At 42.6% G+C, this 57671-nt stretch carries 41 protein-coding genes and 1 tRNA gene (1 of these 42 running past the window's edge); 20 read left to right on the forward strand and 22 right to left on the reverse strand.

Translation table 11 applies throughout. The annotated features are described in order from the left end of the window. Positions 1 to 317, reverse strand: the 5' portion of a protein-coding gene (gene glpK, locus AB6735_RS08110) for a glycerol kinase GlpK (protein WP_370995428.1). 1189 nt of this gene lie to the left of the window's left edge; only the first 317 of its 1506 coding nucleotides appear in the window; its start codon is at positions 315 to 317; its stop codon lies beyond the left edge, outside the window. A gap of 98 nt (positions 318 to 415) precedes the next feature. Then, complete coding sequence (locus tag AB6735_RS08115; protein WP_370995429.1) at positions 416 to 2032, reverse strand: glycerol-3-phosphate dehydrogenase/oxidase; 1617 nt, start codon at positions 2030 to 2032, stop codon at positions 416 to 418. 351 nt (positions 2033 to 2383) lie between these two features. Here AB6735_RS08115 and AB6735_RS08120 point away from each other — a divergent pair, with 351 nt between their 5' ends. Further along, positions 2384 to 2743: a DUF1304 domain-containing protein gene (locus tag AB6735_RS08120; RefSeq protein WP_370995430.1), complete on the forward strand. Its 360-nt coding sequence runs from the start codon at positions 2384 to 2386 to the stop codon at positions 2741 to 2743. A gap of 228 nt (positions 2744 to 2971) precedes the next feature. On the opposite strand, the gene AB6735_RS08125 is transcribed toward AB6735_RS08120, so the two are convergent. Genes AB6735_RS08125 through AB6735_RS08135 form a run of 3 tightly spaced genes read right to left on the reverse strand, consistent with a single transcriptional unit; the run spans position 2972 to position 7715 of the window. After that, positions 2972 to 5167 carry an alpha-galactosidase gene (locus tag AB6735_RS08125; RefSeq protein WP_370995431.1) on the reverse strand — a complete coding sequence of 732 codons (2196 nt, stop codon included), beginning with the start codon at positions 5165 to 5167 and terminating at the stop codon, positions 2972 to 2974. Between the two features lie 7 nt (positions 5168 to 5174). Then, positions 5175 to 7529 carry a family 20 glycosylhydrolase gene (locus AB6735_RS08130; protein ID WP_370995432.1) on the reverse strand — a complete coding sequence of 785 codons (2355 nt, stop codon included), beginning with the start codon at positions 7527 to 7529 and terminating at the stop codon, positions 5175 to 5177. A 48-nt stretch (positions 7530 to 7577) separates the two neighbouring features. Beyond that, positions 7578 to 7715 carry a hypothetical protein gene (locus AB6735_RS08135; protein ID WP_370995433.1) on the reverse strand — a complete coding sequence of 46 codons (138 nt, stop codon included), beginning with the start codon at positions 7713 to 7715 and terminating at the stop codon, positions 7578 to 7580. Positions 7716 to 8087: 372 nt separating this feature from the next. On the opposite strand from AB6735_RS08135, the gene abc-f reads away from it, so the two are divergent. The 4 genes from abc-f to AB6735_RS08155 all read left to right on the forward strand — a co-directional run bounded on the left by abc-f (position 8088) and on the right by AB6735_RS08155 (position 12484). After that, the gene (gene abc-f / locus AB6735_RS08140; RefSeq protein WP_370995434.1) at positions 8088 to 9677 is read left to right on the forward strand and encodes a ribosomal protection-like ABC-F family protein; all 1590 of its coding nucleotides are present in this window, start codon (positions 8088 to 8090) and stop codon (positions 9675 to 9677) included. Between the two features lie 115 nt (positions 9678 to 9792). Beyond that, the gene (locus AB6735_RS08145) at positions 9793 to 10416 is read left to right on the forward strand and encodes a hypothetical protein (RefSeq protein ID WP_370995435.1); all 624 of its coding nucleotides are present in this window, start codon (positions 9793 to 9795) and stop codon (positions 10414 to 10416) included. 104 nt (positions 10417 to 10520) lie between these two features. After that, positions 10521 to 12140, forward strand: a complete 1620-nt coding sequence (locus tag AB6735_RS08150) for a serine hydrolase domain-containing protein (RefSeq protein WP_370995436.1) — start codon at positions 10521 to 10523, stop codon at positions 12138 to 12140. Between the two features lie 68 nt (positions 12141 to 12208). Beyond that, positions 12209 to 12484, forward strand: a complete 276-nt coding sequence (locus AB6735_RS08155) for a DUF4342 domain-containing protein (RefSeq protein ID WP_370995437.1) — start codon at positions 12209 to 12211, stop codon at positions 12482 to 12484. A gap of 26 nt (positions 12485 to 12510) precedes the next feature. Here AB6735_RS08155 and AB6735_RS08160 read toward each other — a convergent pair whose 3' ends face one another. Both AB6735_RS08160 and AB6735_RS08165 read right to left on the reverse strand, forming a co-directional pair. Beyond that, positions 12511 to 12984 carry a hypothetical protein gene (locus tag AB6735_RS08160; protein WP_370995438.1) on the reverse strand — a complete coding sequence of 158 codons (474 nt, stop codon included), beginning with the start codon at positions 12982 to 12984 and terminating at the stop codon, positions 12511 to 12513. A 109-nt stretch (positions 12985 to 13093) separates the two neighbouring features. Continuing rightward, positions 13094 to 15544: a TonB-dependent receptor domain-containing protein gene (locus AB6735_RS08165; protein WP_370995439.1), complete on the reverse strand. Its 2451-nt coding sequence runs from the start codon at positions 15542 to 15544 to the stop codon at positions 13094 to 13096. A gap of 150 nt (positions 15545 to 15694) precedes the next feature. On the opposite strand from AB6735_RS08165, the gene AB6735_RS08170 reads away from it, so the two are divergent. Together AB6735_RS08170 and AB6735_RS08175 are read left to right on the forward strand one after the other, a co-directional pair. Further along, positions 15695 to 16867 carry a metallophosphoesterase gene (locus AB6735_RS08170; RefSeq protein WP_370995440.1) on the forward strand — a complete coding sequence of 391 codons (1173 nt, stop codon included), beginning with the start codon at positions 15695 to 15697 and terminating at the stop codon, positions 16865 to 16867. A 241-nt stretch (positions 16868 to 17108) separates the two neighbouring features. Continuing rightward, positions 17109 to 18482, forward strand: coding sequence for a right-handed parallel beta-helix repeat-containing protein (locus tag AB6735_RS08175; protein WP_370995441.1), 1374 nt, complete (start codon positions 17109 to 17111; stop codon positions 18480 to 18482). 103 nt (positions 18483 to 18585) lie between these two features. Here the strand turns inward: AB6735_RS08175 and AB6735_RS08180 are convergent, their stop codons facing one another. The 3 genes from AB6735_RS08180 to AB6735_RS08190 form a co-directional block, all read right to left on the reverse strand. After that, positions 18586 to 19035: a VOC family protein gene (locus tag AB6735_RS08180; RefSeq protein ID WP_370995442.1), complete on the reverse strand. Its 450-nt coding sequence runs from the start codon at positions 19033 to 19035 to the stop codon at positions 18586 to 18588. Positions 19036 to 19157: 122 nt separating this feature from the next. Next, positions 19158 to 19751 carry a dihydrofolate reductase family protein gene (locus AB6735_RS08185; protein WP_370995443.1) on the reverse strand — a complete coding sequence of 198 codons (594 nt, stop codon included), beginning with the start codon at positions 19749 to 19751 and terminating at the stop codon, positions 19158 to 19160. Positions 19752 to 19847: 96 nt separating this feature from the next. Then, a complete protein-coding gene (locus AB6735_RS08190; RefSeq protein ID WP_370995444.1) occupies positions 19848 to 20723 on the reverse strand; it encodes an alpha/beta fold hydrolase in 876 nt (291 codons plus the stop codon). 333 nt (positions 20724 to 21056) lie between these two features. Here AB6735_RS08190 and AB6735_RS08195 point away from each other — a divergent pair, with 333 nt between their 5' ends. Continuing rightward, positions 21057 to 22037, forward strand: a complete 981-nt coding sequence (locus AB6735_RS08195; protein WP_370995445.1) for a GlxA family transcriptional regulator — start codon at positions 21057 to 21059, stop codon at positions 22035 to 22037. Positions 22038 to 22169: 132 nt separating this feature from the next. Continuing rightward, entirely contained in the window at positions 22170 to 22661 is a 492-nt protein-coding gene (locus AB6735_RS08200) for a hypothetical protein (RefSeq protein WP_370995446.1), read from the forward strand. Positions 22662 to 22907: 246 nt separating this feature from the next. Here AB6735_RS08200 and AB6735_RS08205 read toward each other — a convergent pair whose 3' ends face one another. The 5 genes from AB6735_RS08205 to AB6735_RS08225 form a co-directional block, all read right to left on the reverse strand. After that, positions 22908 to 24311, reverse strand: coding sequence for an alpha-L-fucosidase (locus tag AB6735_RS08205; protein WP_370995447.1), 1404 nt, complete (start codon positions 24309 to 24311; stop codon positions 22908 to 22910). Between the two features lie 104 nt (positions 24312 to 24415). Beyond that, positions 24416 to 26038 (reverse strand): RagB/SusD family nutrient uptake outer membrane protein, encoded by a 1623-nt coding sequence (locus AB6735_RS08210; protein ID WP_370995448.1) that lies wholly within the window; start codon positions 26036 to 26038, stop codon positions 24416 to 24418. A gap of 40 nt (positions 26039 to 26078) precedes the next feature. Continuing rightward, entirely contained in the window at positions 26079 to 29432 is a 3354-nt protein-coding gene (locus AB6735_RS08215) for a TonB-dependent receptor (RefSeq protein ID WP_370995449.1), read from the reverse strand. Between the two features lie 236 nt (positions 29433 to 29668). Further along, positions 29669 to 30853 (reverse strand): FecR family protein, encoded by a 1185-nt coding sequence (locus AB6735_RS08220; protein ID WP_370995450.1) that lies wholly within the window; start codon positions 30851 to 30853, stop codon positions 29669 to 29671. A 121-nt stretch (positions 30854 to 30974) separates the two neighbouring features. Next, positions 30975 to 31577, reverse strand: coding sequence for an RNA polymerase sigma-70 factor (locus AB6735_RS08225; protein WP_370995451.1), 603 nt, complete (start codon positions 31575 to 31577; stop codon positions 30975 to 30977). Positions 31578 to 32315: 738 nt separating this feature from the next. Here AB6735_RS08225 and AB6735_RS08230 point away from each other — a divergent pair. Beyond that, positions 32316 to 33536: a hypothetical protein gene (locus AB6735_RS08230; RefSeq protein ID WP_370995452.1), complete on the forward strand. Its 1221-nt coding sequence runs from the start codon at positions 32316 to 32318 to the stop codon at positions 33534 to 33536. A gap of 145 nt (positions 33537 to 33681) precedes the next feature. Here AB6735_RS08230 and AB6735_RS08235 read toward each other — a convergent pair whose 3' ends face one another. Then, positions 33682 to 35994: a GH92 family glycosyl hydrolase gene (locus tag AB6735_RS08235; protein WP_370995453.1), complete on the reverse strand. Its 2313-nt coding sequence runs from the start codon at positions 35992 to 35994 to the stop codon at positions 33682 to 33684. A 445-nt stretch (positions 35995 to 36439) separates the two neighbouring features. Here AB6735_RS08235 and AB6735_RS08240 point away from each other — a divergent pair, with 445 nt between their 5' ends. Beyond that, complete coding sequence (locus tag AB6735_RS08240; RefSeq protein WP_370995454.1) at positions 36440 to 37921, forward strand: FAD-binding oxidoreductase; 1482 nt, start codon at positions 36440 to 36442, stop codon at positions 37919 to 37921. Positions 37922 to 38269: 348 nt separating this feature from the next. Here AB6735_RS08240 and AB6735_RS08245 read toward each other — a convergent pair whose 3' ends face one another. The 4 genes from AB6735_RS08245 to AB6735_RS08260 form a co-directional block, all read right to left on the reverse strand. Then, positions 38270 to 41395, reverse strand: coding sequence for a PVC-type heme-binding CxxCH protein (locus tag AB6735_RS08245; RefSeq protein ID WP_370995455.1), 3126 nt, complete (start codon positions 41393 to 41395; stop codon positions 38270 to 38272). A 321-nt stretch (positions 41396 to 41716) separates the two neighbouring features. Continuing rightward, positions 41717 to 41884 carry an outer membrane beta-barrel protein gene (locus tag AB6735_RS08250; RefSeq protein WP_370995456.1) on the reverse strand — a complete coding sequence of 56 codons (168 nt, stop codon included), beginning with the start codon at positions 41882 to 41884 and terminating at the stop codon, positions 41717 to 41719. 248 nt (positions 41885 to 42132) lie between these two features. Continuing rightward, positions 42133 to 45732, reverse strand: coding sequence for an ABC transporter permease (locus AB6735_RS08255; protein WP_370995457.1), 3600 nt, complete (start codon positions 45730 to 45732; stop codon positions 42133 to 42135). Positions 45733 to 46135: 403 nt separating this feature from the next. Beyond that, positions 46136 to 46858 (reverse strand): hypothetical protein, encoded by a 723-nt coding sequence (locus tag AB6735_RS08260; RefSeq protein ID WP_370995458.1) that lies wholly within the window; start codon positions 46856 to 46858, stop codon positions 46136 to 46138. Positions 46859 to 47157: 299 nt separating this feature from the next. On the opposite strand from AB6735_RS08260, the gene AB6735_RS08265 reads away from it, so the two are divergent. Both AB6735_RS08265 and AB6735_RS08270 read left to right on the forward strand, forming a co-directional pair. Continuing rightward, positions 47158 to 47412, forward strand: a complete 255-nt coding sequence (locus AB6735_RS08265) for a hypothetical protein (protein ID WP_370995459.1) — start codon at positions 47158 to 47160, stop codon at positions 47410 to 47412. 4 nt (positions 47413 to 47416) lie between these two features. Next, a complete protein-coding gene (locus AB6735_RS08270; RefSeq protein ID WP_370995460.1) occupies positions 47417 to 48136 on the forward strand; it encodes a hypothetical protein in 720 nt (239 codons plus the stop codon). A gap of 262 nt (positions 48137 to 48398) precedes the next feature. Here the strand turns inward: AB6735_RS08270 and AB6735_RS08275 are convergent. Both AB6735_RS08275 and AB6735_RS08280 read right to left on the reverse strand, forming a co-directional pair. Further along, positions 48399 to 48485 (reverse strand) — tRNA-Ser (locus AB6735_RS08275). Positions 48486 to 48567: 82 nt separating this feature from the next. Continuing rightward, the gene (locus tag AB6735_RS08280; RefSeq protein WP_370995461.1) at positions 48568 to 50634 is read right to left on the reverse strand and encodes an HD family phosphohydrolase; all 2067 of its coding nucleotides are present in this window, start codon (positions 50632 to 50634) and stop codon (positions 48568 to 48570) included. A gap of 246 nt (positions 50635 to 50880) precedes the next feature. On the opposite strand from AB6735_RS08280, the gene AB6735_RS08285 reads away from it, so the two are divergent. The 7 genes from AB6735_RS08285 to AB6735_RS08315 all read left to right on the forward strand — a co-directional run bounded on the left by AB6735_RS08285 (position 50881) and on the right by AB6735_RS08315 (position 57567). Continuing rightward, the gene (locus AB6735_RS08285) at positions 50881 to 51741 is read left to right on the forward strand and encodes an SPFH domain-containing protein (RefSeq protein WP_370995462.1); all 861 of its coding nucleotides are present in this window, start codon (positions 50881 to 50883) and stop codon (positions 51739 to 51741) included. A gap of 2 nt (positions 51742 to 51743) precedes the next feature. Beyond that, positions 51744 to 52283 (forward strand): hypothetical protein, encoded by a 540-nt coding sequence (locus tag AB6735_RS08290; protein ID WP_370995463.1) that lies wholly within the window; start codon positions 51744 to 51746, stop codon positions 52281 to 52283. 1 nt (position 52284) lies between these two features. After that, the gene (locus AB6735_RS08295) at positions 52285 to 52449 is read left to right on the forward strand and encodes an Arc family DNA binding domain-containing protein (protein WP_370995464.1); all 165 of its coding nucleotides are present in this window, start codon (positions 52285 to 52287) and stop codon (positions 52447 to 52449) included. Positions 52450 to 52934: 485 nt separating this feature from the next. After that, positions 52935 to 54113, forward strand: a complete 1179-nt coding sequence (locus AB6735_RS08300) for an acetyl-CoA C-acyltransferase (protein ID WP_370995465.1) — start codon at positions 52935 to 52937, stop codon at positions 54111 to 54113. A gap of 97 nt (positions 54114 to 54210) precedes the next feature. Further along, the gene (locus AB6735_RS08305; protein ID WP_370995466.1) at positions 54211 to 55128 is read left to right on the forward strand and encodes a hypothetical protein; all 918 of its coding nucleotides are present in this window, start codon (positions 54211 to 54213) and stop codon (positions 55126 to 55128) included. Positions 55129 to 55233: 105 nt separating this feature from the next. Next, positions 55234 to 56721 (forward strand): MFS transporter, encoded by a 1488-nt coding sequence (locus tag AB6735_RS08310; protein ID WP_370995467.1) that lies wholly within the window; start codon positions 55234 to 55236, stop codon positions 56719 to 56721. Between the two features lie 114 nt (positions 56722 to 56835). After that, complete coding sequence (locus AB6735_RS08315; protein ID WP_370995468.1) at positions 56836 to 57567, forward strand: polyprenol monophosphomannose synthase; 732 nt, start codon at positions 56836 to 56838, stop codon at positions 57565 to 57567. Positions 57568 to 57671: the final 104 nt, after the last annotated feature.

Below are 57671 nucleotides of genomic sequence, written 5' to 3' on the forward strand. Positions count from 1 at the left end.
CGGCGATCCTGCCAAACAATGGCATTATATACCGGTTCGCCTGTATTACGATCCCATACAATAGTAGTTTCACGCTGATTAGTGATGCCTATAGCTTTCAGATTGGTACCGTTTATACCCATCTTAACGGTGGCTTCTGCTGCTACACTGGCCTGTGTCGACCAGATCTCGTTCGGATCATGCTCAACCCAACCCGATTGCGGAAATATCTGTTTAAATTCTTTTTGGGCAACCGATTTAATTTGCCCCTTGTGATCAAATACGATAGCTCTTGAACTGGTAGTTCCCTGGTCTAATGCTAAAATGTAATCTTCCATAATTTACGTTTTTCACTGGTTTTAATTTGGTTATTTATTCAACTTCCCCCTAACCCTCTCCACCCCGGTAATTATCGGGAGAGGGTTCAAAAAGCAATTTACATCCTCTCTTTTGGAGAAGATTTAGGTGAGGCTTGATAAGGTTCAAGCAGGTAGCCGTTGGCTAAAAAGGTAAAAGATGCTACCTGCTCCTTCTCCCAGGCGGCATCTTTGTTTAATTCTTTGGCTATTAGACCGGCCACAAGCGGGGCCATATCAATAGCCGCACGGGCATTCAAAAATAATGACCGTACCCGGCGCGCCAGAATATCTTCTACATTGCGGGCCATCTCGTGTCTTACTCCCCATACCACCTCTGCCTGGATATAAGGCATATCAGGATGCATTTTTTTGCCCCATTCCGCATTTTCATTTACCAATGCCAGCAAAGCATTCTCATCGCTGCCATACACATATAAATGATCATCGCGGTTTACATTGAGCTTACTACCGTGTATCGACAGATCTTTGGTCATACTTGGTTTGGGATCCAGCTTACCTACCTCGATAGCTTTATTAATCGTATCTTCTCCCATCCTGCGGTAAGTTGTCCATTTACCCCCAGTAATCGTGATCAGGCCAGAATCAGATACCAGCAGTTTATGGCTCCGGGAAATTTCCTTTGTTTTGGATGAGTCGCCTTCCGGGGCAGCCAGTGGACGTAATCCGGCAAATACACTGAGTACATCATGGCGTGTTGGCGCTTTGGACAGGTATTTTTCAGCTGTCCGTATAATAAAGTCTATCTCTTCTTCCAATGCCCGTGGTTCCAGGCTATGCTCATTGAGCGGGGTATCTGTTGTACCTACTACCAGTTTATCATGCCACGGAACAGCAAATAGCACCCGGCCATCTTCTGTTTTAGGGATCATGATAGCATCCTCGCCTGGCATAAACGACCGGTCGAGTACCAAATGCACACCCTGGCTTGGCCTAACCATTGGCTTTTTGCCGGGTTTATCCATCTGCAGCAGATCATCAACAAATACACCTGTGGCGTTAATAACCGTTTTACATTTAATGGTATAGGTTTGATCAGTTTCCATGTCAGTAGTAATTACCCCGGCAATTTTCTGCTGATCATCTTTGATCAGGCTAACCACGCGAAAGTAATTCAGTACGGTAGCCCCCTGTTCAAGCGCGGTTTGAGCAAGGTTAACCGCAAGTCGTGAATCATCAAATTGGCCGTCATGATATACTACACCACCCCGTAAACCTTTTTGATTGATGGTAGGCAGCTTACTGATCACTTCTTTTTTGGAGATATGTTTTGCACGCCCAAATCCAAGCTTACCGGCCAACAGATCATACAGGGTTAAGCCGATAGTATAAAAAGCCCCGCCCCACCATTCATAGTTCGGAATCACAAATGATTCGTTTTTTACCAGGTGAGGTGCATTTTTAAGCAGCAGACCGCGTTCATGCAAGGCCTCACGCACCAGGCCAATATCACCCTGGGCAAGATAGCGCACACCACCGTGTACCAGCTTAGTGCTCCGACTGGATGTGCCTTTTGCAAAATCAGCCTGTTCTAATAACAATGTTTTATAGCCCCTGGAGGCAGCATCAACCGCGGCACCTAAACCGGTGGCACCACCACCTACTATAACCACATCCCAAATTTTATTAGGATCGGTTATGGATTTTACAATATCGCTTCTGTTAGTTGCAACCATGATCTTTATATTGTTGTATTTTATCAATCAGTTTCGATTCACATATCAAAATTATAAATAATAACAATTAGAAACAAAACAAAACTAACTAATAATTAATTTTTCACAAAAAGAGAACACAAACTACATTTTATAATAAATTTTTCATCAAAACATTACAAATTGAAATACAATTGAAATAAAATGAAACAAAACGAACAAACGAATCAGAATTTATTTTAATAAAATGAAGCGTATCATAAATCAAATTGACCACCTAACTCAATAGATGCAAGGCGCATTGGTCTAACAGAAATCCAGACTTAATATATTACGCACATTTCACTACATTTATCATAAATCATTAAACCAATGGATCTTATTATCAAAATACTTATTGGCCTGATAGCCCTTATACACTGCTATATATTATGGCTGGAAATGTTCGCCTGGACAACACGCGGACCTAAAGCCTTTAACAAACCACTACAGGAATTGGAAAAGAGCAAAGTTTTAGCCGCAAACCAAGGTTTATACAATGGTTTTTTAGCGGCGGGCTTGATCTGGACATTTTTTATCAGTGATGCCCGCTGGCATACCAATGTTGCCTTATTCTTCCTGATCTGTATAGCCGTGGCTGGAATTTACGGGGCACTTACCGTAACCAAAAAGATATTCTTTATCCAGGCGGTGCCTGCTTTGCTGGCCATCATTCTTATCCTGATCAGGTAAGAAAAACTTTTTAAACCTTAAATTTTAACACTTTCCGGCTCAAAAACAAGGTCAAAACATTTACTTTTTGGCCATTTAACGGAGTTCTATCGTCATTTTAACACTTTTTAACAAATTATGGTGGGTTTTGAAAGGCTTAAAAAGTATTAAATAATTGACCATCAAATATGACATGGTTTTTATATTTCGTCCTGGCTCCTTGTTCCAAAAATCCTTGCTTCTAAAACCTTACCTGATCTGTACCCAGGTGTAACTTTCGGGTTTCAGGGTAAAAGTGCAGTTTATTTTGTAGTCTCGGCTTAGTGAGTATTTCTTTACAGGCCCCTCCTGTTCCTGAACGGTAGCAGTACTGGTTAGCCCTGTATAATACAAGGGAATACTGATGGTACGAGTGATAGCTTGCTTTAACGGATTATACAACATCAGCATACCTTTGGTTTGTAAATTCGGGTTTACGTGCAATATGCCGTCCCAATCGCGGCCATCAGCCCGGCGCAGGTGGATGATCTGCGAGTTGAGGATATCGCGGTATTTTTTGTACCAGTTAATTACTTTGATGACGGTTTGCTTAGTGACCTCCGTATCATATAAACGCGGACCACGATAGCAGGCTTGTACCCCTGCCCCGTAATACTGGATCATCAATTGTTCGTAATCTTTCAGGTGATCTTTCAAAGGTTCTAACACAGCCTCCGGGCCGCCGCCCTGGTATTTGGTGAGCGGTACAAACCCCCAGCTCATGGACGCCGTTTTTTCCCAGGTACCATCAAAAATATTCTGCCGGTTCAGGATCATCTGCTCTTCCCGCGAGAGCGAGAAATTGACTTCGCGATAGCCGATCGCTATTTTATTGGTACCATCTAAAAAATACCAATCGGGCGCATTGATATATACCCCTTTTTGGTGCAGAGAATGGTATAGCTCCTTTTGGATCTCCATTTGCCGCCATTGCGAATCATCCAGCCCTTTATGACCTGGGTGCGTTGTTGATGCGCATACGTCGCCGGGATAAGGGCCGTCATTTTCCCAGATATCAAAATCTGTTTGCGCATAAAAGGTTTTTATCTTATCGCGGTAAGCCAGTCCCCATTTACTGCCAAAACAGGGTGCATTGCCAAAGAAAGCACCGCCAGGTTTTCCCGTTTTGGGGTCGATCACATCATCCGCATCACTTATCCTGCGCGAGCTGAACAGGGAATATCCGCCTATAAAAATCCCTTTACTATGCGCGTATGCAGCCAGTTGTTTCCATCTTTTGATATTTGCGGCAGAGGTATCCTCCATATTACAATGACTGCCAAAACTCAGTATCACGGCCTCGTACCCGATTGCCGCGCATTGGTCTATCGCGGTACGTACCTCCTCATCATTGCGGCTCACCAGGTGCATAAATATGGGGTTAGCGGTTGTCCAGGGAGCTACGGTATTGTACATGGTACGAATGGCCAGCCCACGGCGTTCCCTGTCATAACTATCCATCAGCAGTTCATTGGTACGTACCGAGTTAAAAACCTCCCCTTTTTGCAGATCGATACCAGGCGCTTTATCTGGGTAAATCTCCAACAGGCATGGGGTCTGATAATCATAATTTACCTGCGAGGTATAGGTTGAATCGGCTTCCCAGTGCGTGGTTTGGTCGCTCAGATCGTACCGCATGGCATTGTTAAAGGCGTAATTTGTTTCGAGATAGATACCTTGCGGCTTGGCCATATTGGCGGGCGTACCCACCACGGCGCTCTGTTCTTCAACCATACCCAGCACCTCGCTAACCACCCGGTTGATCTTAAATGACTGATCGCCACTATTTTTTATACTAAGCGATTTAACAATCAGTGGTAATCCATCATACAGTTCGTAACTTACGATAACTTCCAGGCCCGCTAACTCAGGCGCGCCGGACTGATAGTAAAAATCTATCTGCCGGCCACCAGGTTGTTGATGATTGCTTGCCCAGAACTTACTTTTCCAGTTAAGCCTGGACACGAGGACTTTAATCTCGAAACGCTTAAACTGAAAATCATTTTTACCGGCGCTGAAATGATCAATCCACTCGGGCAAAAGATAAGCGTTCTCTTTCTGCCCTATCAGCCCACCTACATTATAAGTTTTGCCATTAATGGTTAAACGGGCCTCGGGCTTAACCGACCGTAACAATTGCTGCCCGTTAATGAGGTTGGTATAATCGGTACAAACCAAATTAGGGCTCAGCCTGAAGATTCTTTTAACCAAACCATTATTAAGTGAGATCTCCCTGCCAGAGGTTGTAGCTTTGATCACCGCCTTATAAGCGGTTGGGTTGAGCAGCCAATCGGTCTGCGGTTTTGTTTGAGCGTTAACGGGAACGCGCGACCATGTCAGCACCAGGAACATCATGATCACGACGTATGCGTATTTCAAATGGTTATTGGAGTATATCTTCATCATTAAGGATTTATTTATCGTTCGCGATTTCCTGATCGGACAGCGCCCTGCTCCAGATCTGCAGGTCATCTATTTTTCCATGGAAACCACCTATTTCTTGCAAGGGAAAAAACAGGGTTTCTACCTTGCGCACCTTTGTTTTTTCTTTATCAGCAAACTGGATCCAGTCGTCATACAGTTTCTTTTGCAGCTGACCATTGATATACAGACTGGTGCCTTTATTAGTACCGGAAATCACTACGTGGGTCCAAACGTTTTCGGGAACGGCATACCCAAAATCGAAATTGTAACCGTCCCGCGAGAAGCCTAATTTACCGGTGCCGCCCTGTTTTAATTTCACTACAGAGTTGGGGCCTTTGAATAGTAACACATCCTCCGAAATATTCTCGGCAGGATTGATCCAGAAGGAAACAGTATAATTATAACCGATCTCGGAATAAGGCAATACGGCCAGACTATTTTCGCCCGAAAATTCCAGGGCTTGCCCTTTCACGCCTTTAACATAGGTAGCCCCGTTAAGCTTTACCAAGTGGTCGGCCTTATCAAAAGTAAAACGGGTAACCGCGTTTGTGTCTGCGCAGATTCTGCCCCTGATATTTATTGACGGACCCTCGTTAATTTGCTTGCTGGCTATGGTAAAATCGGGATAGGCATACGCTGTATGGTTTCCATCCCACATTTTTTGCGATAAAACCTGCATAGCCGGGAATACACGGTCGTGCACATCTTTTTCGCTGATACCATTGCCCACAATATCGTTCCAGGCTGCAAAGGAGCCGCCGATAATGGTTGGGTCGCCAGCCGGGAAACGCACATCGCCGATCATGGATGGTGTCCAGTTTTCATAAATGTTTTTATAATCCAGGTAATCATAATAATAACCTGCGGCAGGTACAATATATAACCAGCCATCGGGTGTGCTGATCTGCTTATAACCCAGCTTTTTCATGTCGACGGGGTTGGCGTAACCATTATACCAGGTATTCATGGTAACGTTTTTAATAGTCACCGGCGTAGTACCGGCTGCGTGGGTCAGCGCTCCCCAAACCCGTACATCTTTACCGAAACCTTGTACATATTTAATAAAATGATCGGTAAAAGCACGGAAAGCTTCCGCGTCTTTCCTGGCGTATTCATCGGTACCAATGTGAACCTCTTTACCTGTAAATACCGGGTGATCACCGCCTATGTACTCTTTCAGTATATTTTCGATGACCGTATAGGTAAGCGGGTTATGCAGATCGAGGTGATCCATGCCGTATTGTTTACTCCCGATTTCGGGAACTACTTTGGTAAAAGCCAGGGCATGCGCGGGTACATCTATTTCGGGAATGATGCGGACGGCATAATCGTTAGCTAATTGCTGCAATTCAATAAACTCCTTTTTGGTATAGGAACCATCTTTGGCGGTAAGACCAGGATAAGTTGCATTCTCCAACCGGAAAGCCGAATAGGTGCTATCCCAGCTATTATTAAAATATTTTTTAAAACCATTATCATTCAAATGGATCTGAAAATCGTTCATCTTATAGTAGGACATCAGTTTTACATAATCGCGCAGAAACCGGAGAGAAAAAAACTTACGGCCATCATCCAGTACAAAACCCCGCACCTTAAATTCAGGGTAATCGCGGGCAACGCCTTTGGGGATGCTGGTTTGGTGTTCCAGCAATTGCAGCAGGGTACGTGTACCCCAAAACAAGCCCTGGTATTTTAATGCGCTGATGGTGATATATTGATCAACCTTAAAATAATAACCTTCTTCGCCGATACTTTTATCCCGCTCGTGAAGAGTTAAAAAAACATCTCCCTTTTCAGGCTTACCGGTTACTATGGCTAAGCTCAATCCCGTTTGTTCTTTGATCTCTCTTTTTAAAATGGCAGCTACTTTTTGCAGGGCGGTTCTGTTGGCTGTATTAATCACTATCCGGTCGGATGCTGTTAAGACATAATTTCCTTTACTACCATGCCATTCGCGGAGGGCGGGGATTACGAAGGGTTGTGGATTGATGCCCTTGTCAGCAAATTTCCCGGGAACGGTTACCTGTTTGGAAACATCATACTTAAGGGTATCTATTTGATTGCTGATCAGTTGAAAATACAGGTTCACTTTACTCTCCACCAAAGGAGTAATAATTGTACCCATGCTATCAATGATGGGTGAACGATCGCTGCCTTTAAACTGCAGGTGATACCCTTCCGGACTTTGTGGTGAAACGATCTTTTTATCGCCTGGTTGTATAGCGCGAACCTCCGGTACCGGAGGAGCTGTTTTATTATTGGTTTGGGCAAAGCCAGGCACTGACTTGAGCAGGATTGCGGGTAATAAGGCTTTGGAAAGATGTGATAGTTTTAGTGCGGACATGCTGTTGTTTTATGTTTCTGTTGATGATGATCAGGGAAAAAATGATGCTTAAATTTTGTTATGCAGCGGATAGCCCGGCTTGGATACGCTTTTGCTCCATCCCGGCAGCTGTATAGTGGCTAAGCCTGCGGTCAGGGGGCTTGTTTGTTTAATAAGATCTCTTCGTCTGATGAATTTCTTTTGCATGTTTTAGCAGGTTATTATGATTTAAACCATTACGATTTAAACAAGATATTGGCGTTTTCTAATATCCATATTATCAGCTGGATAAATTGAATTTACACAAACGTTTGCGTGACCTTATGGAATTGCTGCAAATATTATCGAGCACTTTTGCTATATACATACCTGTGCCTGCGTAATTTCTTTATCCGCACCAAATTCAAATATTACGGGTTCGAAGTTGCAATTTCACAAACAAGCTTTTTTATTTTTTCATATCTTTGTTGCAGCAAAAACCCATATCCCCTCTATGTAATCAATAATTTCTTCCAGGAAAAATAAACACAAGCGACACAACTGCCGGCTTCAATTATTCACCCGTTTAGGAAAGGAATTATGCTTACCCTACAAGATATTACTTATATACATCCCAACAAGGATCTGTTATTTGCAGATCTTGATCTTATCGTTAATAAACATCATAAAATTGCCCTGATAGGCAATAATGGCACCGGAAAATCAACTCTTCTAAAAATTCTGGCCGGCGAGCTGCAGCCTTCGGCCGGCTTGGTTAAGGCCGACCCGAAACCCTATTATGTGCCTCAACTTTTTGGTCAGTTCAATGATCACAGCATTACCCAAGCGCTCCGGATAGAAGGCAAGTTGAATGCCTTAAAGGAAATTCTCGAAGGCAGGATAACCGAAGAAAACATGGAATTGCTTGATGACGACTGGGCCATAGAAGAGCGATGCCAGGAAGCCTTTGCCCATTGGGGATTAGGCGGTATCGATCTGCTCCAAAAGATGGCAGCCCTTAGCGGTGGACAAAAAACAAAGGTTTTCCTGGCAGGCATCAGCATACACCAGCCGGAAATTGTTCTGCTTGATGAACCAAGTAACCACCTGGATACAGAAGGCAGGAAACTCCTGTATGATTATATAACCTCGACATCCAACACCCTGGTAGTGGTAAGTCATGACCGGACATTGTTGAATCTGCTTGATACCGTATATGAATTGAGTAAACGGGGAATAACCATTTACGGGGGTAACTATGACTTTTACGCCGAACAAAAATTATTGGAAAGCAATGCCCTGAACCAGGATGTGAAGAATAAGGAAAGGGCGCTTCGAAAAGCAAAAGAAACGGCAAAAGAATCCATGGAGCGACAGCAAAAACTGGATGCCCGTGGAAAGAAGAAACAGGAAAAAGCCGGTGTGCCCACTATCATGATGAATACGCTTAGGAACGGCGCCGAGAATAGCACCTCGCGCATGAAAGGCATTCATGCCGAAAAGATGGACAATATTTCGCAAGAGTTGAGCCAATTGCGGAAAGAACTGCCGGGGATCGACAAAATGAGAATGGATTTTGACAATTCGGCCCTGCATAGCGGAAAGATATTGATCAATGCCGGGGATATTAATTTCGGCTATGACGGCAGATTACTCTGGAAACAACCTTTAAGTTTTCAAATCAGGAGTGGTGAGCGTTTAGTGATTAAGGGGATCAATGGGTCCGGAAAAACAACGTTGATCAAAATGATGCTGGGGGAGCTACAGCCCGCCTCTGGTACACTCCACAGAGCCGCTATAAAAACCATTTATATCGACCAGGATTATTCTCTGATCGATGATACCCTCAGCGTTTATGAACAGGCCCAGCAATTCAATTCAGGAGCCTTGCAGGAGCATGATATCAAGATCCGCCTGAGCCGCTTTTTGTTCACCAAAGAGTATTGGAACAAACCCTGTAAGGCTTTAAGTGGCGGCGAAAAAATGCGCCTGATGCTTTGTTCGTTAACCATAAGCAACCATGCACCTGACATTATGGTATTGGACGAGCCAACAAATAACCTGGATCTCCAAAACATCGGGATCTTAACCAATGCGATTAATGAATACAAGGGCACACTACTGATTATATCGCACGATGAATATTTTTTAGAACAGGTAAACATTGAACGTGCCATTGAATTAAGCTAATTTATATTCAGTAAATTTTTTATAATATTGTTATATGAACCAGCCTAAACCGGAAAGCCATCAATAGGATAAAATAAAATAAATTAATGTACCCGAAAAAGCAGATTATTCTAAAATGAAAGGCACCATTATCAAATCACTTTTTAATAACCATTTAAAGCAACAACTACATACGGATAACTGGCAACATAAAGATCATTTGATTTATTCAGAAATCGCGTCAGGTTTGTTAAAAGGATTTTGCTTCAATAGTTCGTCTTTTGACAAAGATAAATTTGAGCTGACTGCCTTTGTTATGCCACTTTATACCCCTAAAAATTACCTGGCATTATCTTTTGGCGATATGCTGCCAGACCCTGACAAACGCCAATGGTGGGATTATAACGAAAACCAGGTTGAGCCGCTTAGCCAGCAATTGGCAACGATAATGAATCAGGCCGAAAAGAAATTCCTCTCAAGGATAAATAATGCTACCGATTTTTATAAATATTACAGGAGTGATAAAAAAAATACTTTCCGCTATTTTGAAGCAGTGGCTTATTCGTTAGCTTATTCGGGGTCAAAAAAAGCAGACGAAGAGTTAAAAAATCTACTGGCCTATATCAGAAAAAAAGAAGACCTGAGCATCCCGCTTGTTAGCCAAACCTATAACAATACAGAAAGACTATTTTGGAGCGATGATAGAAAAGCGGTATTAAACGAGTGGGAGTTATATACCAGGACTGCATTAAAGGTTTGAGGTATCAAACCGCCATTATTTCGATAATTAACTGTAACGAAGTAAAATAAATTAGCGTCATTTATACAAAAAATGAATACAAAATGGATCACTCCGCATTTTGCATGAAAAAACTGTTTGTCTTTATCACCTTTTTATTAATTTCCTCTTTTGCACAGGCACAAACTTTGCAGGATACCCTGACGCAGATAGATAAAATATTCAGCGCATGTAAGCCTCAAAATCCGGGCTATGAACTGGCTATCAGCAGGAATGGAGTGATTATTTATTCCAAAGCATGGGGCATGGCCGATCTGGAGCACCAGGTACCTTTAACCCCAGTATCAGTAACCGAAGCAGGTTCAGTATCCAAACAATTCACCGCCGCGGCCATTTTGCTGTTGGCGCAACAAGGTAAGCTTTCACTTAACGATGATATCCGCAAGTACCTCCCCGAAATACCGGATTATAGTACAGTGATCAGGATAAGCAACCTGCTCCATCATACCAGCGGGCTGCGCGATTGGGGTTCTGTAATGGACATTGCAGGTTGGCCCCGATCCACCAAAACGTACAGCAATGACGATGTATTGTATATAGTATCGCACCAAAAAGCGCTGAATAATAAGCCTGGCGACGAGTTTATTTACAGCAATTCTAACTTTAATCTACAGGCGCTTATTGTTAAACGCATCACCGGCATGGAGCTGGCTGAATTTACCCGAAAATATATTTTTGAACCAGCGGGAATGACACATACCCAGTGGCGCGACAATTTTAAACGCATTGTTTTAAACCGGGCCATAGCCTATCATACAACGGATACTGGCTACGAAACCGATATGCCTAATGAAAACGCCTATGGCAATGGTGGCTTGCTGACTACTGCCGAAGATCTTTTAAAATGGAACGAATATTATTGGGGAGGCAAATTTGGTAGCCCTTCCCTGCTATCGCAGCAAATAGCTATTGATCACCTGAACAGTGGTGCGGAAAATGCTTACGGGATGGGATTATTTATACAAAAGCACCGCGGATGGGATTATATTTTCCATGACGGCGCTACGGCGGGTTACCGTTCATTGCTTTTTCATTACCCTCAACTACATCTGTCTGTCGCTTTTTTAAGCAATGTTTCCAATGCGGATCTTAGTTTAGTCCGACGGGTTGAGGACCTTCTGGTTCCGGATAATGAAAAACACTCATCGCCAAAAACAACGCCTGCTAAAACCTATCCTATTTCGCCCGATCAGTTAAAAACATTTACAGGCTGGTATCAAAATTCCAAAAATGGCAGCGGTACGCAATTGATGTTAAAAAATGACACCCTGTGTACTGCACGCTTTAAATTCCGGCCTGTTGGGCACAATTCTTTTAGTGTTAACGGAGAGCAGGCGTTATTTAATGATAAAGGTTTTATTCACATCTCAAAAACAAAGGATACTACCCTTTACAAAAAGGTAAAAGAACCAGGCAGTAGCGAGGATTACCTTAAAGCCTATACCGGTGTATATTACTCTTCCGAAACAGAAAGTAAGTACACAGTTATACTCCAAAACGGGAAACTTACCCTCCATATCGCCCCGGTAAACAATCAATCCATCAGCCCTACTTATTATGATGGCTTCAAAAGCGCCGACGGAGGCGCTGACATATATTTTACAAGGGATGCCAGCGATAAAATCAACGGATTTAAAATATCAGTTAACCGTGCCAGAAATGTAACGTTTGTAAAAATGCAATAAGTTGGTATATAACGTTGTAACAAAACCTGCTGATGACCATCCAATAACCAAATTATAAATTTTCTGCAATGGGTAAAAAAGAATCATTTTCCATAAGTGGCGAGGCCATGCTGGGAAAAGTAAAAGAATTGGTTCATGAAGGTAATATAAGCCGCATCACGATTACTGATAAGACAGGCAAAGAACTGATGAGCTTTCCTTTAAGCGTTGGTCTGCTGGGCGTTATACTGGCCCCTATTTTCGCGGCTATAGGTACGCTGGCTGCCCTGGTAACAGAATGTACCATCACCGTAGAAAGAGAAGACGACGACAATACCGAAAAAGGTATTGAACCTACTGAATAAATGCACTTATTCCTGGGCGAACGCTTTTACTTATGACCCAGCCAGTAACCCAGGATCAATGCGACAAAGATCAAAGCCCACCAAATATATTGACGGGTCTTAAAGCCATTAATCTGTTTTTCCAGCCGGGAAATTTCGGACTGGTTGGCCAGTTTTTCGGTTTGCAGACGCATATTTTGCTGTTGTAGTTTAACCAGCGTACCGCCAACCTCCACGGGTTTTTGCTGTTCCAACTGATAACGACGGCTAAAACCGCCATCTTTAAGGAATTTCTCGCCTTTAGGCTTCAGTATCAATTTCTCCGGCAGTTCATAATCGCCATGATTGCCCGACTCCTTGATCAGCCCTTCCCATGTTAATATTTGTACCATGGCAAAAGCCGTAGCTTCATCACCGTCAAAAAGCTTGAGCAATTGCGTGCGCGTCAGGCTGTCTGGTATACCAAAGGCTTCCAGCATCGCATCCAGCATTTCACACTCGTATTCGTTCAATTCCGTCATCACCACAAATTTCGTAATAATTTGCGATTATTTTGCTTTCACTAATATCTCAGGGGTAACGGTTTTTACACGAAGGATATTGGAAACACAAGCTTAATCATATTACATATCAATGCGCCCGGTCTTGTTCACTACTGGCGCCACCGGTATCGCGTTTATGCGGCATGGTGATCGATTTTCCAAAGCTATAAGTAAAGGAGAGAGTTGCCACTTGTGTATCTACAAAATTATGATAGGTAGCGGTAGCATCTGCAATATTGGTAATGGTGCCGCTTGGACTAAACGTTTTAAGAACATCGCGCACATTGAACTTGATGGAAGCCTTGTTGTTCAATATTTTTTTCTGAATGGCTGCATTAAGCATACCAGTAGGTATTGAAACAAACTGGCCGTAAGTACCACCGCTATTGTACCAGCCGCTTAACTCAGCGCTCCAGGTTTTGGATATCGTGAATTGATTGTTACCGTTGGCGCTAAAGGTATATTGCGATTGATTCAGGTACCCGGTGTAAAATTGCCCCTGGTAAGTATTTTTATATACCTCCGCATATAAGTTAACCGACCACCATTTGGCAGGCTGAAGATTGCCGTTGACCGAAAAATTCCATGTTTTTTGCTGTCCTATGTTACCTGTAGTACTCACAAACACATTACCATCTTTATGAATGGTTTCGTTTTGAACATCGGTTGTATAATTATAAGTAACTGCCACTGTAAATAAACTTTTGAAACTGTAAGCCAGCTTATAATTATCCGTAAACTGTGGTTTCAGAAAAGGGTTGCCGGAGAAATACGTAAACTTATCTACAAAAAAGGTAAAGGGGTTTAAACTTCCATAGCTTGGTCTGCCAATCCTGCGGCCATAAGAAGCAACCAACACGTTATGCCCGGCTGTATCCAGGTTATAGGAAAAATAAGCAGTTGGAAAAAGATTGGTATAATGCTTAACAAATGATGAATCTGCTTTTTGCGCGTTTCCCAACTGGTGTCCGTCACCATTGGTATTCTCTAATCGCAAGCCTGTTTGTACAGAAAACCGGCCGAAGGTTTTATTGAAATTAACATACGCGGCGTTTATGTTCTCCTTATATAAAAACCGGTTGGTATTGTTGTAATCGATGGTACCTACACCATCAATCACATTAAAGTAATTAGCTGCATTATCTGTATTCACATAGCTGCTTTTAACCCCGGCTTCCAGTTTCGCCTTGCCTTTAAGTGGGTGGGCATAATCAACCTTTGCCGAATAAATATTGATGGTTGATGGTAAATTATCGCTTATGGTTTGCGTATTTGTTAAAGTACCATCGGGCAAAAAAGTGTTGTTTACAAACAGCTGATTGCTGCCTGCTATATCATGAATGTAGTCCAGATCGAACGTGAGGGTTCTGCCTGTGCTATCAAACTTATGGGTATAGTTCAGGTTGATACCTTTGCTGTCGAATTTATTTTTGGATGTATTCAGCGTGTTAATGGTTGAGTCCAGTCCGCCGCTTTTATCATATAGTAAGCTGTATACCGGACTGCTGTCATGATCGCGGGATATGTTGCCGGTAAATACAACACCCCAGGTTGTTTTTGGCGATATAAAATAATCTAAGCCCGCTTTAATGTTAGTATTGTTACCGGATGGCCTGAAATAGGAAATATCTTTTAAAGAAGAAGCAATATCCCCGTTAGCATCCAAATAATTGCGGTCTATTTCGAGCCTTCTGAAGGTTTTCTGCTTGTTATAAGCAACATTGGCAAAAAAGTTAACCTTGTCTATACGATAATTAAAGTTAATGCTCTCATCCATCCTGCCGTAAAAACCCTGGGCAAAATTTGCTGATACTACGGCATTAAACCCCCTGGTGGTATTTTTTTTAGTTTTGATATTGATCACACCCGCGTTTCCAGCGGCATCATACTTGGCGGGCGGGTTATCCATCAGCTCTATCTGATCTAATGCCGAAGATGGCAGTGAACGCAGGTATGTAGCCAGGTTAGTAGCCGAAAGATAGGTTGGTTTATCATCGATCATGACCATTACCCCGCTTTTGCCCTTAAAAGTAATATTACCATCGGCATCAACCTGAACGCCAGGAGTCTTTGACAACACTTCCAGGGCATTAGCACCGGTATTAGATATCAGCGCCCCGACATTAACTACTGTGCGGTCAATTTTTTGTTGTACGTATGATTTTTGGGCGGTAACGTTTACTTCGGCCAACTTTTTCCCTATTGACGATAAAATAAAAGGTGATAGAATAACCGCTTTTTGTCCGCTGATCAGCACAGGGCTGCTCCTATAATTTTTATAGCCGATATAAGTTACCTTGATAAGGTAAGTGTTATCTTTTAAATTTTGAAAAGCAAAGCTACCATCGGGGTTAGCCAGTTTGGTACCTAAAATCACGGAATCTTTTGCGGTAAGTAAAATTACTGTAGCCCCGTCAAGCGGTTTTTTGGCGCCATCTAAAACCGCACCCGAAATTTTACCATCTTTTGTTTGACCATTAGCAAAGTTGAACAGGAATAGCGTAAATAAGGTTAAAAAAAACAAGTAAAGTAATTTCATGTCTACAAGACAGCATTGAAGCTAAAAAGGTTACATGATCGCCACAGTATCAACTGTAATTATATTGTTACATATATATGTTTTGTCATCCAATTGCCATCATGCTCATATCCTTAAAATCTTTTGAGGGCATAATCGTCATAGCCATATATGAAAACACGAATCCTCGCCATCATCCTTTTATGGCTTATTTTTGATATTTATTTTTTTTCGGTTGTTACCACGCTTACCGTCAATACATCCGTATACCTGGCCTACTGGTTGTTTGATGCTTTGCTGGCCGGTACCATTATATTAGGTGCATTTACGCGCAATACCAAACTCATATCCTGGCTAATGGCCTCGATGCTGTTATCCTTTATACCCAAGCTGGTGAGTTCTATTGTATTAGTATTGGAAGATTTCACCCGTCTGTTTCGTGGCTTCCCGCCGCGCAGTTACGCGGTGAGTGAGTTAGCATTGGTAATAGCGGTTATGTTTTTCGGGCTTTTACTGTTTGGCGTCACACGTGGACGACACTACTATAAAGTACGCCGGGAAACGCTGTTTTTTGATGATCTTCCGGAGCGGTTCGATGGTTTCACGATCACACAGCTATCCGACGTTCACTCCGGCAGTTTCAGCGATGCTAAGGGTGTAAAAAAAGGACTCGACCTGGTTAATGCTCAGCAAAGTGATATGATATTATTTACCGGCGACCTGGTTAATAACCAGGCTACCGAAATGGATCCCTGGATACCGGCATTTGCCGGGTTGGAAGCGCCTTATGGTAAATACTCGGTATTGGGCAATCATGATTATGGCGATTATATGCGATGGGAAAATGAGGCTGACCAACAGGCCAATCTCAGCCGACTGAAACAAGTGCACCAGGAGATCGGGTTCAAGTTGTTGCTGAACGAGGCTACGCCTATTCAAAAAGACAACCAGGCCATTGCGCTTATCGGCGTTGAAAACTGGGGCAAAGGCGGCTTTCATAAATACGGCGATCTTAAAAAAGCGACAGCCAATGTACCGAACGAGGCCTTCAAGATCCTGATGTCACATGATCCCTCGCACTGGGATGCCGTAACGCTTGGCCACCATCAACCTATCCACCTCACCCTTTCTGGCCATACACACGGCGCGCAATTTGGCTTTGAGCTGTTTGGCTTTAAATGGAGCCCTATTAAGTATGTTTATAAGCAATGGGCGGGCCTTTATCAAAAAAGCGGGCTTTACCTGTATGTGAATCGCGGGTTTGGCTTTCTCGGTTTAAAAGGCCGCATAGGTATCTGGCCCGAGATCGCTGTGCTTACCTTAAAACGCAGAGCCTTGGTTTAAGAGGGTAAACAGCATAAAGGCCCGCAATCAAACGATTGCGGGCTTTTTTAATTTATCTGTAACTCAGGCTCTCTCGCAGAGAACCTGAATGGCGTTGATAGTCAGCATGAAAATTTTCAAAGGGTCAGGCAACAATATACCAAAAGCACCGTATAATAAGCCACTTTGCCAGGCCGGAAGCCTGATATATGATAACGCTTTGAATCCAGTACATTTTTTTCAGCCGCTCCTAAATTAATACATGAAAAATATAAATCACCTGATCCGCATAATGGCTGGCGCGCTGGCTATATCATCCTTCGCCATGTGTACTAAAAGCAACATTGAAAAGCCGGTAAATCTTACAGCAAATACAGAATCCGTAAGTGCGCAAACCCAAGCGGTTTCTACCTTTACCTATACAGTTAAGCCTTCGGAATGGATGGTTGACGGCACCAATATACCAGCAGGAGCTACTATATTTATACCTGCCGGAACAAGGAGTTCTTTGCTGTTTAAAAACCTTAAAGGAACCATAGCAGCTCCTATTACTATTACAAACCAAGGCGGCAAAGCAACTATCTCTGCATCCGTTACGGCTTCATACGCGTTTAAAACACAAAATTGCAGCTATTTTAAAGTAATAGGCAAAGGTACTGCCTCAGTTAAGAATGGGTTGGTTGTAAATGGAGGAAACATTGGTATGACAATGGACGATCTGAGCTCAGACTTTGAGATTTCCGGGGTTGAAGTTTGTAACAGCGGTTTTGCCGGTATTATGGCAAAAACTGATCCTTCCTGCGATGCAGCAACATGGCGTGGTCATTTTACAATGAAAAATGTACTTGTTCACAACAATTATGTTCATAAAACGGGTGGCGAGGGACTTTATATAGGCAATTCTTTTTATGCCGATGGGGTATCACTTTCCTGTGGCACGGTTTTACCTCACGATGTGGTAAACGCTAAAATATACGCCAACTTTGTTGATTCTACCGGTTCCGAGGGAATCCAGGTTGGCAGCGCTGTTTCTGGATGCGAGATCTATAATAATATGGTTATAAACTCAGGGATGAGCCCTTTTTCGGCATACCAGGATAACGGCATACAAATAGGCGAAGGAACCGGAGGCAGGTGTTATAATAACCTGATCAGTAATGCCCCGGGTAATGGCATTATTGTTCTTGGACTGGGAAACAACCAGGTGTTTAATAACTATATTTTAAATTCAAAGGGCTATGGCATTTTTGCCGATTCAAGATATACGCCGGGCCCCTACTTTCAGTTTATAAATAATGCCATTATCGCTTCTAAACTGGGGGGTATAAAATTAAACTCAGAAACTATACCAATGAATACCGTTATCAATAACGTTATTGTTCAATCGGGAGCAGAAAGCCTTGCCATCATCAGAAAGAGCAGCAGTGTTAAACTTACAGCCTTAAATAATTACATTACTAACAATGTTGACAACATAAAATATGTAAATTATTATGGAGGCGATTTCCATTTATCATCATCATCACCTCTTATTAAGGCAGGACAAAACACTGCCGCTTATGGTGTAAGTTTTGATTATTTTAGTACTCCACGCCCGCTTATCGGTGCTTTTGATATAGGTGCTGCTAAATATTGATATTATCCAAGGAAACCCTTATGCTCCTTTTCAGCGTAGACGAAACGCCTAAGGGGCTTTTTTGCCATCCGGAATATACCGGATATCTATCGCCATTGATCTGTTACCTGAGCTGCTCGCTTAATCCGACGATGATGCTTTCCGGACCGCGGAGGTAGGCGAGTTTATACGTGTCTCCGTATTGTACAACTTCACCTACCAGTTCGGCACCATTGGCAAGCAGGCGTGTAACTACTTCATCGATGTTATCGACGGCTAACATAATGCGGCGGATTCCAAGTTCGTTCACCTGGACCTTCTCTGGCCCGGTTCTTATCGCGTCAGGCGTATGAAACTTGTCAAGTTCAAGCCGTCCATGGCCATCTGGCGTGCGCAGGAACACAAGGGTAGCGCGAACATTCTGAAGGCCAATGAGACGATCTACAGCCGGTCCCTCCACTATCGTTTCGCCTTCCAGTTCAAATCCGAGCTGTATAAAGAAGGCTTTCACGGCTTCAAGATCGTCGACAACTATAAGGACGTTGTCCATTCGCAGCAGATTATTTTTTGTCATGGTTATACAGTAGCATTTATTAAATACAATACATTAAAAAGTACTTTGTTCATTTTTCGCTTGACTGGCTGGCATATCTCAGGGGACGGAAGAAGCTTTTTCCCTGAGATTATTGCACGTTCTTAAGCGCCAATAGTACCTGTTTCTACTTTTCCAGCTCGCTTGTAATTGGCAAAAATCACCCCACTTGGTGTAACATGACTCTCTGTTAATTTAAATGCTGCCGGAACTGCTTCGTTGTTAAACAACTTTTTCCCTTTGCCAAGAATTACCGGATAAATTTTAAGCCAGAGTTCGTCCGCCAGATCATGCTTCAATAGTAGCTGAACGAGCTTGCTGCTTCCCCAAACTTTAATGTCGGACCCATCTGAATTTTTGAGTTTTTCGATATCTGCTACATTGGTAAGAAACACCGAGTTTTCCCAATCCGACTCTTTTATGGTGTTGGATATGACGTATTTCGTGACATCATTGATGCCCGGCCAATAGTCAGCATGTTGAGGCCAGTAAGAGGCAAAAATATCAAATGTTTTTCTGCCCAGAAGAACATCCGTGGCTTCCATCTGTTTTTGCATTACCTCGCCAGAAACTTCATCTTCATAAGGCGCCGACCAACCGCCATATTTAAAGCCGTCTGATGTATCTTCTTCAGGTCCGCCTGGTGCCTGCATTACGCCATCTAATGTCATAAATGTTAAAACGATTATCTTTCTCATGTTAGTTTAATTGAAATTATTACCTTTTTGTTCGTTTTTTACTTATAGCTCGAAAACATTTATCGATGCATCTTTTAATACCAATTACGATTATAGCTACTTTAAAAAGCCATTCAGATAACCTAATATGGTGTTAGTCTGCATCATTAGGCCAACATGGCTCTGCGAAGGAACAATGGCCAGATGCGATTTTGGCATCGGTGCCAGATCCGCAGATACACCACCTCCCAGTAATTGATAAGTTTTCGCCAACTCCACTTTATCCAGGCCATCATTGTCGCCCGAGATGATCAATACAGGTGCAGAAATTTTTGCGATATTGGAGTCGCCCAGGTCAAATGGTTCACCGGCAAAAGCGATCATCTGTTCTAAGAACTTTGTCCATTTTGTTTTGTCGGGCGCTACCGCATCGTATGCCGCTTTCATCGGACTATTTGCAAATAATTCAGGTTTCATCCCTTTAAACGCGTTAGCTATTTCGGGCCTCCAACCAGTACTTTTATAAGTAGAAGAGATGATCACTAATTTTCTTAAACGTTTGGGGCTTTGTATAGCAAACTGGTAAGCTACAGAGCCGCCAAAACTATATCCTACTACATCGGCACTGTCAATTTTCAGTTGATCCATTACTCCTGCCACATCACTGGCTAAAGTAGTATGCGATAGTTTCCTGTCTGAAAACGGCGTGTGCCCATGTCCTTGCAATTCAATGGCAATTACTTTTCTTGTTTTTGACAATTCAGGTATTAATTGGCCCCAATTCCCCTCAATGGTCATAAAAGCACCATGCAGTAAAACGATAGGTCTGCCTTCACCATACACTTCATAATAAACTTTGGTGCCATTTACAGGGGCATAGCCACTGTTAGCCGGTTTAAGCTGTTGTCCGTTTGATTGAAACGCGGCAAACATCATGAGTGCCATTAGTAGTATTGATTTAAGAGGGTTAGGTGTTTTGAATAAATTTTTCATGACAATGTTTAAATTTAGTTTTAGTTTGAAACTTATTGACAATACAAAGTTGGAATTTACTTCGGGACTTAGCGCTGTGTAAAAACGACAACTTAGAGGGTGAATTCCGCCAAAACATATTTATCTTTAGGAAAAGAAAATATAACAATGAAACCATCATGAGCTACAGCTCACAAACCTGAATGAACTTAGCGCAGCGATTTCTTGAACGCCGTTGAAAACAAATAATAACGTGAAAAATACAGCTCATGATAGCTTCATTACCATTAAAAAACGAACTGTGCAACATTCATGAGTACTAAAAAAACAACTTATTAACGAATAATTATAACAATGAAAAAAGTGTCTGTTTATGTGCCCGAAAATGCGGCCATTGAGGCTGTAACCCCGCCCTACCGTTTGTTTAAAACAGCCAATGATTTTTTAAAAGCATTTGATAAAAAACCTTTATTTGATGTAGAATATGTAGGCTTAAAAGATTATGTGGCTACCAATGATGGCGAATACTCCGTAAAAATAGACAGGCAAATACAAGACATTCAAAAAACTGATTTGATCATAATACCTGCCATTTATGGCGATATCAACGAGGCAATAAAAGCAAATGAGCATGCGATTCCCTGGATGAAAAAAATGTATGGCCAGGGCAGCGAGGTTGCAAGTTTATGCATAGGAGCCTTTTTGTTGGGAGAAACCGGCTTGATAAATGGCAAGCAGTGCTCTACACATTGGGCTTATTATAATCAGTTTCGTGACATGTTCCCTGAAATAAATATTGTAGAGGGTTCTGTTATTACCGATGAAGGTAAAATTTACTCGAGCGGCGGTGCAAACTCGATATGGAATTTGCTGCTTTATATATTAGAAAAATACACCGACCGAAATACCGCTATTTTAGCCGCCAAATATTTTGCAATAGATATAGATCGCAACAGTCAGGGTGCTTTTACAATTTTCACCGGGCAGAAAGATCATAATGATAAGGAGATCTTACAAACACAAAACTACATCGAAAAAAGCTATCAGGACAAATTAACTATTAATGATCTGGCAGATAAAGTAGACATTAGCCAAAGGACCTTTGAAAGAAGATTTAAACTGGCTACCAATAATACGCCCGTCGAATATGTGCAAAGGGTAAGAATTGAAGCCGCCAAACGCAGCTTTGAAAGCTCAAGAAAAAACGTATCGGAGGTTATGTTTGATGTTGGTTATAGTGATTTAAAGGCATTCAGGGATGTATTCAAAAAGGTTACGGGAATTACGCCAATTGAATACAGAAATAAGTATAGTAAAGTGACAGTAGGGAATTGAAATATGATCTTCACTCAGTGTTCCTTTCAGAAGGTCTTGATTTACATACTGCTCATTCGCACTTTCAGGCTATCCTGAGGGGACGAAATCATCAAAACACAATTGACTTTAATACAAATTGCAGATTACATTATGCCCGAGCAGCTTTACGAAAAGGTAAATGATTTTTATACCACGGTTCTAATGCCTTTAACAGAAGAAGACAAACAAGTTATTAAAAAGGAGATAAAGAATCAGTACAAGGGGAATGTTTTACTGTTACCGCTTTTAGTTCTAAGCTTTTTTTTAGGGTTATGGTATTTTCTCTTCTTCCTGATCCTTATGCTTTTGTATAATATATATGCTATTTACAGCATTAAAGAAAATGAACTATCATTAAATAACCCTAAAACCATATTAACCGGTAAAATCACTCAAAAGGAGCCGCCTGGCGATGGCCTGATCATTTATTTGGGGCCATCGAGATTTGACTTGACCTATGCCAATATTACCTATCCGGTTGAAGTAGGCGATACCGTTTTACTTCATTACTCGCGATTTGATAGTAAACAAAAACTTAATATTAAACAGAAGGGGATTCTTCTTAAAGTTGAAAAGGGGATAATTGAAGAAGAAGTATCTTAGCTGTTTTCATGATTAAATAAAAGATTTATTGTAGGCTCAAGCATGTGGTGTATGTTTCCTCTGATAGCCACGCCACGCCTGCACCAGCTAGATATGAACAAATTTATTCAACGGCAATTAAAGTTAGGGAGTACTCAACTTTACTGTAACAATTAAAAGACCTCTTTACGCCATCGTAAAGAGGTCTTTTAATTGTTCAGTTTTCCGTTCAATTCAACCCTGCAGAAAACTGTTCGATTTTACAACTCATCGGAGTTCGTTATAAACTTCAAACTCAGCGATCGACGGTGGATTATCAAAGGTTTGTATAGCAATGCGCACTTTATCACCATGCACTTTTGGGAAACGGTGTAACTTCACTCTGCTCAGATTTTCGCCTTCAAATAGTGTTTTCCAGGTTTTGTTATCATAGTATTCCAGCCTGTATCTTTTAATATTGGCCTTACTCTCAAAAACCACAATGGTGTTAAAAGTTTGTGAAGTCCGGAAATCTATTTCATACCATGGTTGTTTAACTTTTGGATTGGATTGCCACGAGCTGTGAAAATTATCATCGTTAGCAAAATCCATAATGTTCATGTCATCGCTCCAACTGGAGTTGGCGGGCTGCTTTTTGGCCAGGTTAGTTGAAATAATCGGCGCACCGGTTTCTCTGAAGGTCGCCGGTTCTGCCTGATTATGGTAAAGCCTGCCTATCTCCTTTAGGGCAGCTATAGCGTTCTCATCAAAAAGGCCATCCCGGTTTGGTGCCACATTCAGAATAAAATTACAATTAGCCTTGTTCAGCGGTACCAGAGTTTCATTAACCAGTGTAGCCGGATCTTTGACTGCCGTGCTGGGAAAATCTGTTTTCCAGAACCAGGAACTCTGCAACGGCAAACAGGCCAGCGCGGGCATCGTATTGGTTTCTTTGGAAAGACGCTGCCCCGCCCCCATTTCATAGGTTTTGATATCGGTATAATACAAACCATCCGACGGGTACTTAGCGCCATTCAAATCCATCAGGATACAGTTGGGTTGCAGCGACTTAACCAGTTTATAGATCTGCTCAAAAGGCACATCATCATAAGAAATCCTGGACCAGGGGGCATCCCAGCCATCAATTATTAACGCTTCCACAGGACCATAGTTGGTTAGCAATTCAGTAAGCTGTTTTTTTACCATCTCAATGTGGCTGGGCAAAATCTCGTTTGGACGTAATTTATGATGGGTATCCAGGATAGAATAATAAAGCATCACCTTAAGCCCGTTCCTTCTGAACGCGTTTACAAACTGCCTCACCACGTCTTTTTTATAAGGGCTATGCATCACATTGTAATTGGTTGTTTTGGTATCCCAGATGCAAAAACCGCTATGGTGCTTGGTTGTTATACAGCCATAAGACATATTGGCCGACTTTGCTGCCTTGGCCCACTGATCCGCATCCAGTTTGGCGGGGTTAAAATCCGAGGCTGGTGTTTCCGGATCCGGCCAATCGGCATCCTCATAGGTAGGAATATTGAAGTGAATAAACATACCGAAACGGAGCTCTACAAACATCCGTTGTAATTTTGAAAGCTCAGGCTTTTCACTATCCTTTATCTGGGCCTTTATATCCAAAGAAAGGTAAAGACAGCTGATTAATGTTATAAAAAAGAATTTGGTTTTCATATGCGATAATAAATATTGTCCCCCGGTTAAAATTCCGTCAGGGTTCTCTCTTGAGTGCTTATCATAAGCGGCCAGTATTAAATGTTACTGACCGCTTGCTGATTTTATTTCCATAATGGATTCTGTGTTAAAATCCCCTTGGAAGCGTCGATAGCTGATTGAGGGATTGGCCACACATAAAACTTCGGGTTATTAAAATATCGGGTTTCAATCACCGTTTTAGGATATTTATTGATATGACCGTTTGCTGTACTGATGGCGGCAATTCCGGCAGACGCATCAACCGTATATATCGGCCCCTGCATCACTTGTTCGCCTATTTTCCATCTTATCAGGTCAAAATAACGCAAACCTTCCCCGGCCAGTTCTATCCGCCGCTCATGCCGGATAAATGTTCTCATGGTTGATTGGCTTACTGTTTGCTCATTGATAGCAAATGTCTGCGCTACTGTTGGCATTTTTGCCCTTGTCCGTATCCGATCAACAGCTGCTATTACATCTGCAGAAGGTCCGCCTGTTTCATTTTGCGCTTCCGCATAATTCAACAGCACCTCACCATAACGGAATGCTTTCCAGTTGTTTGTACCGGAACGAACGTAGTCATAATGGTCTACATTTTTTGCCCAGGAAAACCCGGAACGCGATCCCAGGTCCCCCCCAATTCTATCCCCGGCATTATTGAAAGGATCATATTGGTTGATATTCGGAAATTGCGGATAAGGAAAAATATCACCGGGGCATAAGATGCTCGCTCTTAATCGCGGATCGCGGTTATTAAATGGATCGGTGGCTACATAAGCCGGATCTTTGGTATACGGGTAGTAGCCATTTTTACTCTCGTAATCCGTTACCAGCTCGGCTGTCGGGTCCAAAATGTTCCGGCCGTTCATCAGCGCCTGAGAGCCAAGAATATCCCTCAAACTATTTTGACGAACAGACAGCGTGTACCCAAACGACCAGATGTCTTCTGATGAATAGTCCCCATCTTTTTGAAAAAAAGCATAATAATCCGGGTATAATTTGTAAATGTTCATATCCATCACTGCTTTTGCAGCCGCGGCGGCTTCAACAAACTGACCACTATAAAGATACACCCTGGCCTTTAGCGCCAGCGCAGCTCCTTTGGTCGCCCGTCCCTGATCAGCTCCCGTATAGGACACCGGTAGGTTAGCTGCAGCCTCGTCCAGCCATTGGATCACACTTTTAGTAATATCTGCCTTGGAAGTCTTTGGCAGATCAGCGGCGTTAGGGTCGGTGATCAGGCTGTTGACAAAAGGAATGTCGCCGTACAAGGTGACCATGATAAAGTACCGGTAAGCCAGCACAAACTTAACTTCAGCGGTAAGCCTGGCTTTCAGCGTTGCGTCCATACCAGGCACCTTATCCACATTGGCGAAAAAACTGTAGGCCTGCCTCATGGGCTCATAGCTCCACTCCTTGGAACTGATTGTTGGATCCTGTGTACTGTTGCCGAAGCGACGGGTTGTTGGATCATTAGTGATCCCATTATCACTCATGCCTTCATAATACACAAAATTGTCCTGGGGCATGTAGGTATACATTCTTGTAGCGAACATCACGGCGTCATCAGACGACTGCCAATAGGTGGCATCTGTGATCTGGTTAAGCGGGTTCTGATTCAGCAGGTCTTTTTTGCAACCTATCCCTAAAAAACAGGATATCAGCGCGCTCCATACTATCGTTAATTTCTTTATGTTATTGCTCATCATCATATTTTGTTAAGATCAATCATTGAAAATCTCCTGACTAAAAGCCAACGTTTAAACCGAGGCTCAGGTTCCGTACCTGCGGATAATTGGATCCGTCTCCATAGTTGGAGATTTCGGGATCGAGGCTTTTCGGAAAATTCTTGCTTGTGACCAGCAAAAGATTATCCCCTGCGGCGAAAACCCGTACCGATGCAACACCCAATTTCTTGGTCAGCCTGTTGGTAAACGTATAACCAAACTGGGCATTTTTGAACCTCATGTAAGCAGCCTTAAATAACCACCAACTGGAAAACTGTCCGTTGTTGATGGATTGATCAGTCCTCAGTATAGGATACCGTGCATTGGGATTAGATGGCGACCAATAATCGAGTTGCGATTGCAAGATATTTCCATCACCATTGTAGAAGAAAGGCACCTGGGCTCCGCCACTAACACGGGCAAGATTGCTCATGACACCCTGAAGTAATATTGATACATCAAAACCCTTATAGGATCCGCTAAGCGAGATGCCGTAACGATAATGTGGGGTTGCCTGACCTAAAACCACCCGGTCGTCGGGCGTGATCTTGCCATCACCGTTAACATCCTTGAATTTTATATCTCCTGGTTGATCCCTGGGATCCTGCGTGGCATGACTGGCGATCTCATCCTTCGATTGAAACAATCCTTCAGCCTGCAACCCGTACCATACCCAGCGGGATTGACCCACAATAAGCGGGTTATCTCCATAGCTTGGTCCCGTTCCGCCCAGATCCAGGATCTTGTTCCTGTTGTCTGAGAGATTCAGCGATGCGCGATAGTTAAAATCACCGATATGATTTTTGTAGGCTATATTGAGCTCAAAGCCCTGGTTCTGCATTTTGCCTACATTTTGTTGAGGCGCGTCAATACCATAGGTTTTAGGTACACTTGGCGATCTCAGTATTCCCGTTGTTCTGTCCCTGAAAAAATCGACATTGACATCCAGGTGCTGGAAAATCGTAAAATCAATACCCAAGTTGGCGGTTGTTTTTACTTCCCATGTTAAATCCGGATTGGGCGAATTATTGTAATAGGTAGTAGTTACACTGGCTTTGTTTAAGATATACTTGTCCTGTGCAATAGTATTGGCCCAGGGGTATAAACCACTGGCATTCTGGTTACCAACCTGACCATAGGAACCCCTTATCTTCAAGAAGCTGACCACATTTGTCAACGGTTTAAAAAAACTTTCCTCTGAAGCAATCCAGCCGGCAGATATGGATGGGAAGAAACCATATTTTTTATTTTGAAAAACAGAGGTACCATCATAGCGTGCATTGGCCTCCAGCAGATATTTTCCGTCAAAGTCATAATTGAACCGTCCGAACCATGACCGGATAGCGTAAGAGGTAGCGTTCCCGGAAACATTGGTCAATGTCGGGTCAGAAGAACCGGCATCTACCTGATCCAATGAATTATTTAAGAAACCATAACGGGTAATACTGTTGAAGTCATACCTATCCTCTTCCTGTGAGTAACCCAATAATGCCTTCAGATGATGCCTGCCAATTGACTTGGTATAGTTTAATGTCAATAATGTAGTAGGATGTTTCTGAGCATAATTCGCTTTATAGACACTATTGGGATTATTATTATAAACTACGATCTGCTCGTCATCATTATACAGCGGATATTTATTATTGAATGCTGAGGTGAAACTATTAGTATAATTATAACCATAGGTACCGTTCAGAACCAGGTTATCCAGTATCTTAAACTCAGCCAGGAAATTGGCATTGATGATATTGAGATTTTCATTCTGCACACCTGCTTTGGTCATGATATCATTCGGTTGATCCCCGCCCCGATAGCTGCGGTCATGCCCTCCTTTTGTATATGGATATTCGGTCACCGGAACGATATAAGACCATTGAAGTGCGCTTCCTATACCATAGGCCGGTTGTTCTTTGTCTTCTTTGGTCAGTACCGAATTGATGCCCAGTTTTAACCTTTTGGATACCTGTACGTTTACGTTCGCCCGGGTACTGTACCGCTTATAGTCGACATTTTTGATCAGGCCGCCCTGGTTAAGATAACCACCGGAAACAAAATAATCCACATTATTGGTTCCACCGGAGATGCTCAGGTTCTGCTGATTTTGTAGAGCCTGGTTATCCAGTATGTACGGAATCCAGTTAGTACTCGGCAATGCTCCTGATTTATATTTCTGAACCAGATCTGGCGTAAACTTAACCTGCGCTCCCGGATTATCATTCAACTGCGCCTGATTGTACAAATCTACAAACTGCGGGGCGTCAACAAACTTAGGCAACCTGGCAGGTCGCTGTGAACCAACCATCGTGCTATATTGCAGATCGGGTTTGCTATTTTGCTTCCCTTTTTTTGTGGTGATCAGTAATACACCACCGGATGCCCTGGCTCCATAGATGGCTGTTGCGGAGGCATCCTTCAAAATGCTGACTGAAGCGATGTCATTAGGGTTTAAATAGTCAATGCCAGTAACTGCCATTCCGTCAACAATGTAAAGAACAGGATTATTGGAAAGTGTACTATTACCCCGGATATCAACAGAAGTTGATCCATAACCGGGATTGCCGTCGGTTTGTTGAATGTTCAGGCCTGCAGCTTCACCCTGTAATATATTCAACACGGATGGAACAGCCCTGTTCTCAATCTTCTCGCTGGAAACCGTTTCCACGGAGCTGGTCAGGCTTGCTTTCTGCTGGGTTCCATAGCCAATCACTACCACTTCACTCAGATTAGCCGCAGCTGGTATCAGCGTAATTGCGATATTTTTGGTATCCGCGTTAACCGTAACCGGTTTTACATATTTAGCGAAACCTACCATAGAGACCTCGATCGTATACTCGCCCTCAGGTACATGAGTTAGGGAAAATTCGCCGTTACTATCGCTCACTATCCCCCTTTGAAAACTACCGTTCTTTAAGCTAACGGTAGCACCCGGCAAAGGAAGCCCCTTATCATCAACTACCTTGCCTTTCAGGTCAACCGCTGTCAATGCGGATACCAGGCGTTCCAAAAACGTCGGCTCCTTTTTTTGAACAACGATGGATTTCTTGGTGATTGAATAAGTAAAAGGCAGTCCTTTGAAGAGTTGTTCCAGCGCGGTTTCCAAACTAACATTTTTAACATTGACCGATAACCTGACATCGGAAATTTCGTTCTCTTCCCAGAAGAAACGGTAACCGGTTTCCTGCTGGATCTTATTGAAAATCTCTGTTAAAGGCGTATTACGCTCATTGACAGATACAAGCTGCGCGTAACTTTTGGCGGAAACCTGTACACATGCGATGGTCATTATTAAGACAGTCAATTTCATTACCATCAATAATTTCAGTACAGAACCGTGCCGCTTTTTGGCCAGTTCTGTACATAAGTTTAAATTCATACTTTTGTACGTTTGGGTGAATGTGAAACATTAAACAGTTTATTAATCTTTTTAACCCTGCTGGTTTCCAACCAGGTGGTTAAGGATTGACCCAGACAAATCCGGGGAAGGGTTCCAAGCGCTCCCCGGTTTCTTTTTTTTATCAACCTGTTGTTTGTGTTGCTCTGGTAAATTATTTTGTCATCTGCTTTGATTTTAGTTAAACCTTTCTGTTCATGATTGGTAGCGTGTATGCCTTACGGAATGATCACCAGGCGCTTGTGTTTGGAAGGCCCTGGCAAAGACAGTTCAATACGGTAATTGACTTTACCCAATTCCAGCACTTTGAGCACTTCCGATAAAGAGTAAGTTTTATCTATGGTTCCCGAAAATAAGCGGCTTCGTGATTGGCCCTCATATACAACCTCCACATCATACCACCTGGCAAGTTCACGCATTAAGGCATGTAACTCGGTGTGATCAAAATGGAATAACCCATTTTTCCACATGATGGCGTCCTCCGCATTTAAATGAAGGATGTTCAAGTCGATGCCATTATTAACGGCTTGTTCACCGGGTTTGAGCATGATGGCATTTGCTTTTGAAAGGACTTGTACAGAACCTTCCAGCAACGTGGTTTTCTGTGAATCTTCGCCAGGATACGCGTTGATATTGAAATGAGTGCCCAGAACCCGCACGTGCTGGGTGCCGGTAGATACATCAAAAGGTCTTGTTTTATCTTTGGCTACTTCAAAATATCCCTCACCCGTTAACCAGACTGTTCTTTGACCGCCCACGAAATGCACCGGATACGTTAAAGAAGAAGCTGCGTTCAGCCATACATGGGTTCCATCTGGAAGTTGTACTTCGTACTGTCCGCCATTTGGTGTAATAATAGTGTTCGTTGTGCCCTCGCCATGATCTTTCTGATCAGATGCCTGGTCATCAGACAAATAGGTTAATCTGGTACCGGTTGTTTTGGCAATCGTTACCCCTGATTCATTAGAAATCACTCCTGACTTTGAACTGCTCAAATCTATTCTTTTCCCATTTCCTAAAATCAATATCGCTTTGCTGCCACCTGGCTTAACATCATTTTTGGCCATTTGCTCTCCGTTAAACATGCCAAAAGTTCGTACGGTTAGGTAACCAATGGTAAGGAAAACGGCTAATATCGCGATAACAGCTAACCATCTCCCTCGTGTTTGAACAGTCAGCGGTCCGCTTTGCCTTCCCAACCTTTTGTCAATCTGTCGATCAATAGTTGATAGCAGCCGGTGCTCCATATTTTTGATTTCCTGGGGATACAGGGTATCTGTTAGCTTTTTGTTCTGATCAAATGTATCATACCAACTGTCCAGTTCCCGCAATTCGTTTGGAGAAGCTGTTCCATTATTAAACTTTTCAAGCAGGTGAAGTATTCTGGTATTATCGTTATCCATCAAAGGCTATTTAATAGGTATTAACTTGAAGGGGTAAAAGGTGCTACTCTGCGCAATTCCTTTTTTATCAAATAAACATAACTCACAGATAATGAGTTCAATAATTTAATAAAACGTTTTATTAAAAATGCCTAAAAAAAAGGATGAGGATCAGCATATCAAAATGATTTTCATGAAATTCAGATTTCATGACGCGCATTGCTTTAGTGATATGTTTTTTTACCGTGCTAACTGATATGTTTAACCGGGTTGCAATATCCTGTTGGGACAAGTGTTCAAACCGGCTTAGTAAAAATACCTCCCGGCATCTCTCGGGCAGTCTGCCTGCTGCAAGCCGCATGCGTTCCCTTATTTCCTTAACATCCAGCACCTCGTCTGGCATCATGGGACCGATGTGTGTTTCGCGCATGATCATATCCAGGTGATTTAAATGAACCTGCTGAGAACGATAGATATTATATACTTTATATTTGAGGGCGGTTTTTAGCCAGGATGCAAGATTGCCTCTTAACTCAACTTCATGCCGTCTTAAAAAGAAACTTACGAAAACTTCCTGTACAATTTCCTCTGAAGCTTCTTTTGATTTTAACCTTTGATAAGCCAGGTCTATTAGAATCTGCCAATAACGATGATAGATTTCTGCAAAAGCAACTCTGTCATCCCGGGACTTAACCAGGTCGACCAATATTTCATCTGAATAGCTTGGGGCTTTATAAGGACGCATTAAATCAATAGTACAAGATTGCAATAAGTCTAATATATATGTTTTTTCTTAAAACTGTCTCGCCTCACTGGAGATTCTGCAACTATTGACCACCGAGGGGTTTGAAAGGATACTACCGCTCAGGTAATGTTTGCAGTTAATGGCTGTGCAAAAGGCCTATAAATTTTCATCTACCAGTCAGGTGCAGATGCACAATCCAAGAGCCGGGAGCGGATCGGCCGGGTTTTCCAGTTCACGGTCGATAATTTCAAGGAACCTATTAGCCTGGAGAGGGTTGCAGCCATCGCTTGCCTGAGCGTACCTTTGCAACTGTTTCAAAAAATCCATTCAAAAAACCTGTATCGATTTCTTGAATGAGGCGTGGGTCAGCTATGCCTGCCACTTGCTGCTCGAGACGCTTAAACCGATACCTGCGATTGCCTATGTTTTAGGTTAAGGAAATTGTTTGTGACTTTAATTATGTACAAACATATATTTATTGTATAATGGAAATTATTACGATAAAACACCTTTTCGGGCAACTTTATAGGTAAACACGCTACATTTATGTACAAACAAATACTATATTTATTTATAATTGCAAATTCCTATTCAGCCAAATAAAAACCGGTTCTATTCAGAAAACGACTTTACAACATTCCTTTATAAACATTGAAAACAAATACTAAAAAAATCCTTGTAACTACCGTCATAATAATTGGCATTACTATTCAAGGATTGGCTCAACAAAGACACAAATTGGCTGTACAAATTATCGCAGACAAAAAGCTGGATACTGTATACAAAAAAGCTACAGATATTTTAAGCAAAGGCTTTAATGCGGGTGACGGCTATCCACAGGTTTGGATACGCGATTTTAATACTTTCATTGAAACCTCGTGTAAAGTTTACAGGCGTGACAGCATCAGGGCAAATCTTCTTACTTTTCTCAAGCTTCAACAAGCCAACGGTGAAATTGTAGACGGGTATGTATTAAAAGGTCATGTAACCTGGAATGATCCAAATATTTATGTCTCTTCAAATGAAAACTCCCATGTCGGTTTTAAGAATACCGTAGAAACAGACCAGGAAACGTCGTTAATACAGGCTATGGCCAAATATATCCGCATAACCGGTGATAAATCCATTTTGCAGGAAAAGATAGCAGGGAAAACCGCATTACAACATCTGGAGGTATCCATTAGTTATTTATTAAAAAACCGCTATTCAAAAAAATATCATCTTTTAACCGGAGCTACGACACAGGATTGGGGCGACGTACAGGTTGAAGGTGGCGCAGTAGTTGATGTTGATGAAAACACCCATTGGGCTATGGACATATATGATAACGCTATGTTTGTTATAGCGCTTGATGACATGGCCGGCTTTTATAAAACCGGGCCGGAACGGCAAAAGTGGCAACAGCTAAAAGCCATTACTATAACCGCTATCAGAAAATTCCTTTGGGATGCAAAAAATCATAAATTCATTCCGCATTTATACATTGGTAAATCACCTTTCCCGATAAGTTTCGATGAAAACAAAATCTACTTCCACGGTGGAACGGCAATAGCTATTGAGGCTGGGATCTTATCAAAACATGAAATCCGGCTTGTTAATCAGGACATGCTAAGGAATGTCAAACTATCCGGCGCGCCGTCTATTGGTTTAACACTTTACCCTGTGTATCCCGAAGGTATTTATAAAAACTCGACAGCATCAAAACCTTTTGTATATCAAAACGGCGGAGACTGGACCTGGTTCGGCGCCAGAATGATTCAGCAGCTTATAAGTCATGGCTTTATTAAAGAAGCTTATACTGAATTACACCCCATGGTCGCCAGAACAATTAAAGACAATGGTTTTTATGAATGGTATGGCGTTGATGGCAAACCCAACGGTTCCGCAGCTTTTAAAGGCTCGGCCGGGGCATTGGCAAAAGCGATTGACCAATTGAAAGAGTGGGCAAAAAACAATTAATTAATACCTAATATTGTCAGCAACGTGGCAGGTAATTTCCAGACAATATTAACCCGATGCCATCGAATCTTCCATGGATCACCAATAAACCGCTTACCCATGTAGTTTACAGGTGATTCATAGTTTTTTCTCATGTTGTTAAGTATTACAATGGGTTCTTTGCCGGCAGATCGCTTAATTCTAATTTCAGTTCACCGCCATTGATCAACTGGCTATGATAAAACCAAAATGTTTTCATTCGGTCACCATTTAATGTAGCCCGTTTGATATAGCAATCATTTTTATCTTTCCTGGATGACACGATCATAAAAGATCCCCCTTTGTAATAATCTTTGTTCAAATGAATCTTCACCGTATCAAACACGGGAGCTGTTATCTGCCAGGTTGGTTTTAAGGCAGCTCCACCCTGAAAATCGAACAAGCCAATCGCCATCAGTACACTGTAAGCTCCCATCATACCCTGGTCTTCGTCGCCATGATAACCATCCTCGGGAGTGATATTCGTAAATAAAGCAGATTTAATGGTACGTACCCATTTCTGAGTTAAATCAGGACGTCCGGCAAAGTTGAACATATAAGGAATACCCAGCGCAGGTTCATTTTCAAAATCGCCATAAGCCGTTCCGTGCTGGCCATGAGGCACCATAAACCGTTGCCCCTCCCCTTTGATCATTTGGGAATCCAGCCTGGCCACATATTTCTTTTCTCCCCCGAAAAGTTTAATCAGGCCTTGGGGATCCTGAGGAACATAGTGTGAATAATTCAGGCTGTTTGATTCGCAAAATCCAAGGGTATTAAATTCCTTATTTTGCGACACCGGCACGAAATCTTTTATCCACGTTCCGTCAAGATTCCTCGGATGCATATATCCAGTAGCCGGATTCCATATGTTTTTATAGTTTTGACCACGTTTAGCAAATAATTCTGCATCTGTTTTCTTGCCTAATGCTTTCGCAAACTCAGACAGGCACCAGTCCTGATAGGCGTATTCCAGCGTCATCGCGGCACCATCCTTGTGCATTCCCTCTCCCTCGATACCTTCCGGTATATAGCCTCTTTTAATATAATAATCTATCCCGCCGCCCTTTGGATTTTTCATGTCGTGCTCATAGCCCGCGTGCGAGCGAATACCACCCGGAAAAGCATTTTTACGAAGTCCCTGATAGGCCAGTTCTGCATCCCAGTTCCGGATCCCGAACTGGTAAGCCGACCCCATAAAAGGGGAAGCTACATCTCCGATCATCACAAAAGTATAATTCCCTCCGGAAGGTCCACGCGGTATGAGGCCTCCGTTGCGGTAAAGATCAAGCATGGTGTTGCAAAAGCCGTCCACCACTTCTGGATAGGCCAATCCCCACAGCAGGGACAGGTTCCAGTGGGCTCCCCAAAATGCATCGAAATTGTAATGCGGAAAAGGCCTGCCATGGTTATCTTTCAAAGTATATCTTGTCCGGGTTGATGCCCCGGTGTTATCGGGATAAGCACCATCCACATCACTGATGATACGGCGTCCCTGCAACGCATGCCACAAATCTGTGTAAAAACGTTTCTTCAAATCCTGATTTTCATTGCTCACTTCGATCCGACTCAACCAGGCATTCCAGTCATTTTGCGATTCGCGTACCACACGGTCAAAATCCCAGTGAGGTAATTCAGCAACCATGTTAGTACGGGATGCCGGAATACTGGTGTAAGAAAGTGCCACTTTCATCAAAATTGGCCGGGCGGTTTTATCGAACGTCACCCAAGCTCCTATATCTTTGCCGGAAATGGTATCGGCGTTTCCATTTAGAACCTCCCCTTTCCTCCATTTACCTAAAAATTTTATCGGTTGGGAGAATTGGGCTGTAAAATATACTGTAAACGGTTTTGGGCGACGGTACGTAGGCGCCATGGTCACAGAGCCTTCCAGTTCCGCTTCTGAAACTTTTCGCAGATTTGCCGATTGTATTTTATCCATTAGCGTAGCGCACAAATCAAAATATATCCCAGGTACCGAATCTTTGCTAAAAGTATAGCGATGCATTCCCACCCGGGTTGTAGAAGTCAGCTCGGCTTTCACATGATATGTTTTTAAGTCTACGCTATAATACCCTGCCTGAACCGTTTCCTGATCATGAGAGAATACCGACTGATATGCGTCTGTTCCTAAATGGCCTTTGGGCGTTCCGGTAAACGGCATTACTGCCAGTCCGTACAATTGCCAGCAATGAATATGACTAAAGCATTTAATTGTTGTATCTCCATAAAGATATCCGTTATTCCAGTCACCACCTAAACGTGTATCCGGGCTGAGATTTACCATACCAAAAGGTCTGGTCGCGGTATTAAAGAAAAACCAACGGCTGGTTTGTGTACCGGCAAGGGGACAAACATAATCTACCGGTCTGCGCGCTTGCTGAGCCCTGGCGTCGAGTGAAATTAAAATAATCGTAAATACAATTAAATTACGTATCATAAAATGCTTATTTATTATTTATTATTTATTATTTATTATTTATTATTTATTATTTATTATTTAACTCACTTTACACGAGGTCAATCTTATAGCTTTTTCCCGGATTTCCCAAAACTAAACAACAATATCATTTTTGGTCCTGTTTATGTTATAACCCGAGCTGTATTTTAACGCAACTCTAATTTCTCAGGAATTAACTTTTGCTTTGCTTATACTTATTCCCCTGCTAAAAACCCGGCTTTTCCAAAAAACTCCGGTAAATGAAAGTTCGGTTATTCCGATTCAACCTAATTCCAGACTACAAAATGCGGCTGAGGGTAAGTCATCAATGGTCCATTGTATCGTAAATTGTCGCATTTTACCCTTTAAATGTCATGATTCCCACTTGAAACCTATCTGGAACACATATAACTTTACAAAACAATAAAGCATTGCAAAAAGACATATGGAAAAGATAACCTCAAACGACATTCGTTTTGCTGATCTTAATGAAAAACGTTTCAACAAACGCTTTACCGGGAAACCTGAATATTTCTGCCTTCCGGAATCAACCTCAGATGTCGTAGCTGCTGTGCAGGAAGCCGTCAATACTCAAAAGAGAATAGTTGTCCGGAGCGGTGGGTATTGCCTTGAAGGATTTGTGTCAGACCCGTCCGTACAAGTACTAATTGATATGTCTCTGATGAAAAGTATCTCCTATGATGCTAAAAGATCAGCTTTTGAAGTAGAGGCTGGCGCCACTGTCGGTGAAACGTACCGCAGGCTCTTTTTAGGCTGGGGAGTGGTTCTGCCGTCTGGACAGCATCCCAACATAGGAATCGGCGGCCATGTACTGGGTGGGGCTTTTGGCTTTCTTTGCAGAGAATATGGATTGGCTGCAGATCATCTCCACGCTATAGAGTTAGTTGCCGTAGATTCATCCGGCAAGGCACACAGCGTTATTGCTACACGGGAAGAAAATGATCCAAACCGGGAGCTTTGGTGGGCGCATACCGGCGGCGGAGGCGGAAATTTTGGCATCGTTACCCGATACTGGTTCCGATCTGCGGGAACCGACGGTGCTAATCCTGCTACTGCTCTTCCGAAGGCACCCAAAACCATTACGACCTTTAGGGTTTCATGGGACTGGAATAATTTTGACGAAAAACTGTTTTCGCAATTAGTTCAAAACTTCGGTGCATGGGCGCAAAAGAATAGCAGCCCGGAATCGCCTTATAAGCAGCTATTCAGTTTGCTTTTTCTGAATCATCGCAACATGGGTAAACTGGAAATGAAAGGCGTTTCCACCGCGGGTCCAACGGCAATACAACTCATAGACGAACATCTCGCATCAATTGCCGGCCCTTTAGGCTTGTCTTATACGCGACAAGTGGAAGAGACTGCATGGCTACAATTTGCGCTTAACCCTTTTCCAGAACTTTTTCAGCCAGGGTATGACAAAGTAAAAGCTAAGATTAAAGACGCTTTTCTTCGCCGTCCTTTTACAGATGATCAGATTACGACGGCATATAAATATCTGACAAACAATGAGCCGGTAGGCGGTGGATTAGGTATGGCCACTTACGGCGGCCGGGTAAATGCCATAATGCCGGAAGCAACAGCCTCCGTTCAACGAGATTGTATCCTTGATATCGCATGCAATACAGGCTGGGGAGAACCGGAAGGTGAAGCCGCAAGCCTTAGCTGGGTACGCAATTTCTATCAAGACCTGTTTGCCGCCTCGGGTGGCGTTCCTGTGCCCAACGAGCAGACCGGTGGCTGCATGATCAATCATCCTGATACAGACCTGACTGACCCGCAATGGAATCGTTCGGGTATCCCATGTCAAATCCTATATTACCGAGATAATTACCCCCGATTGCAGCAGGTGAAACAAAAATGGGATCCTAATAACGTGTTTCATCATGCCTTGTCAATTAGTCTCTGATAGGTTGTCATACTCCCGTATGTTCATGCTTGTAATGCCATTAATGGGTGCTATTGGCTTTTTAAAGAATTGGAAGATATTACAGTTCTTCGCTATGTTCTTTATCGTGTATGGCATGTTTGGCAATGCTATAGGGCACCTTATATTCTGTATAAAGACAGGCGGTTACTTTCCCGGCATTTACACAAGCTTTCTAAACCTTGCTCTCACACCTGTTATTATCAAGAAACTATATGCCCTGAAATAAAAACAGTATATATATACATTCGACGTTTAGACAAGAACTTCTTCTATATGGCGAAGAACGATTTTCAATATTAAAACATTTCAATACCGTACAGTTTTGTATTATCCTTTCTTTTTCAAAGAGGCAAGGAACGTAAGTAAATCAGCAAATTCTTGTTTTGACATCGTTTGAGCTAATCCTGCAGGCATCATAGATGTCGACACTTTTTTTATTTGCTTAACATCATTGGTTTTAATTTTCTGAACAGAACCTCCAGGGTATTTCAATTCGATATCTGTCTCTGTCCGGCTTGAAATGATCCCCACCAGGGTTGATCCGTCTTTCATAGTTAGTTGTGAGGTCTCATATCCGAAATTAATACCCGCAGAGGGGTTAATAATAGCATCAAATAATCCTTCCTTTGGTAATTTCGCACCTATTTCTGATAAATTAGGCCCAAATTCAAAACCATCTTTATTAACTCTATGACATACGGAACAAGTTCTGAGGAAAACGGCCTTACCTTTCAGGGCATTTCCTTTTAAAGCAAGTATGGCATTAAGATTAGCAGAAGGCATCTTGGTTTTAGCAATTTTGGCAACATTAGTATTGGGTAAAAAGGCCTTTGCTTTATCCAATGTGCTTTTTCTGAGTGTTCCGCTCAAGCCAGCAACAGCCGGCGTAATTAAACTCTGAGGCAATTTTTTTCCCTGGAGCATTTCCAGAACGCGGTCTTCCCCATTTTGGCTTTTACCCAGCATTTGTGCCGCTTTTTGACGTGTGGGCATGCTGTACTGGTTTGATAAAACCACCTTTGACAGGATAGCTGTTGACTCATCGTTGCCTATTACGCCAAGCACTGCTAAAACATTGGATGCCTTTTGCTGATCTTTACCTTTAATAACATTTAGGAACCGAAGATCTTCATTAGCTTTAAGTAATACCCTGGCTGCATCGGCCCCGATTCCTCCGCTCTGATATCCTCCGTTACTCTGAATACCATTGGATTTTACCAGATCCATCAATTTATCAGCCTCTGTGGTAATATTATATTGTTTTACCATATCAACAAAATCCTGTGTTCCGGTGTATGAATCTAAAACCTGTTTCAACTGTTCCTGGGATACAGGTGAGCCCGATATATCCTGAGGATTTAATGACTTCAATACGATGGCACTCAATTTTAAATCTTTACCGTTATTTTCTTCTAATAGTTTGACCAAAGCTTTGGATCTATCAGCTTCCGTATAAAAGTCAAAAGCTCTGAGGTATCTCAAACGGGATTTTAATGGAACATTTGCATCTGAAGCCAGTTTTACCAGATATGGAAGCGCGGTATTTGTACGTGCGCGCCATATGATGTCCCTGCCCCCGGCTGTTAATAAAGGATCTGGTACTACTTTCAGATAGGCTGCAAAGAATTGGTCCCATTGCTTGTCGGCCCCAATACCCAGTGCCTCTAAATACCATTTGTCCTTGCCATCATGTTTCGCGGCGAGTGCCGCCCATATCGTCTCAGCCTCCGGTTCTTTCCGGTGCCGTAACGCAATCGCACAATCGCGCCTTACCTGCGCGTCCGGATCATTTACCAGGGCTTTTGCAAGTTTAAGCACATCGGTATTTACTTCTCTTGCTGCTCTTAGCCCGGTTATTCTCAAATCAGGATCAGAATCCCCGATGGCTTCGGAAAGATATTTTGTGGCCTTTGCTGATTTGGAAAGCACCCATAGGGCTCTTGCACGCATACGGGAACTGGTCGATGTTGTCCAAAGTTTTTCCAGCTCTGCGATTCCGGCGTCTCCCATGCTGCTTAATGCGATGAAGGCATGCCTTCGAACGGCAAGATTTGGATTTTGCAAGGCAATGATTGCGCCTTTAGGAGTAGTAAAGTCCTGTTCAGGTATTTTATAAGTGGCTTTCATACCTTCCGGAACAACCCGGTATATACGGCCACGCTGAAGATCCCCAACCCGGTGTCCTCCAACGCCGGGATCATACCAGTCGGCTACAATTAAAGAACCATCCGGTGCTGTGCAGACATCCACCGGGCGAAACCATTGATCCCGCTCTCCATCAAGCATGTTAAGGATGCCGGCGGTATATCCCGCGCCGGCCTTTTGAACGGGATAGGACCGGACAACATTATGTCCTGGTTCTGCATGGATCATTGAATTTTGAAATTGCCGTGGCAACAGCGTCCCTTCATAAAATGCCATTCCGGAAGGAGAACCGGATCCCGTTTGTAACAGATTTGGAATGACGCCAGGGTCATTTTGGTGCCAGTGACGAAGCGGAATAGAATCTTCTATGTTAATCCGCTTGGTTGTCCAGCTGGCCCCGGTCATTTCATCGGTGTATCCATAATTTCCGTATTCCATAACATAATTGATTCTGACGCCTTTGTTCCCGTCATCATCATTATCACTTTGCCATATATTTCCATAACTATCGACGGCTGATTCGTATTCGTTTCTAAAGTTGTGGCCCAGGCATTCCACATGAGTACCGTCCGGATCACAGCGAAATAACATTCCTTCTTTGTATTTTTTAGGACCAATCTCATCGCCATCCTGATCCAGTACAACCTCATTATTTTTATCTCTGAGGGTTTTACCGGCGTTCCCAAAATTGAAATATAGTTTACCATCGGGGCCGAATGCAAAACTGTGCATTCCGTGATCATGTTGTATACCACTTATCCCTTGAAATAATATTTCTTTTCGGTCGGCTTTACCGTCATTGTTATCGTCATAAAAAGCCCATACGTAGGGGCTTTGCGATATCAGTACCCGGTTACCTAATACGCACACACCTAAAGGTGCATTAACCTCGGGACCCTGATAAAACACCGTGCTGGTTTCCAAGCTTCCGTCTCCATCCTTATCTTCCAAAATTACTATGCGGTCGCCTGCCTCTCTGGGTTTGTTTTGGTTAATCTCAAACCGGTAATTATAGGCCTCCGTTACCCAAACCCTTCCTTTTTCATCCACGTCGATATTAGTAGGGTTGATTAACATTGGTTCTGTCGCCATCGTTTCAACCCGCAGCCCAGGGGCCACATCGAGCTCTTTCAAGCCATTTTTAGCCAAATGCTTTTGTGATTCAGTGAGCGGCGTATCAATCGCCGATAAATTATACGATAAGTGGTTACCGGATATGTTAGTAAAGGCCAACAATATGACTAACAAGGGCATCGCTGCCGCTAATCCTCTTATTTGTAAAACACGTTTCTGTTTATTGTTATCCATTTTTTTTATTTAAAAAACACTTGTTTCCCGTTTGGCTTTGGGCAAGAAAACTTATGTCAGCTGGTCGTTCCTGCAGGCGTCCTAACAAATAATCCATAGATGGATTTTCGTCCGGATCGGTTATTGCGTAAATAATTGGCTTGAACTAAAAAATTTAGTGATTGCAAGACCAATATATAAATAAAAAATTAAAAGTGTGAAAAACACAATTATTTTAAAATTTGATAACCTAAGATCGGCTGAAATAAAAACAGCGCATATATTCAAAGTATAGAACAGTATATAAGCTCTGGTAAATCTATTCAAGAATTCCATAAGAGGTCAAAGGCCTAAAATTTTTCTGTCAATGCTTAACATCAATGCATGGCTGTTATTTAGCTTGTAATTAAAAAAAGCCGAAAGAAAAAATTGGAAGTAGTTCCTATTAAACGTCTCACCGGTTTGCGTTTGTTCTCCCTTTCCGTTTGCGCCGAAATAGTGTGGTCTCATTCATCATAATCTCCGACATATATTGTTTTAGTCATATTAAGATTAATTTACTTCGTTTGGTTCATCATGGATCCGCTAAAACTTCAAAATAGCTGATAAAATGAAAAATGCGCTCCGTATCTCACCCTGGAGCGCACCACATAGCGTGTCAACTAAATCTCAGATCTCAATCAAATGGACCTAAGTTCTTTTGCGTGATGGCGTCCTGACCGGAGGCCTCGCACCAGCAGATAACGATGACCGGCAATTTATTCGCTCCTCAGACTTTTTATAGGATTGGCAACAGCTGCATTGATTGCCTGAAAGCTTACAGTTATCAAAGCCACCAGTAAAGCGCTGAGGGCGGGTAAGACGAACATCCACCATTCTATAGCGGTACGATAGGCATAACTCTGTAACCAATTATACATAAAGAACCAGGCAACCGGAAATGCAATAATACAGGAAAGCGTAACCAGTTGCAGGAATTCTTTCGCCAATAAGGCCATTAAGCCTGCAACAGAGGCGCCCAGTACTTTGCGTATCCCGATCTCTTTTGCCCGGCGTTCAGCCGTGTAGGCAGCCAGCCCGAACAGGCCAAGGCAGGAAATAAATATGGCAAGCATCGCAAATAAGCCGGCAAGTTTACCGATAAGCGTTTCATTGGAAAACAGTTTGTCAAAATCTTCATCAGCAAACCGGTATTCAAATGAAAAACCAGGATTTTCCTTATTCATCACTTCGGCTGTTTTTGCCAATGCCTGTGATAAGTCGACTTTAGGTTTAAAACGAACAGCCATAACGGTAGGCGCACTATTGTTGTTTAACAGGATAATCGGCGCACTGCCGCCATAGATATCGTTGTAAACAAAGTCTTTAATAATACCAACGACGGTCAGCACATGTCTGCCGGCATTAATGAGACTACCCACCTTTCCCTCCTTCCCCATTGTTCTGGCCATACTTTCATTGATGATAACGCTGCTGCTGTCTGTAGTTCCGGGATAAAAATCGCGTCCGCTTACCAGTTTCATCTGCATCGTTTTTAAATATTCTGCGCTGACAACATTGGAATGAATTGGTAATTTGGCATTGGGGTTTTTCCCTTGCCAGGTAAATCCGTCACCGGTGCTGTAAACATGCAGCGCATCGTGCAGGCTGGTTGCAGCATTTTCAACATAGCCTGTCGCCACCAGGCTATTTTTGATCGTGCTGAAGTGCGCTTTCATATTCCCCTGGATATCCATATAGATCAGGTTGTTCTTGCTGTACCCAATATTCCTGTCTTTGATATGCTGAACCTGTTCATACACAACAATGGTAGCTACGATCAGCATGACAGAAGTGGCAAACTGGGTTACAACAAGCCCTTTGCGAATGAAGACGACATTTATGGAGTTTTTGATCTTCATCCCTTTCAGCACGTTTACCGGATTAAAGGATGACAGGTAAAAGGCCGGATAACTGCCCGCAATCAAGCCGGCAAGCAGGCCGATGCCAAGCAAGCCGCCGAAATGTAGCGGATCAAAAAGGTTTACAGCTAATTGCTTTTGTACAAGGTCATTGTAAAAGGGGATCAATAAGTACAGCAGTACCACCGCAAATAACATCGAGATCAATGACAGCAGTACGGATTCACTGATGAATTTTCCAATTAAGCTTATTTTATTCGCTCCCATTACTTTAAGCACCCCGACCTCTTTGATACGCTGTTCTGAGCGTGCCGTGGAAAGGTTCATGAAATTGATGCAGGCGATCAAAAGTATAATAACAGCTATCATGGAGAAAAGCTTCACATATTTAATCGCCCCGCCCTCCTGCACGCCGTTCACAAAATTGCTGCGCAGATGCCAGTCGTTCATGCTGAATAAAAAGCATTGATTAACCGCTTTATCCACCTTGGTGCTCAAATAATTCTTCAGGATCTTATTGACCTCGGCCGGGTTGGTAGTTGGAGAAAGTTGAACGATTGTTTCTGTCAGATTGTTATTCCATGGTTTCAGCCAGGTATTTGCATCCTCCCAGGTAGTATAGGGTGACAGCCATTGAAAATGATAATAACAATTAGCGGGAAGATCTTTGAACACGCCGCTTACCGTGTAAAGCCCGTCAACGCTGTAGGCACCCTGTGCATTCATCTTAATGGTTTTGCCAATGGGATTGCCGTTGCCAAAAAACTTACTGGACATCGTTTCGCTGATCACAACATCTTTAGGATGGCTTAACGCTGTTGCACGGTCACCATAGATGAAGGGCAAATCATACATAGTAAGTATAGAAGGATCGGCATACATGCCGTTTTCTTTAATTAATTTCTCACCCGACACGACCAGCTCATCCATAGCCCAGCTCAAGCGGCCACTATTGACAATGCCGGGTACGTCCGCCTTTAAAGCGGCAGCCAGCGGGCCGGGTGTGGATCCGTTGGTGTTAATACCGGCATCACTTTTTTCATTTTGCATCACGTGGTACAGGTAATCCCGCTTTGCAAAATTGTGGTTAAAGGTAAGTTCATCTTCCACCCACAGGAATATCAGGGCCGCACAGACCGTGCCTACAGCCAGGCCGGCAATATTTAAGATACTGTAGACCTTATTCTTTTTTAGATTTCGCCAGGAAGTTTTGAAATGATTTTTAAACATGGGATTGCGCTTTACTTTGTCAGGAGACCACCGCGGGGTAGTTTCCTGATTCAAAATTAACGGTGACAGCACACGGCGACTGCCCAAATCATAAGTTGGGAACTCTTTTTTTATGGCGTTTTTGTATTCAACGGGACTTTTTCCGGTTAGCTGCCTGAAAATTCGGTTAAAAGTGCTTTGGGAATTAAATCCGGATTCATAGGCTATACCGAGCAAGGTGAGGTGATCATATGCCGGGTCCTGCATTCTTCGGGCCGCTGCCTGAACGCGGTATTCATTCACAAAGTCATTGAAGTTCTTTTTGAGTGCGGTATTGATGATGCGCGAAAGTTCATGGGGATGTAATTTAATTTTGCCGGCTAAAGAATTTAAACTGAGGTCCGGGTCTTCGTAATAGCGGTTCGATCTCATCGCATTTTTCAACCAGGCGCTTCGCTGCTTCAGTTCTATTGGGATCAATGCATACTGAGACGGCGTCTTTTCAACCGGTCTGCTAACTTCGGGCCGCAAACATATGATCATCCCATTCCGGATTAAAACTACCGCAAAAAATAAATACAAAGGATAACAGGAGCGTCCACCGATTGGATGATGATAATAAAAATGATCCGCTACAGTAAATGGTATCCACAGCAGCCATAAAAGACCAAAATACATGAGCAAGCGATCCAGCCATTGGAGTTCATACCGGTAGCGGTCACCAGCTATAAATTTCATCCGCTGATAATAGTTTTCAATCAGTTTGCGGCATAAGTGTAAATAAATGATAACCGAAAGAAATACCAGTATTTGAAGTACCGGATTCCATTGCTGAAAGATGAGCGTATCGTAGGTAGGTTTACCAGTTTTGCCGCTTTCATTGATCTGTAACATAAGGGCGCCCATCTCCAGTAATAAAGGGCTGAAATGGAGCAGATCCTTCCAGCGAAAGGGGCATTGTGGGCGGGTTATTTTTAAGACATAGAAAAAGATCAGGGGTCCGATTGCCAGTGAAAAACTCAACGGCACCCAGCCCCAACGGGGGAAATACGATTCCAGGCCGACATCCCTTAAGACTATCCCAACCAGGTCCAAAATGATCAAACCTAATGCAGAACTTAAAAACCGGTTTGCAATCCGGTCTGTCTTCTTAGCGAATCCTAATTGCAGCGCAAATGAAAGCCCGATAAAAATCACGCCCAGGAAGGCCAGATCATAAACGTTGATATGTAACTTGTATGAATTCAAGTAAATGTATTGCCCAAATGCCGTTCCAAAGTTTTAACTCATTGATAGATAAAAAATTACAACTTATCAAAGGAAGACACTTGTAACAAAAGCGAACGCATCAATGTCCGGTATCAGCATATCGCATGACTGGTCCGGAACTACATCGCAAATAATAAAGCACCGGCAGTTGATAAAAAATAAAGCCTGTAAATCAATGACTACAGGCTTTTGTTTGTTTCTGACAACATAAGTTGCGGTGAGGGAGGGATTCGAACCCTCGGTACAGTTTCCCGTACGTCAGTTTAGCAAACTGATCCTGCTGTAGCGGGTTATATGTAAACCTACTCAGAACCCGGTGAAAGCACACGGCACGCGTGCGCCAACTGAAAGTTATATCGCAAAATTTTTATGCTTTTTAACATTAATTTCTAAAATAATCGCTGGCTTTAATAACGGCTTCCACCCATATCCCTGAATAAGGATTCAACACAAACTCACTCACACCAATCCGGTTTGCGCCAGGCGCCCAATTGTAAGTATAACCCATTCGTGTCCATGGATAATACACCTCAGTACCCGTGAGCGGTTGGAAATAGGATGTGATGATATAATTATTAAACCAAAGCTTATATTCCGGACTTGCATTTAATGATAATGTACCCGAAGCTTTTGGTATGGTGACGTCGGGACTTCCTGCAGGCCGGAAAACATTGTCGACCTGCACCCAAAATTGTGCTATATGGGTATCCCCTGATACAGGCGGCAGGCCCAGCATTTCATTTAATTTAAGAATAGTATCGGTTTTAGAGGTCATTTTACTTCGCAGCCGGTACTGCATTTGGCCGGGAATAAACAGCCAGACCTCGTTTGTTGTTCTGGTTGAATCTCCCACCGGATACCCTTGGAGATCGCCGGTAAACGTAGCCATCAATACGTAATTTTTTCCATTAATTATTTTCCACTTCAACACAGAATTAGCTGATGTTAACGTCATCAACGTATCGATGTTTTGGGTGCTGTCGGCAATCATGGCAAGTTTTGTTGCCACATGGTAAGCCTTTGTAAGTTTTTTACTTTGTGCGTTCACCATGGTGCTTTTGCATACAAATGGAAACAGCAGAATAATAGCCAGTAGTTTTTTCATGATAAGAGGTTTAGATTTTATCATGAATTTAAATATTATTTGTAAAAAGCATATTACTTTGAAAATAAAATCTGTGCCTCAGCTAACCCCGCTACCGCAAGCGTCCCGCTTGTGGTTTTCATGCTGAGTAACTGAAAGCCATGCACATTTACCACAAGCGGGACGCTTGCGGTAGCGGGGGAGAGCCTGATTTACAGACTGCTCACTTCTTTCTCAGTCGTACTGGAACTCGAACCGGTTTATAAGGCATAAGCTAATTTTCCTTAATGGGAAATGCTATCTTTATGACAAATAAACCTATGGAAGAATTAAAAAAAATGGTGACCCGTCTTCGGAAAGCCTTAACCGAAAAAGAAACTGAAATTGCCGAAAAAGAGGAAGCCTTTACCAGCACTATATATAGCCGGCTGGGTAACCGAAAAAATGAGATTGATGTTTTTGAACAGAGTGCGGGCATGATAAATGCATCCATTGTTGAAAAAGCGAAGGTCATCGCGAATTTCGAAAAAGATGCCAGGAGGATAGAAGCCAGTATAGCTCAGATCGGGAATTAACTATATGGAACAGGAAACATTTTATAAAGATCAGTACGATAAATCCTTGGATCGTAAAAACGAGATCAATTCTTCGTTGTCCACGCCTATTGGAATATTGACCGCGTTAGTGGCAGGTCTTTTTTATGCGACAACCACATTTGATTTTACTGACAACTTGTTCCTGACCATTATTTTTGCCTTAATCGGTGCCGGTTCGCTTATATTGTTGGGCAAATCAATCTTTCACTTGGTCAAGGCGCTATCAGACTTACACCAAGGGTATGATTATGCCTATCTGGCGGATACGGATGTGCTGAATAATTATTACACTGGGCTGCTGAATTTCTATAACAGTCAACCCGGGGCAACCCCCACCAGCGCCCAGCAATCGGCCCAAAAAGAGTTTGACGCCTACTTATTGAGTGAACTGATCAAAAGCGCTGGGATCAATCAAAAGAACAACAAGGCAAAAATGTTTCAGCGATTTAAATGCCATCAGTATATGATATTTGCATTTATTTCGTTAAGTTTGTTAATAATTCCTTTTGGCATTGATTTTGGTATTAACAAAGGGAAAGACAAAGTTCAAAAAGTAAAAATTGATTCGGTCATACCTGTAAACCTGAACATCAAATGTAGGGATACAATTGAACGATTAATTATAAAAACATCAGGAAATGGCAAAGCAAGCTGTAGAAAAACCAACACCGCCGCCTACTCAAATGATAAAAGAGGGCGTTAATCCGAATGTGTATCGCCCGGTTACAACCGGAACAAAGAAGTAATCTGGCAAGAAAAATATCAAGGCTCCCATTTTGGGAGCCTTTTTTGTGCCCTATTTAGCACCATGGTTGGTTGTTATCCCCGCACCTTATTCAAACAAAAAAAGCCTACTGATCAATGATCAATAGGCTTTTTAATATTAACCCTTGCCGGTATCATTACCCTCCCATCCCCAAACAAAAAAGTCCCGACAATTAATTGTCGGGACTTTTTATGTTCAGCGGTGAGGGAGGGATTCGAACCCTCGGTACAGTTTCCCGTACGTCAGTTTAGCAAACTGATCCTTTCGGCCTCTCAGGCACCTCACCGTGTTCTTTTCAATATGTTCCCCGTTTTTCGGGATTGCAAATATAGTAATTCAAGTTTCCCGTCAAAAAAAAAGTTCTATTTTTAATAATCTATTCGCACATGATAAATACTCATCAGCATCCGCTTAAAAATAGTTTTGATGGTTTCAATATCTTTTAATGTTATATTACTGTCTTTCAACTGGTTCTGATCCAACTTGTATTTCACTATCCTATCTACCAAAATACTGATCGACTCTTCATCGGGCTCTTTTAGTGAGCGCGAAGCGGCCTCAACCGAGTCGGCCAGCATCAAAACCCCCGCTTCTTTGGTAAAAGGAATAGGTCCCGGGTACCTGAAAATATTCTCGTTGATAAATTTTTCTGGGAAATTCTTCAGTGACGACTGGTAAAAATAGTCGACCCGGGTATTACCATGGTGGGTGCGTATAAAATCAATGATCATCTCGGGCAGGTTGGCCTTGTGTGCCATTTCAATACCCTTACTTACGTGCCTGATGATGATCTGGGCACTCTCTTCATAAGGCAGCTTATCATGCGGATTAAAGCCCGAGCTTTGATTTTCGATAAAAAACAATGGATTTTCCATTTTACCAATATCATGGTACAGCGCCCCTGCCCTTACCAGCAGGGCGTTGCCACCAATGGTGTATATGGCGTTCTCAGCAAGGTTTGCTACCTGTAGTGAGTGCTGGAATGTACCCGGGGCATTAAAGGCCAGCTCGCGCAGCAAAGGCGCGTTGGTATTGGTAAGCTCAATAAGGGTGATATCAGAGGTAAGGCCAAATATTTTTTCGAAGATGATAATAGCCGGATAGGCCAGCAGAGTAAGCGACACACTTACCACAAATGGTAAAAAGTCCATCCAGTCGATATCAACAAAAGTACCCTCTTTGGTAAAGGTGATACCTAAAAATGCGACCAGGTAGGTAAAAATGATCATCCCTGCCGATATAAAATATTGCTCGCGCCTCAGCAGGTTTTTAATACTGTAGATGGATACCATGCCCGCCGTAATTTCATAATAGGCAAACTCAAAACTGTTGGGCACAAAAAAGCCGGCGATGAGTACCACCAGCAGATGTATATTGAGCGCAAGCCGGGTGTCAAATAAAATACGGATAATGATAGGTACAATACAGTAAGGGATGTAATATAAATTGGGCAGCTGTAGCTTGATGGCTAATGATAAAGCTGCCAGCATAGCCGTAATAACCAGTAAAATTAAACTCACCAGGCGGTTATCCTCATAAATATCCTTCCGGAACAGGTAAAGGAATATCATGAGCAGCGATATGGCTACAGCTACCAATAAAAACTGCCCCAGCAATACCAGTTTGCGGTTACCATTGGTTCGGGCATTATCCTCAAAGGCTTGTTTATAGGATTCCAGTTTCTGATAAACATCATCATTCACTACCGAGCCCTTGTATACAATGATCTCCCCTTTCTGCACCATACCGCGGGTAATTGAAAGCCCCTCTACAGCCTCGTTAACCAGGCGCGAGGTAAGGTTATTATCATAACTTAAATTGGTTTGCAAACGGTTTTGCAGCAGATCGAGCAGGAAAGCCTTATCCAGCTCGGGATATTTGCTCAATATTTTATCGCAATAAGCCAGGGCCTTTTCTTTGGTAAACAGTTCGTTGGTGTTTTTGGCTGTGGCTACGTTTTTGTTTAAAACGGTGATGGGATAATTTTCTGAATTTACCTGGTATTGCGGGTTCAGCTTTAAAACACCGGTTTCATATATTTCCTGTAGCAGACCTGTCCCGGTTGAAATATACTTGGGTTTAAGTCTGTCGCTGATGCCCGCATTATGCCATTTAATTTCGATATCGCTTTTAAAACCTTCCAATTGCTGGTTTTCCACCGCGGCATCCAGCTGGTAAATGGGAGTGATACTTTCTTTAGCCGTTTTCTGATCGTTTTTGATCTCCTGCTGGGTTTTCAGGATGGCGAAGTTATAAGGCGATGCCAGGTCTTTCTGATTCCAGATACGTCCTTTTTCATATTCGTAACTGAATTTGGCCTGCTTGGGTAAAAAAAACACAATGAGACCAATGCTCAGCAACATCATAAAAAACTTAACGTTGCGCGAGTATTTACGCAATAAAGCCTTTTGGCGCGAAGTGGATAGTTTTGCCATGTATTAAATTAACCGCTCAAAAATAATATAAGTTTCTGTTATAGTTAGTATCAAGTAGCTAGTATCAAGTATCACGACTTGGAAATACCGAATAAAAAAGAGTTTATATAAAGTCGCTAACAACCCTGGCAACTATTTCTTGATACTTGATACTAGCTACTTGATACTAAAACTCGATACTAATTATTTGCATTTATCAATTTAAATTTGATATCTTTATGATATCAATTTAAAATCATCTTTATCATGCAAACCGAAAAAGTAATTAACCCGCCATCAGGCTTCACCGCATTGGCGTTATTTGTGGTAATATTAGTAGTTTCTGCTATTCTCTTTTCTTCTGACATGGGATTTCTTTTCGCATCGATCCTCCTTGCGGCCGATATATTTTTTGTACTTCCGGGTATGATCGTTATAAATCCCAACGAATCAAAAGTGCTCACGCTTTTTGGTCAGTATACCGGCACTGTAAAAAAAGACGGCTTTTTTTGGGTTAATCCGCTTACAGCAAAAAAGAAAGTATCATTAAGGGCATTTAACCTCAACGGGCAGCAGCTTAAAGTGAATGATAGCATTGGTAATCCCATTGAAATTGCCGCCGTTATTGTATGGCAGATCAAGGATACTGCTGCAGCCGTATTCGCGGTTGAAAACTATATCCAATATGTAAATATCCAGAGCGAGGCCGCGGTACGTCACCTGGCCAACTCTTTTCCTTATGATAACCTGGAAGACGAAACAGCCAACATCACCCTGCGTGGCGGTGCCGAACAGGTAAGCCAGATGCTGGAACAGGAACTGAACGAAAGATTGGCCCGTGCCGGTATAGAAGTGCTGGAAGCACGTATATCGCACCTGGCCTATGCACCGGAGATAGCGCACTCTATGCTGCAGGTTCAGCAGGCATCGGCCATTATAGCCGCCCGTAAACTAATTGTGGAAGGCGCCGTAGGTATGGTTGAAATGGCGCTGAACAAACTATCAGAAAAAAACATCGTGGAGTTGGACGAAGAACGCAAGGCTGCCATGGTAAGCAACTTACTGGTGGTGTTATGCGGCGACAAGGCCGTTAACCCGGTGGTGAATACCGGAACTTTATATCATTGATGATGGATCAGTACAGAAGTTTTGACCAGCTGCGCACCAACGAACTGTCGGTAATACGACATGGCTTTTGGCGCCCCTGGTTTGAATTGACCGATGGCCAGTTTTGCTATGGCAAATTGAGCTACGATGGCCTGTGGAAAGTTGGGGCCATTTTAGAGTCGGCACAAAAAACCTGGATCATCAAAAGCAAAGGTATATTTAGTAGGGTATTACTGATCAATGATACCGATGGGATGCAGATAGGCATCATCACACCCGAGATATGGTCGCGTAAAATTATGTTGAGTTTGAACGACGGATTTGAGGCGGTATATTTAAATAAGAAGGTCTTTACACGCACTTTTAGTCTAATCAATACACAGTATGGCGATCTGCTGAACATCAAACAAGAATCATGGAAGTTAAAAACACCTTTTAAAGTTTTCCTTGAGCCAAATGCATTAAAAAATATACCCAACCCGCCTTTATTGGCTTTACTGGGCATAAACCTGGTTCTGCAAAACCAGAAGAAGGCTGCGGCATCTGCAGGAGTGGGAGGTTGATATGGCAGAAAAAAAGGCATTTATATTGCGTATTAATCCGGAGGTACTAAAGGAAATAGAGACCTGGGCCGCCGAGGAATTCCGGAGCACCAATGGCCAGATCGAATACCTGTTGCAACAGGTCCTGCTTGCCCGTAAAAAAACCGCGAAGAAAAAGAAGGAATAATATTTTGGAACAAGGATTTTGGGAACAAAGAGCAAGGACTTTTGATTTCATTAACTAATGGTTTGTATAATCCAATAAGTCATCTTGAACTTATTTCAGGATCCCACAGGAAAGGTAAACCATCATGCCGTACACCTTGCACATAAGATGCCGAATTTATTTTTTATTTGCACTCGTTTTTCAAAAACCACTCAAAACCGGGTAAAAATTTGTTAAAAAGTGTTAAAATGAGGTTTTTCCGAGCAGTTTTCGAGCGATTTTCATCATTTTTTGAGCAGAAAAGTGTTAAAATTAAAGGTTTAAAAAGTTTTTGCAGTTGGGATCAGGCCGGTAAAGGTTCGTGAGCACCCGACCACCAAACGGTATGCACCGAAAAATAAAACCAAAAAACCATCATCCGGGCCGAGGGTAAATTATTATGCATGCATAGCTTTTTCCTTTCATCAAAATAACTAAATTTGCCACACCAATTTAATGAGGGACACATGAAAGAAGTAGTAATAGTAGCTGCCACACGTACGCCTATCGGCAGTTTCGGGGGGAGTTTAGCCGCCTTAAGCGCCACACAACTGGGCGCTTTAGCCATCAAATCAGCAATCGAAAAATCGGGTCTTAAACCCGAGCAGATACAGGAAATTTATATGGGCAATGTAATGTCGGCCAATCTGGGGCAGGCACCTGCTACCCAGGCGGCTATATTTGCAGGTCTGCCGTATTTACCTGCCACTACCATAAATAAGGTATGCGCTTCGGGCATGAAAGCTATTATGCTCGCTGCCCAAAGTATAGCTATAGGCCAAAATGATATTGTAGTTGCCGGCGGCATGGAAAGCATGAGTAATGTGCCCTATTACTTGGATAAGGCCCGCAATGGCTACCGCCTGGGCAACGGTCAGATTACCGACGGACTGGTAAAAGATGGCCTTTGGGATGTTTATAACGACTACCACATGGGTTCTGCAGCCGAATTGTGTGCTACTGACTGCAACATCAGTCGCGAGGGGCAGGATGCCTTTGCTATTGAATCTTACAACAGGGCCCAAAAAGCACAGGCTGCAGGTAAATTCAACGATGAGATAACCCCGGTGGAACTCAAAGATAAAAAGGGTGATACCACTTTATTTGCCGAGGATGAGGAACCCAAAGCGGTAAAATTCGAGAAAATACCTACGTTAAAGCCTGTATTTAAAAAGGATGGTACCGTAACAGCTGCTAATGCGTCTACTTTAAATGATGGCGCGGCGGCATTAGTACTCATGAGCAAAGAAAAAGCAGACGAACTGGGCATTAAACCATTAGCCAAAATAGTTGCTCATGCCGATGCACAACAAGCCCCGGAATGGTTCACTACTGCTCCATCCAAGGCTATCCCGCTGGCTTTACACCGTGCCGGTTTATCAGCAGATCAGGTCGACTTTTTTGAGATCAACGAGGCATTCTCGGTAGTATCTATAGCCAACAACCAGCTTTTAAAGCTCGATCCGGCTAAGGTAAATGTTAACGGTGGCGCTGTTTCGCTTGGTCACCCACTGGGTGCTTCCGGTGCGCGTATCATAGTTACCTTACTCTCTGTTTTACAACAAAATAAAGGCAAATACGGCGCCGCCGGAATTTGTAATGGCGGCGGTGGCGCCAGCGCAATGGTTATTGAAAATTTACGTTAAATTAAACAAACCGGCTGTTCAACTATAAGTTACAACAGCTATTATGATAAATTATTTAATTTAGCGGCAACATCATGTTAATTTTTAAATACCCGGTATGGTAGCCAAGCGCTTGTTTCTGTTTGTAATCTCCCTGTTTATTTGCGGCCAAACTTTTGGTCAGCGCGCAGACGAGAGTTCACGCATAAAACAATTAAACATTTACCAGGACAGCCTTGCTTCGCTGGGTAAAAAAATGGTAAATAATGAAAACGACCTGGAACGTAAAAATGCTAATTACCAGTTTATTAAAACACTGGTAAGCGCCTTAAAAATCAACAATTCGTTCCTTTTTCCTTTTGATTCGGTTAAAAGCATCAGCATTCTTAATTCGCCTGATAACCGTTTCCGGATCATGAGCTGGCACATAGTGAACCAGGATGGCAGTTATCGCTTTTACGGTACTATTCAACTCAATACTGGTGGCCCGCTCAAAATGTTTCCGCTCGAAGATTATTCGCCTCTACTCAAAAACCCCGAAGATTCAGTGACCGATAACCGAAAATGGTATGGTGCTCAGTATTATAAGATCATCCCGGTATATGCGCAAAAACCGTATTACGTGCTCCTGGGCTGGAAGGGAAATACCGTAAAATCAACTAAGAAAGTTTTGGAGATACTGTCTTTTAACAATGGAGATAAGCCTTCGTTCGGCATGCCTGTGTTTGACGGCAATAGCAAAACCCGTAAAAGGGTGATATTTGAGTATACCCGCCAGGTATCCATGCTGCTGCGATATATACCAGATCAAAACCTCATCGTGTTTGACCACCTGGCTCCGCCTGATAAAAAGATGAAGGATCAGCCCGAAACTTTTGGCCCCGATCTAACCTACGATGGTTACAAACTAAAGAATGGACGCTGGGTATATACAGAAAATCTGGATATGCGCAATATCCCTAATAATAGTGATGCCGAATACGTGGATCCTAAAAAACAGGCCGCGAAAGATAAAAGCGCTGCACATTCAAACTAAATTTCATAAAGCTATTCATATTCCAAATAATCAATATAATTTGTAACACTTTTAGTATAAGGTCTTGATACCTAATATTTATACTATTTTTAACAAAATTAAATAATGCAAGAAAGCCCAGCCGTAAAGGCTACCTCAAAATCCAGATTCCCAAAGAGCGTTCCTTATATTATCGGGAACGAAGCTGCAGAGCGTTTCAGCTTTTACGGAATGCGTTCCGTATTGACGCTATTTTTGGTAAACCAGTTTTTTAATCCCAACCATATTGTTGCTTTAACAGATGTTGCCAACGCCAGAGCCAATAAGCTACACCACCTATTTGTGATGGTGGCCTATGCTTTGCCATTTGTGGGTGGCATGATAGCCGACTGGTTTACCGGCAAATACAAACTTATTTTATATGTATCGATAATTTACTGTTTGGGGCATCTAATGCTGGCCATGTTCGATGGTGGCCTTGGTGGCTTTGAATTAGGCTTACTTGTGGTCGCAATTGGCGCCGGCGGTATTAAATCATGCGTATCTGCTAATGTGGGCGATCAGTTTGATGCTACCAACCAGGATCTGCTCTCGAAAGTTTACGGCTGGTTTTATTTCAGCATCAATGCCGGTTCTATGATTTCAACCGTTGCTATCCCATGGACCTATGATCACTTTGGCCCCAGGTGGGCTTTTGGTATTCCCGGTTTGCTGATGGCGCTGGCAACCATCATCTTTTTTTCGGGCCGTAAAAAATACGTAAAGGTTCCACCACAAGGCGTTAATCGTAATAACCTGGTATTTATAACCTGGTATGCCCTAACTCATTCGGGTCAACGCAAACCCGGCCAATCCTTGCTTGATGTTGCCAAAGGGTCTTATGACCCCGAACGCGTTGAAGGTGTGAAAGCGGTATACCGGGTTATGTCGGTATTCTTTTTCGCACTGGCATTTTGGGCTGTTTGGGATCAATGCTTGTCTGAGTGGACCTTATATGCCGAAAGAATGAACCGTGTAATTAACCTTGGTTTTACCTCGTTCACGGTACTGCCCGGTCAGTTATCAACTGTTAATACGGTGTTCCTTCTTCTATTCATTCCATTTTTTAACTATGTAGTATATCCATGGCTTGACAAAATTGGACTAAAAACAACCCCGTTGCGAAGACTTGGCACCGGCCTGATTTTAACGGCTTTATCATTCGTGGTAATCGGCATAATACACACCAGTCTGGATCATGGCGGTACACCCTCCATCTGGTGGCAGGTGTTTGCGTTTATGATACTTTCAGCAGCCGAAGTTTTGGTTTCTATCACCGGATTGGAATACGCTTACACACACTCGCCTAAATCAATGAAAAGCACTATGACCGGTATCTGGTTCCTGGTTGTATCGTTTGGTAATTTGATTACCGCGCTTGTTAATGGCTTAATAGAAGACGGCGGCTGGTGGACACGTAACCTGAAAGGCGCAAACTATGAATGGTTCTTTGTTATTTTTATTTGTGTATTTATCCTGGTATTTATGTTTGTTGCACCACGGTTAAAGGAACGCAATTATATTACTGATCCCTACATAGATAATCAGGTTATTTCTGATACGCATAACTTATAAGTTTTAGCCATATGGTAAAGCAGTTAAGTAACAATATTATTTAACTGCTTTATTTATTTTAAAACCGGGTTTAAATCAATTATTTTTGCCTTTTATTTACCTGATATTTTTTAAGTGCCGGATAGCATTGTAATAATACCCACCTATAATGAAAAGGAAAATATTGAGCGGATGATCCGCAAAGTGTTTTCTCTGCCCCATGATTTTCATTTACTCATCATTGATGACGGATCACCCGACGGTACAAACATCATTGTAAAAAACTTAATGAATGTATATCCCGAACGTCTTTTTATAGAAGAACGAGCGGGTAAGCAGGGCTTGGGCACGGCCTACATACATGGCTTTAAGTGGTCCATTGCACGTCATTACGACTATATTTTTGAGATGGATGCCGATTTTTCGCATAACCCGGATGATCTGCTCAAACTCCGCCAGGCCTGTATTGATGGCGCCGATGCTGCCATTGGCTCACGATACAGCAATGGGGTAAACGTAGTAAACTGGCCCATGAGCCGCGTGCTGATGAGCTATTTTGCGTCGGTATATGTAAGGTTTATCACGGGCATTGATGTGCGCGATTCTACAGCTGGTTTTATGTGCTACAAGCGTAAAGTACTGGAAACCGTAAGGCTCGATAAGATAAAATTTGTGGGCTATGCCTTCCAGATCGAGATGAAATATACCAGTATTAAACATGGCTTTAAACTGGTTGAAGTACCTATCATCTTTACCGATCGTACAGCTGGCACCTCCAAAATGTCGACTGGTATATTCAAGGAAGCATTTTTTGGGGTGATACAAATGAAGATCAACAGTATTTTCAGGAAGTACCCGGAAGGGTAGATGTGAGATATTAGATGTGAGATTTGAGATAAAATCTTAATTGCTGATTTATCTCTTTCAAGGGATAGACAAAAGAAGAAATATTGATTTTAAGATATTTGTAA

This window comes from Mucilaginibacter sp. RCC_168 (assembly GCF_041355315.1).
Classification (GTDB): domain Bacteria; phylum Bacteroidota; class Bacteroidia; order Sphingobacteriales; family Sphingobacteriaceae; genus Mucilaginibacter.

What these genes read in the sequence shown, in the direction of transcription:
- AB6735_RS08115 (WP_370995429.1), bottom strand. Translation starts at nt 2,032, where the DNA reads ATGGTTGCAACTAACAGAAGCGATATTGTAAAATCCATAACCGATCCT.
- AB6735_RS08120 (WP_370995430.1), top strand. Translation starts at nt 2,384, where the DNA reads ATGGATCTTATTATCAAAATACTTATTGGCCTGATAGCCCTTATACAC.
- AB6735_RS08125 (WP_370995431.1), bottom strand. Translation starts at nt 5,167, where the DNA reads ATGATGAAGATATACTCCAATAACCATTTGAAATACGCATACGTCGTG.
- AB6735_RS08130 (WP_370995432.1), bottom strand. Translation starts at nt 7,529, where the DNA reads ATGTCCGCACTAAAACTATCACATCTTTCCAAAGCCTTATTACCCGCA.
- AB6735_RS08135 (WP_370995433.1), bottom strand. Translation starts at nt 7,715, where the DNA reads ATGCAAAAGAAATTCATCAGACGAAGAGATCTTATTAAACAAACAAGC.
- abc-f (WP_370995434.1), top strand. Translation starts at nt 8,088, where the DNA reads ATGCTTACCCTACAAGATATTACTTATATACATCCCAACAAGGATCTG.
- AB6735_RS08145 (WP_370995435.1), top strand. Translation starts at nt 9,793, where the DNA reads ATGAAAGGCACCATTATCAAATCACTTTTTAATAACCATTTAAAGCAA.
- AB6735_RS08150 (WP_370995436.1), top strand. Translation starts at nt 10,521, where the DNA reads ATGAAAAAACTGTTTGTCTTTATCACCTTTTTATTAATTTCCTCTTTT.
- AB6735_RS08155 (WP_370995437.1), top strand. Translation starts at nt 12,209, where the DNA reads ATGGGTAAAAAAGAATCATTTTCCATAAGTGGCGAGGCCATGCTGGGA.
- AB6735_RS08160 (WP_370995438.1), bottom strand. Translation starts at nt 12,984, where the DNA reads ATGACGGAATTGAACGAATACGAGTGTGAAATGCTGGATGCGATGCTG.
- AB6735_RS08165 (WP_370995439.1), bottom strand. Translation starts at nt 15,544, where the DNA reads ATGAAATTACTTTACTTGTTTTTTTTAACCTTATTTACGCTATTCCTG.
- AB6735_RS08170 (WP_370995440.1), top strand. Translation starts at nt 15,695, where the DNA reads ATGAAAACACGAATCCTCGCCATCATCCTTTTATGGCTTATTTTTGAT.
- AB6735_RS08175 (WP_370995441.1), top strand. Translation starts at nt 17,109, where the DNA reads ATGAAAAATATAAATCACCTGATCCGCATAATGGCTGGCGCGCTGGCT.
- AB6735_RS08180 (WP_370995442.1), bottom strand. Translation starts at nt 19,035, where the DNA reads ATGACAAAAAATAATCTGCTGCGAATGGACAACGTCCTTATAGTTGTC.
- AB6735_RS08185 (WP_370995443.1), bottom strand. Translation starts at nt 19,751, where the DNA reads ATGAGAAAGATAATCGTTTTAACATTTATGACATTAGATGGCGTAATG.
- AB6735_RS08190 (WP_370995444.1), bottom strand. Translation starts at nt 20,723, where the DNA reads ATGAAAAATTTATTCAAAACACCTAACCCTCTTAAATCAATACTACTA.
- AB6735_RS08195 (WP_370995445.1), top strand. Translation starts at nt 21,057, where the DNA reads ATGAAAAAAGTGTCTGTTTATGTGCCCGAAAATGCGGCCATTGAGGCT.
- AB6735_RS08200 (WP_370995446.1), top strand. Translation starts at nt 22,170, where the DNA reads ATGCCCGAGCAGCTTTACGAAAAGGTAAATGATTTTTATACCACGGTT.
- AB6735_RS08205 (WP_370995447.1), bottom strand. Translation starts at nt 24,311, where the DNA reads ATGAAAACCAAATTCTTTTTTATAACATTAATCAGCTGTCTTTACCTT.
- AB6735_RS08210 (WP_370995448.1), bottom strand. Translation starts at nt 26,038, where the DNA reads ATGAGCAATAACATAAAGAAATTAACGATAGTATGGAGCGCGCTGATA.
- AB6735_RS08215 (WP_370995449.1), bottom strand. Translation starts at nt 29,432, where the DNA reads ATGAATTTAAACTTATGTACAGAACTGGCCAAAAAGCGGCACGGTTCT.
- AB6735_RS08220 (WP_370995450.1), bottom strand. Translation starts at nt 30,853, where the DNA reads ATGGATAACGATAATACCAGAATACTTCACCTGCTTGAAAAGTTTAAT.
- AB6735_RS08225 (WP_370995451.1), bottom strand. Translation starts at nt 31,577, where the DNA reads ATGCGTCCTTATAAAGCCCCAAGCTATTCAGATGAAATATTGGTCGAC.
- AB6735_RS08235 (WP_370995453.1), bottom strand. Translation starts at nt 35,994, where the DNA reads ATGATACGTAATTTAATTGTATTTACGATTATTTTAATTTCACTCGAC.
- AB6735_RS08240 (WP_370995454.1), top strand. Translation starts at nt 36,440, where the DNA reads ATGGAAAAGATAACCTCAAACGACATTCGTTTTGCTGATCTTAATGAA.
- AB6735_RS08245 (WP_370995455.1), bottom strand. Translation starts at nt 41,395, where the DNA reads ATGGATAACAATAAACAGAAACGTGTTTTACAAATAAGAGGATTAGCG.
- AB6735_RS08250 (WP_370995456.1), bottom strand. Translation starts at nt 41,884, where the DNA reads ATGAGACCACACTATTTCGGCGCAAACGGAAAGGGAGAACAAACGCAA.
- AB6735_RS08260 (WP_370995458.1), bottom strand. Translation starts at nt 46,858, where the DNA reads ATGAAAAAACTACTGGCTATTATTCTGCTGTTTCCATTTGTATGCAAA.
- AB6735_RS08265 (WP_370995459.1), top strand. Translation starts at nt 47,158, where the DNA reads ATGGAAGAATTAAAAAAAATGGTGACCCGTCTTCGGAAAGCCTTAACC.
- AB6735_RS08270 (WP_370995460.1), top strand. Translation starts at nt 47,417, where the DNA reads ATGGAACAGGAAACATTTTATAAAGATCAGTACGATAAATCCTTGGAT.
- AB6735_RS08280 (WP_370995461.1), bottom strand. Translation starts at nt 50,634, where the DNA reads ATGGCAAAACTATCCACTTCGCGCCAAAAGGCTTTATTGCGTAAATAC.
- AB6735_RS08285 (WP_370995462.1), top strand. Translation starts at nt 50,881, where the DNA reads ATGCAAACCGAAAAAGTAATTAACCCGCCATCAGGCTTCACCGCATTG.
- AB6735_RS08290 (WP_370995463.1), top strand. Translation starts at nt 51,744, where the DNA reads ATGGATCAGTACAGAAGTTTTGACCAGCTGCGCACCAACGAACTGTCG.
- AB6735_RS08295 (WP_370995464.1), top strand. Translation starts at nt 52,285, where the DNA reads ATGGCAGAAAAAAAGGCATTTATATTGCGTATTAATCCGGAGGTACTA.
- AB6735_RS08300 (WP_370995465.1), top strand. Translation starts at nt 52,935, where the DNA reads ATGAAAGAAGTAGTAATAGTAGCTGCCACACGTACGCCTATCGGCAGT.
- AB6735_RS08305 (WP_370995466.1), top strand. Translation starts at nt 54,211, where the DNA reads ATGGTAGCCAAGCGCTTGTTTCTGTTTGTAATCTCCCTGTTTATTTGC.
- AB6735_RS08310 (WP_370995467.1), top strand. Translation starts at nt 55,234, where the DNA reads ATGCAAGAAAGCCCAGCCGTAAAGGCTACCTCAAAATCCAGATTCCCA.